The organism is Parabacteroides goldsteinii DSM 19448 = WAL 12034 (assembly GCF_000969835.1).
Lineage (GTDB): Bacteria > Bacteroidota > Bacteroidia > Bacteroidales > Tannerellaceae > Parabacteroides > Parabacteroides goldsteinii.
The window spans coordinates 3,080,088-3,137,758 of sequence record NZ_KQ033912.1 but is presented as its reverse complement, the minus strand read 5'-3'; the positions used below and the strand labels follow the sequence as shown (position 1 = coordinate 3,137,758).

56 protein-coding genes and 1 tRNA gene (2 of these 57 cut by a window edge) are annotated in these 57,671 nt (G+C 43.0%); 38 read left to right on the top strand and 19 right to left on the bottom strand.

The genetic code is table 11. From position 1 onward, the window contains the following. The 6 genes from HMPREF1535_RS11505 to HMPREF1535_RS11480 form a co-directional block, all read right to left on the bottom strand. Positions 1-914: the beginning of a RelA/SpoT family protein gene (locus tag HMPREF1535_RS11505; protein ID WP_010800746.1), read on the bottom strand. 1,375 nt of this gene lie to the left of the window's left edge; only the first 914 of its 2,289 coding nucleotides appear in the window; the start codon lies at positions 912-914; its stop codon lies beyond the left edge, outside the window. Positions 915-1,007: 93 nt separating this feature from the next. Next, positions 1,008-2,534 carry a lytic transglycosylase domain-containing protein gene (locus HMPREF1535_RS11500; RefSeq protein WP_009859840.1) on the bottom strand — a complete coding sequence of 509 codons (1,527 nt, stop codon included), beginning with the start codon at positions 2,532-2,534 and terminating at the stop codon, positions 1,008-1,010. 7 nt (positions 2,535-2,541) lie between these two features. Then, on the bottom strand, positions 2,542-3,264 hold the full coding sequence (locus HMPREF1535_RS11495; RefSeq protein ID WP_052716691.1) for a DUF5683 domain-containing protein: 723 nt from the start codon (positions 3,262-3,264) through the stop codon (positions 2,542-2,544). 21 nt (positions 3,265-3,285) lie between these two features. Beyond that, positions 3,286-4,170 carry a ParB/RepB/Spo0J family partition protein gene (locus HMPREF1535_RS11490; RefSeq protein ID WP_046146193.1) on the bottom strand — a complete coding sequence of 295 codons (885 nt, stop codon included), beginning with the start codon at positions 4,168-4,170 and terminating at the stop codon, positions 3,286-3,288. 8 nt (positions 4,171-4,178) lie between these two features. Further along, a complete protein-coding gene (locus tag HMPREF1535_RS11485; RefSeq protein WP_046146192.1) occupies positions 4,179-4,943 on the bottom strand; it encodes a ParA family protein in 765 nt (254 codons plus the stop codon). A 392-nt stretch (positions 4,944-5,335) separates the two neighbouring features. Continuing rightward, positions 5,336-8,989 (bottom strand): DUF6383 domain-containing protein, encoded by a 3,654-nt coding sequence (locus HMPREF1535_RS11480; RefSeq protein ID WP_148499110.1) that lies wholly within the window; start codon positions 8,987-8,989, stop codon positions 5,336-5,338. 1,140 nt (positions 8,990-10,129) lie between these two features. Here HMPREF1535_RS11480 and surE point away from each other — a divergent pair. From surE to HMPREF1535_RS11450, 6 genes are all read left to right on the top strand, one after another. Continuing rightward, entirely contained in the window at positions 10,130-10,894 is a 765-nt protein-coding gene (gene surE / locus HMPREF1535_RS11475; protein WP_046146190.1) for a 5'/3'-nucleotidase SurE, read from the top strand. After that, positions 10,891-12,024 (top strand): lipid-A-disaccharide synthase, encoded by a 1,134-nt coding sequence (gene lpxB, locus HMPREF1535_RS11470; RefSeq protein ID WP_046146189.1) that lies wholly within the window; start codon positions 10,891-10,893, stop codon positions 12,022-12,024. The genes surE and lpxB overlap by 4 nt, the downstream gene beginning before the upstream one ends. 82 nt (positions 12,025-12,106) lie before the next feature. After that, the gene (locus HMPREF1535_RS11465) at positions 12,107-12,850 is read left to right on the top strand and encodes a NigD1/NigD2 family lipoprotein (RefSeq protein WP_009859847.1); all 744 of its coding nucleotides are present in this window, start codon (positions 12,107-12,109) and stop codon (positions 12,848-12,850) included. 94 nt (positions 12,851-12,944) lie between these two features. Next, complete coding sequence (locus HMPREF1535_RS11460) at positions 12,945-13,514, top strand: RNA polymerase sigma factor (RefSeq protein WP_082207534.1); 570 nt, start codon at positions 12,945-12,947, stop codon at positions 13,512-13,514. A gap of 1 nt (position 13,515) precedes the next feature. Next, positions 13,516-14,055, top strand: a complete 540-nt coding sequence (locus HMPREF1535_RS11455; RefSeq protein WP_046146187.1) for a hypothetical protein — start codon at positions 13,516-13,518, stop codon at positions 14,053-14,055. Between the two features lie 11 nt (positions 14,056-14,066). After that, positions 14,067-15,149, top strand: a complete 1,083-nt coding sequence (locus HMPREF1535_RS11450; RefSeq protein WP_009859850.1) for a hypothetical protein — start codon at positions 14,067-14,069, stop codon at positions 15,147-15,149. Between the two features lie 173 nt (positions 15,150-15,322). On the opposite strand, the gene HMPREF1535_RS11445 is transcribed toward HMPREF1535_RS11450, so the two are convergent. The 5 genes from HMPREF1535_RS11445 to HMPREF1535_RS11425 form a co-directional block, all read right to left on the bottom strand. Beyond that, positions 15,323-15,697, bottom strand: a complete 375-nt coding sequence (locus tag HMPREF1535_RS11445) for a hypothetical protein (RefSeq protein WP_009859851.1) — start codon at positions 15,695-15,697, stop codon at positions 15,323-15,325. Continuing rightward, positions 15,694-16,257: an RNA polymerase sigma factor gene (locus HMPREF1535_RS11440; RefSeq protein ID WP_009859852.1), complete on the bottom strand. Its 564-nt coding sequence runs from the start codon at positions 16,255-16,257 to the stop codon at positions 15,694-15,696. Before HMPREF1535_RS11440 ends, HMPREF1535_RS11445 begins: the two co-directional genes overlap by 4 nt. 9 nt (positions 16,258-16,266) lie before the next feature. Beyond that, the gene (locus tag HMPREF1535_RS11435; RefSeq protein WP_010800759.1) at positions 16,267-16,632 is read right to left on the bottom strand and encodes a DUF6249 domain-containing protein; all 366 of its coding nucleotides are present in this window, start codon (positions 16,630-16,632) and stop codon (positions 16,267-16,269) included. A gap of 169 nt (positions 16,633-16,801) precedes the next feature. Further along, complete coding sequence (locus HMPREF1535_RS11430) at positions 16,802-17,656, bottom strand: 3-keto-disaccharide hydrolase (RefSeq protein ID WP_046146186.1); 855 nt, start codon at positions 17,654-17,656, stop codon at positions 16,802-16,804. A 20-nt stretch (positions 17,657-17,676) separates the two neighbouring features. Then, positions 17,677-19,149, bottom strand: a complete 1,473-nt coding sequence (locus HMPREF1535_RS11425) for a Gfo/Idh/MocA family protein (protein WP_009859855.1) — start codon at positions 19,147-19,149, stop codon at positions 17,677-17,679. Positions 19,150-19,436: 287 nt separating this feature from the next. On the opposite strand from HMPREF1535_RS11425, the gene HMPREF1535_RS11420 reads away from it, so the two are divergent. The 5 genes from HMPREF1535_RS11420 to HMPREF1535_RS11400 all read left to right on the top strand — a co-directional run bounded on the left by HMPREF1535_RS11420 (position 19,437) and on the right by HMPREF1535_RS11400 (position 24,049). Then, positions 19,437-19,664, top strand: coding sequence for a DUF4492 domain-containing protein (locus HMPREF1535_RS11420; RefSeq protein ID WP_009859856.1), 228 nt, complete (start codon positions 19,437-19,439; stop codon positions 19,662-19,664). A gap of 11 nt (positions 19,665-19,675) precedes the next feature. Continuing rightward, the gene (locus tag HMPREF1535_RS11415; RefSeq protein WP_046146185.1) at positions 19,676-21,241 is read left to right on the top strand and encodes a cytochrome ubiquinol oxidase subunit I; all 1,566 of its coding nucleotides are present in this window, start codon (positions 19,676-19,678) and stop codon (positions 21,239-21,241) included. An 11-nt stretch (positions 21,242-21,252) separates the two neighbouring features. Beyond that, positions 21,253-22,407 (top strand): cytochrome d ubiquinol oxidase subunit II, encoded by a 1,155-nt coding sequence (locus HMPREF1535_RS11410; protein WP_046146184.1) that lies wholly within the window; start codon positions 21,253-21,255, stop codon positions 22,405-22,407. Between the two features lie 320 nt (positions 22,408-22,727). Then, on the top strand, positions 22,728-23,642 hold the full coding sequence (locus tag HMPREF1535_RS11405; RefSeq protein WP_010800761.1) for a ribonuclease Z: 915 nt from the start codon (positions 22,728-22,730) through the stop codon (positions 23,640-23,642). An 86-nt stretch (positions 23,643-23,728) separates the two neighbouring features. Beyond that, positions 23,729-24,049: a T9SS type A sorting domain-containing protein gene (locus HMPREF1535_RS11400; protein ID WP_009859860.1), complete on the top strand. Its 321-nt coding sequence runs from the start codon at positions 23,729-23,731 to the stop codon at positions 24,047-24,049. Between the two features lie 276 nt (positions 24,050-24,325). Here the strand turns inward: HMPREF1535_RS11400 and HMPREF1535_RS11395 are convergent, their stop codons facing one another. Further along, the gene (locus HMPREF1535_RS11395; RefSeq protein WP_010800762.1) at positions 24,326-25,783 is read right to left on the bottom strand and encodes an OmpP1/FadL family transporter; all 1,458 of its coding nucleotides are present in this window, start codon (positions 25,781-25,783) and stop codon (positions 24,326-24,328) included. Between the two features lie 237 nt (positions 25,784-26,020). Between HMPREF1535_RS11395 and queC the strand changes: the two genes are divergently transcribed. The 10 genes from queC to HMPREF1535_RS11345 all read left to right on the top strand — a co-directional run bounded on the left by queC (position 26,021) and on the right by HMPREF1535_RS11345 (position 35,588). Beyond that, on the top strand, positions 26,021-26,692 hold the full coding sequence (gene queC / locus HMPREF1535_RS11390) for a 7-cyano-7-deazaguanine synthase QueC (protein WP_046146183.1): 672 nt from the start codon (positions 26,021-26,023) through the stop codon (positions 26,690-26,692). Positions 26,693-26,700: 8 nt separating this feature from the next. Then, positions 26,701-27,165, top strand: a complete 465-nt coding sequence (gene queF / locus HMPREF1535_RS11385) for a preQ(1) synthase (RefSeq protein ID WP_046146182.1) — start codon at positions 26,701-26,703, stop codon at positions 27,163-27,165. Between the two features lie 91 nt (positions 27,166-27,256). Then, on the top strand, positions 27,257-28,042 hold the full coding sequence (locus HMPREF1535_RS11380) for a 3-keto-disaccharide hydrolase (RefSeq protein ID WP_010800764.1): 786 nt from the start codon (positions 27,257-27,259) through the stop codon (positions 28,040-28,042). Between the two features lie 28 nt (positions 28,043-28,070). After that, complete coding sequence (locus tag HMPREF1535_RS11375; protein ID WP_046146181.1) at positions 28,071-28,697, top strand: hypothetical protein; 627 nt, start codon at positions 28,071-28,073, stop codon at positions 28,695-28,697. Between the two features lie 299 nt (positions 28,698-28,996). Further along, positions 28,997-30,352, top strand: a complete 1,356-nt coding sequence (locus tag HMPREF1535_RS11370) for a TolC family protein (protein WP_046146180.1) — start codon at positions 28,997-28,999, stop codon at positions 30,350-30,352. A 35-nt stretch (positions 30,353-30,387) separates the two neighbouring features. Continuing rightward, positions 30,388-31,599 carry an efflux RND transporter periplasmic adaptor subunit gene (locus HMPREF1535_RS11365; RefSeq protein ID WP_046146179.1) on the top strand — a complete coding sequence of 404 codons (1,212 nt, stop codon included), beginning with the start codon at positions 30,388-30,390 and terminating at the stop codon, positions 31,597-31,599. Between the two features lie 146 nt (positions 31,600-31,745). Further along, the gene (locus HMPREF1535_RS11360; protein WP_009859868.1) at positions 31,746-32,486 is read left to right on the top strand and encodes an ABC transporter ATP-binding protein; all 741 of its coding nucleotides are present in this window, start codon (positions 31,746-31,748) and stop codon (positions 32,484-32,486) included. A gap of 2 nt (positions 32,487-32,488) precedes the next feature. After that, entirely contained in the window at positions 32,489-33,709 is a 1,221-nt protein-coding gene (locus tag HMPREF1535_RS11355; protein WP_009859869.1) for an ABC transporter permease, read from the top strand. A 19-nt stretch (positions 33,710-33,728) separates the two neighbouring features. Beyond that, on the top strand, positions 33,729-34,826 hold the full coding sequence (locus HMPREF1535_RS11350) for a sensor histidine kinase (protein ID WP_046146178.1): 1,098 nt from the start codon (positions 33,729-33,731) through the stop codon (positions 34,824-34,826). Between the two features lie 9 nt (positions 34,827-34,835). After that, positions 34,836-35,588 (top strand): LytR/AlgR family response regulator transcription factor, encoded by a 753-nt coding sequence (locus HMPREF1535_RS11345; RefSeq protein WP_046146177.1) that lies wholly within the window; start codon positions 34,836-34,838, stop codon positions 35,586-35,588. Here HMPREF1535_RS11345 and dacB read toward each other — a convergent pair. Continuing rightward, complete coding sequence (gene dacB / locus HMPREF1535_RS11340) at positions 35,585-37,060, bottom strand: D-alanyl-D-alanine carboxypeptidase/D-alanyl-D-alanine endopeptidase (RefSeq protein WP_046146176.1); 1,476 nt, start codon at positions 37,058-37,060, stop codon at positions 35,585-35,587. The genes HMPREF1535_RS11345 and dacB overlap by 4 nt on opposite strands. A gap of 57 nt (positions 37,061-37,117) precedes the next feature. Here dacB and HMPREF1535_RS11335 point away from each other — a divergent pair, with 57 nt between their 5' ends. From HMPREF1535_RS11335 to HMPREF1535_RS11325, 3 genes are all read left to right on the top strand, one after another. Then, positions 37,118-38,254 (top strand): AI-2E family transporter, encoded by a 1,137-nt coding sequence (locus HMPREF1535_RS11335; protein ID WP_009859873.1) that lies wholly within the window; start codon positions 37,118-37,120, stop codon positions 38,252-38,254. A 109-nt stretch (positions 38,255-38,363) separates the two neighbouring features. After that, positions 38,364-38,436: transfer RNA gene (locus HMPREF1535_RS11330), tRNA-Lys, on the top strand. 242 nt (positions 38,437-38,678) lie between these two features. Next, positions 38,679-39,899 (top strand): site-specific integrase, encoded by a 1,221-nt coding sequence (locus tag HMPREF1535_RS11325; RefSeq protein WP_046146175.1) that lies wholly within the window; start codon positions 38,679-38,681, stop codon positions 39,897-39,899. A gap of 315 nt (positions 39,900-40,214) precedes the next feature. On the opposite strand, the gene HMPREF1535_RS11320 is transcribed toward HMPREF1535_RS11325, so the two are convergent. The 4 genes from HMPREF1535_RS11320 to HMPREF1535_RS11305 all read right to left on the bottom strand — a co-directional run bounded on the left by HMPREF1535_RS11320 (position 40,215) and on the right by HMPREF1535_RS11305 (position 41,776). Next, complete coding sequence (locus HMPREF1535_RS11320) at positions 40,215-40,742, bottom strand: GNAT family N-acetyltransferase (RefSeq protein WP_046146174.1); 528 nt, start codon at positions 40,740-40,742, stop codon at positions 40,215-40,217. A 92-nt stretch (positions 40,743-40,834) separates the two neighbouring features. Then, positions 40,835-41,128: a helix-turn-helix domain-containing protein gene (locus HMPREF1535_RS11315; RefSeq protein WP_046146173.1), complete on the bottom strand. Its 294-nt coding sequence runs from the start codon at positions 41,126-41,128 to the stop codon at positions 40,835-40,837. 53 nt (positions 41,129-41,181) lie between these two features. Then, entirely contained in the window at positions 41,182-41,475 is a 294-nt protein-coding gene (locus HMPREF1535_RS11310) for a DUF3876 domain-containing protein (RefSeq protein ID WP_046146172.1), read from the bottom strand. Continuing rightward, positions 41,462-41,776 carry a helix-turn-helix domain-containing protein gene (locus HMPREF1535_RS11305; protein ID WP_046146521.1) on the bottom strand — a complete coding sequence of 105 codons (315 nt, stop codon included), beginning with the start codon at positions 41,774-41,776 and terminating at the stop codon, positions 41,462-41,464. The genes HMPREF1535_RS11310 and HMPREF1535_RS11305 overlap by 14 nt, the downstream gene beginning before the upstream one ends. A 227-nt stretch (positions 41,777-42,003) precedes the next feature. On the opposite strand from HMPREF1535_RS11305, the gene HMPREF1535_RS11300 reads away from it, so the two are divergent. Beyond that, on the top strand, positions 42,004-42,768 hold the full coding sequence (locus HMPREF1535_RS11300) for a LuxR C-terminal-related transcriptional regulator (RefSeq protein ID WP_046146171.1): 765 nt from the start codon (positions 42,004-42,006) through the stop codon (positions 42,766-42,768). A gap of 33 nt (positions 42,769-42,801) precedes the next feature. On the opposite strand, the gene HMPREF1535_RS11295 is transcribed toward HMPREF1535_RS11300, so the two are convergent. Next, positions 42,802-43,104 (bottom strand): TIGR04076 family protein, encoded by a 303-nt coding sequence (locus HMPREF1535_RS11295; protein WP_046146170.1) that lies wholly within the window; start codon positions 43,102-43,104, stop codon positions 42,802-42,804. 81 nt (positions 43,105-43,185) lie between these two features. Beyond that, positions 43,186-43,770 carry a hypothetical protein gene (locus HMPREF1535_RS11290; RefSeq protein WP_046146169.1) on the bottom strand — a complete coding sequence of 195 codons (585 nt, stop codon included), beginning with the start codon at positions 43,768-43,770 and terminating at the stop codon, positions 43,186-43,188. Positions 43,771-43,908: 138 nt separating this feature from the next. Between HMPREF1535_RS11290 and HMPREF1535_RS11285 the strand changes: the two genes are divergently transcribed. The 13 genes from HMPREF1535_RS11285 to HMPREF1535_RS11225 all read left to right on the top strand — a co-directional run. Beyond that, the gene (locus tag HMPREF1535_RS11285) at positions 43,909-45,957 is read left to right on the top strand and encodes a HelD family protein (protein WP_046146168.1); all 2,049 of its coding nucleotides are present in this window, start codon (positions 43,909-43,911) and stop codon (positions 45,955-45,957) included. A gap of 80 nt (positions 45,958-46,037) precedes the next feature. Beyond that, a complete protein-coding gene (locus HMPREF1535_RS11280; protein ID WP_046146167.1) occupies positions 46,038-46,871 on the top strand; it encodes an AraC family transcriptional regulator in 834 nt (277 codons plus the stop codon). A gap of 83 nt (positions 46,872-46,954) precedes the next feature. Continuing rightward, the gene (locus tag HMPREF1535_RS11275) at positions 46,955-47,428 is read left to right on the top strand and encodes a DinB family protein (RefSeq protein ID WP_046146166.1); all 474 of its coding nucleotides are present in this window, start codon (positions 46,955-46,957) and stop codon (positions 47,426-47,428) included. Between the two features lie 237 nt (positions 47,429-47,665). After that, positions 47,666-48,958, top strand: coding sequence for an MATE family efflux transporter (locus tag HMPREF1535_RS11270; RefSeq protein ID WP_046146165.1), 1,293 nt, complete (start codon positions 47,666-47,668; stop codon positions 48,956-48,958). Between the two features lie 14 nt (positions 48,959-48,972). Beyond that, positions 48,973-49,608 carry a CatB-related O-acetyltransferase gene (locus HMPREF1535_RS11265; protein WP_046146164.1) on the top strand — a complete coding sequence of 212 codons (636 nt, stop codon included), beginning with the start codon at positions 48,973-48,975 and terminating at the stop codon, positions 49,606-49,608. Between the two features lie 272 nt (positions 49,609-49,880). Further along, positions 49,881-50,114 carry a hypothetical protein gene (locus tag HMPREF1535_RS11260; RefSeq protein WP_017141558.1) on the top strand — a complete coding sequence of 78 codons (234 nt, stop codon included), beginning with the start codon at positions 49,881-49,883 and terminating at the stop codon, positions 50,112-50,114. Then, a complete protein-coding gene (locus tag HMPREF1535_RS11255; RefSeq protein WP_005800271.1) occupies positions 50,089-50,511 on the top strand; it encodes a hypothetical protein in 423 nt (140 codons plus the stop codon). The genes HMPREF1535_RS11260 and HMPREF1535_RS11255 overlap by 26 nt, the downstream gene beginning before the upstream one ends. 162 nt (positions 50,512-50,673) lie before the next feature. Then, a complete protein-coding gene (locus tag HMPREF1535_RS11250; protein WP_046146163.1) occupies positions 50,674-51,006 on the top strand; it encodes a helix-turn-helix domain-containing protein in 333 nt (110 codons plus the stop codon). Between the two features lie 284 nt (positions 51,007-51,290). After that, positions 51,291-51,890: a BfmA/BtgA family mobilization protein gene (locus tag HMPREF1535_RS11245; RefSeq protein ID WP_008772051.1), complete on the top strand. Its 600-nt coding sequence runs from the start codon at positions 51,291-51,293 to the stop codon at positions 51,888-51,890. After that, entirely contained in the window at positions 51,881-52,828 is a 948-nt protein-coding gene (locus HMPREF1535_RS11240; RefSeq protein ID WP_046146162.1) for a DUF5712 family protein, read from the top strand. Before HMPREF1535_RS11245 ends, HMPREF1535_RS11240 begins: the two co-directional genes overlap by 10 nt. A gap of 300 nt (positions 52,829-53,128) precedes the next feature. After that, complete coding sequence (gene dndC / locus HMPREF1535_RS11235) at positions 53,129-54,475, top strand: DNA phosphorothioation system sulfurtransferase DndC (RefSeq protein WP_046146161.1); 1,347 nt, start codon at positions 53,129-53,131, stop codon at positions 54,473-54,475. Next, a complete protein-coding gene (dndD, locus tag HMPREF1535_RS11230; protein ID WP_046146160.1) occupies positions 54,475-56,601 on the top strand; it encodes a DNA sulfur modification protein DndD in 2,127 nt (708 codons plus the stop codon). Before dndC ends, dndD begins: the two co-directional genes overlap by 1 nt. Continuing rightward, a protein-coding gene (locus tag HMPREF1535_RS11225; RefSeq protein ID WP_046146159.1) for a DndE family protein crosses the window boundary here: on the top strand, positions 56,591-57,671 show its 5' portion. It continues 518 nt past the right edge of the window; the window shows 1,081 of its 1,599 coding nt (coding positions 1-1,081); its start codon is at positions 56,591-56,593; the stop codon falls past the right edge of the window. Before dndD ends, HMPREF1535_RS11225 begins: the two co-directional genes overlap by 11 nt.

Genomic DNA, 57,671 nt, shown 5'->3' with positions numbered 1-57,671 from the left:
TTCTTTTCATCCACACCCGGCAGCGGATCAAAAATGATACGGACGGCATACAGGTCGTAGATATCTTCAAAGGTAATCCCTTTGCTCTCCATCTTGTTCCAGATAGAGTAAGCAGATTTCACACGGGCTTTCATCTCATAATGCAAGCCCATTTCTTTCAGTTTCTTATCGACCGGAATTGCGAAATGTTCGAAAAGCTTATTACGGCTTTCCTCGGAGGCTTGCAGTTTCTGTTCGATAAAATCATATTCCTGAGGATGCTCATATTTAAAACTCAGGTCCTCCAGTTCCGTTTTGATGGTGAAAAGACCCAGGCGATGAGCCAAAGGTGCATAAAGGTACAGTGTCTCTCCGGCAATCTTGAATTGCTTGGCGGGAAGCATCGAACCCAAGGTTCGCATATTGTGCAGACGGTCGGCGATTTTGATCAGGATTACACGGATATCGTCACTCATGGTAAGCAACAACTTACGGAAGTTTTCCGCCTGCGCCGAAGCCTGTTCCCCGAAAATACCACCGGATATCTTAGTCAGCCCATCTACAATCTGGGCAATCTTCGGACCGAACATATCACTAATATCCTGTACGGTATATTCCGTATCCTCCACTACATCGTGGAGCAGAGCCGAACAAATAGAAGTCGACCCCAGTCCCATTTCACGGCAAACAATCCGTGCAACGGCAATGGGGTGCATGATATAGGGTTCGCCGGACCGCCGTTTCACGCCGGCATGCGCCTGATTGGCAAAGTTGAACGCCTTAGTAATGCGCTCCACCTTCCTCCGGTGATTTGAATTCAGATAGTCCTTCAGCAGCTCGTTAAATCCATCCTGGATCATTTTCTCGTCTGCCGTCATAGCGGGTAACATGTCACCAGCTTCCTTTGTGTCTTTTGTGTCTATCGCATCACTCATGGTTACAACCTCTTCTTTTTATACAACGTCTGTAACCACAAATATACAAATATTCATCAAAAATCAGCACGGAAGCCAAGAAAATAGCAAGTTTTATCCCACAGGAATTTTCAGAACCTGTCCGGGACGGATATTTGCATTCGGTAATCCGTTCGCCTTTTGTATCAAAGCTGCCGACACACCGGGATACTTTTTCGATATCGTGTAAAGGGAATCTCCCGATTTCACCTGATAAGAGACATAGCCATTACTCTGTTTCTCAACTATTTCCGAAGGAGAAGTCGTTTTAGGTATCGCCTTAGACTTTGCTGTTGAAGCAAAAGCCACCCCGCCATTATCCACATACAAAGTCAGGCGCCGCCCATTAGCCAGACGGTTCGACTTCAGACCGTTCCATTGACGTACTTCTTTCGGAGTCACTCCATACCGGTCGGCTATCGCATAGATATTTTCGCCGGAAGCGACACGATGAGTAATCTTTTCGCGGTTAGAGGACTTTCTACTGTCTTTATCGGACGGATTATAAGCCAGACAATTCTCCAACAAATCTTCTGCACGATGCGTATAGATCGTATCTTCTTTGTCGATGAAAGCATATGTCTGGTTTACCGGCAACTTCAACACAGACGGCTCCGTGTTTCCAGGGATAATATCACGCTTATACTGCGGATTCAAGGCACGGACCTGTTGAATATCCATTTGTAGTATATCTGCCACCTGCTCCAGATGCAGCGCTTTTGTGACAACGACCGTATCGGTAGCCAGCGGCATACTGGTCTGTATCGGACAGATATTATGATCGCAATAATAGTTCATAATATAATTTGCCGCAATGAATAACGGCACATACGAGCGGGTTTCTTTGGGCAGATAAGGGAATATCTCCCAGAAGTCCGTCTTCCCTCCGGAACGGCGGATAGCTTTATTGACATTTCCCGGCCCGCAGTTATAAGAAGCCAGCACCAGATTCCAGTCACCGTAAATAGCATACATATCTTTGAAATAACGACAGGCGGCATGTGTAGCCTTTACCGGGTCACGACGTTCGTCAACAAGACTGTTGATCTCCAGTCCGTAAATCTTTCCGGTCGGAAGCATGAACTGCCATAAGCCGCAGGCACCGACACGTGACAAGGCTACCGGATTCAGGGCACTTTCCACCACAGCCAGATATTTCAGTTCGATTGGCAAGTCATGCTCATCCAGAACCTGTTCGATGATTGGAAAATAAAAATCCGCCATACCCAGCATATAACGTACCAGATTACGACGGCGGTCGGCATATAAATCAATGCAATCGCGTACTACCTTATTATAAGGTAAGGAAATAACACGCGGAAGGCTTTCCAGACGTTCCCGGTAGACAGAGTCAGGGAACCATACATTTGCGGCATCGTCATGACAATATTCATCTTTCTTGGAAAAGTATTGCACATGCCAGGAGTGAAGCAGGCTGTCGACATCCGCATCCAGACTTTCGGGTATCAGACCGACATCAACCGACAGGGAGTCGGCGGAAAGGTCCGAATACTGAGGTTCTTCATTTTCAGTTATTGTTTCCTGTGCACGGACAACAGTAACGAAACAGCAGAAACAGAGTAATGATAATAAGTATTTCATGTATTAATTAGAATTTTATACTGCAATTCAGGCCATATATTCGTTCACTGACGCTGGTCTTAGGCATCACCATCGGTTCCACCCGCATACTCAGGTCAGGAGATATATCAAAGTCGAACAACTGGGCATCCACATAAGCATCGATCATACAGATAGCATAAACGCCGGCTGTGATAATAATACTCAAATCCCTGTAACGACGGAAATAGTCCTTACGGCGCTTGATGTTATCCTGATAAGATGCGGTCGTAATAAATTTTTCCGGATCATATCCGTTCTTCTTCGCAATATCCGTCCATGAACTACTCCATTTAGACGGATCATCCGCATTGTTTTTCACATCATACATCAAATCAAAATAGGCCGTCGAATAATCCTTATAATTCTTGTTATTCCAGGTTATCGCATAGATACAGCCCATAAAACCACCATATACAATAGGTAATTTCCAGTAAGCCTTGTTATATATCTGTCCCAATCCCGGCAAAATAGCTGACAAAATAACCGCCTTTGTCGGATTGGGTTTGAACGGTTTCATATCTATTTCCTTGCCCTTTACCCGGCTCGCAGAGTCAGCCGACTGAAGTACAGCCTGCACCGTTGAGTCGGGTGGTGCAACAACAACCGTATCGGCGTCGAGTATAACCGCCTTGCCTTGTGCTTTTGTATATAAAGAGATACCCGTAAGCACCACCAGCAAGCACAGTATCCTGCTTATTTTTAATTTCATCCTCACGAATCTACCGTCAACTTATTTCAATTTATCCAACAGACCGATCAGTCTTTCCAGTTCTTCTTCCGAGGTAAAAGGAATCGTGATGCGTCCTTTTCCCTTCTCGTTGCACGCCAGTTGTACCTTTGTATTAAAGAATCGGGACAAATGATCCTTCAGCAGGTTAAATTCTTCGGGAAGCATCGGTTTGCGTCCGGCTGTTTTCTCTTTCTTTTCTGTCGCTACAGCTTCCGCTCCGTTCCGCACGATCTCTTCCACATTACGTACGGAAAGTCCTTCTGCCAATATTTGTTCATACAGAGCCAACTGCACCTCCGGATCTTCGACCGGCAGCAGGGCACGAGCATGTCCCATATCGATTTTCTTATCTTTCAGTCCCATCTGTATCTCGGCAGGCAACTTCAGCAAGCGCAGATAGTTGGCAATAGTAGCCCGCTTCTTTCCTACCCGTTCGCTGAGTTTTTCCTGAGTCAGACCGTAGCTATCTATCAGTTTCTGATAAGCCAATGCTATTTCTATCGAGTTAAGGTCTTCACGCTGTATATTTTCAATCAGCGCCATCTCGACTACATTCTCGTCGGCTGCCGTCTTGATATAGGCAGGAATCTGTTCCAGACCTGCCATCAGAGAGGCACGGTAACGACGTTCGCCGGAGATGATCATATACTTCTCGGTTCCGATCTCTTTCAGGGTTATCGGCTGGATAACACCCAGGGAGCGGATAGAAGTAGCCAGTTCCTCCAGTGCTTCTTCCTCAAATATGGAACGGGGTTGATCCGGATTGGGCTGAATCTTGCTCAGTTCTATCTCACTGATAGAAGACGAACCGCCTGTCTTCAGGTCGTCCATCGTGATCAAAGCATCCAATCCACGGCCAAGAGCCGATCTTTTCATTACTGCCATAATTCTACTTATTTGTTTTTGTCTATCAGCTCCTGTGCCAGCTGCATATGATTGAGCGCTCCTTTCGATTCGGCATCGTAAAGCAATACCGGTTTGCCGTAGCTGGAGGCCTCACTCAGCTTCACATTACGCTGAATAACGGTTGTAAAAACGAGATCGCGGAACGGACGTTTCACCTCTTCGTAAATCTGGTTGGCCAGGCGAAGGCGCGAATCGTACATCGTCAGCAGGAATCCCTCGATTTCCAAAGCCGGATTCAGCTTTGACTTAATAATTTTTATCGTATTCAACAGTTTACTGATACCTTCCAATGCAAAATATTCACATTGTACAGGGATTATGACCGAATCGGCTGCCGTAAGGGCATTTACTGTAATCAGTCCCAGAGAAGGAGAACAGTCAATCAGGATAAAATCGTACATATCCTTCAGGGGAACGAGAATCTGTTTCAGGATTTGTTCCCGGTTCTCCATGTTCAGCATTTCAATCTCCGCACCCACCAGGTCGATATGCGACGGGATAATATCCAGTCCTTCCACCTCGGTCGGGATAATGGCCCCTTTTGCCTCCTCGCTATTTACCAGGCATTCATAGATGGACAACTCGACACTGCGAATATCCACACCCAGTCCGGAGGAGGCATTTGCCTGCGGGTCCGCATCAACAACAAGCACTTTCTTTTCGAGTGCAGCGAGGGATGCAGCCAGATTAATCGTGGTCGTTGTCTTACCAACTCCACCTTTCTGATTTGCTAAAGCGATAATCTTTCCCATACTTCGTCTATTAATTCGGAGGCAAAACTAAACATTAAAAACCTAACGAAATCAGGTTTTAGCAAAACAATGCTCGTTTTGTTGAAAAGTCGCCCTAACTGTTGATAACTTGCAAATATAAACAGAATATTTAATAACTTGTTCCAAATGAGGAATATGCATATACTTTTTTGGAAATGATAACGAAGTTTTAAAAATACAAAGCCTCCCCGATATCAACCGGAGAGGCTTGTTTTGTGTCTGCGTTCCTCCTTCTCAGGAGTACTTGACAGAAGAACTTTATTTTATTACTTAATATTCATCATCCCACTTGTTCACCCGTCGCAGGCTACTGAATGGCTCTCCCGAAGGAGAACCATTACGCGAAATGATTATTTTTGATTATAAATTTCTTATTTAATAATTGCTTTAACAGCGCTTTCGCCTTCAACAGCTATGAATACAATACCTGCAGGAACAGAGATTGTAGCTTCGCTAGAAGTGATTACTGTGTTAGCAATTGTCTGACCAAGAACGTTGCTGATAGCAACAGTCTTACCTTCAGCACCCTTCACTACAACAGCACCAGGAATTACAGATACAGATACTTCTGTAGTCTTAACACCTTCGTTTTCTGTCGGAGTTTCGTCTGTCTGACCGAAGTGGAATACCTGAGACTGGTTGATTACTTCGTTGATAGAAGCTGAGATGTCTTCATGATCACCTGTCGGTGTAATCTGAGCCAATACAGGAATACCGTTATGAACTTTCACCCAAGCACCAGCGAATGAACCGATAGCAGAACCCTGACCATTAGATTCCATCAGGAAGCCTTCACTTGCATCAGCAGTTTCATCAGCCTGGTCATTGATCTTTCTCAGAGAGAATGCATAGTTCTTATGAGCACCGTCAAGTACATTAGCTACAGAATTAGCACGAAGCAAATCGAAGTCAATTACTTTTGTTCCTGTTTCTGTATTGTTAACGATAGTAGTAACATCTGCCAAAGTCTTACCATTATTCAGGATATAAAGAGTTTCTGCAGTAACATTACCCTTAGCATCAGTTGTTACCTGATGAACACCTTCTACAAATCCTAAACGAGTGTAATTTTCGAATTTGAATTTGTCAGCATCAGTCATTACATTATTGTTAGGCTGAACAGAGTCAGTATAGTTAACCAAGAAACGACCTGCCACGTAACCATTGTAAGCTACATAGTGATTGTCATCAGCAGCTTTTGCTTCAGCTTCAGTTTCCCAATAACCATGAGTTTTGCTGCCACACAGGAATCCGTCAGGAATAGAATCTACGTCTACAGCAAACAAGTACTGAGGCATGAATTTATTAGAAGACAGAACTTTGTCAACATACATAGCAGCAGCGTCAGCTGAAACACCCTTACTTTCAATACCTAAGAACTGAACGTCTGCGATCGGTTGAGAAGCGCTTACGTTTTTGCTGTCATTTCCGTCTTCGAACAGATATTCGTTTGCATTACCGCTCTTTCTGTAGATCTTCACTACATTGTTCATCGGCATGTCATAATCAGCAGTCATATCGATATACTGCGGACGGATCTTGTGCTGGAAGTAGAATGCAGAAGCACGATCTTCAGGATTGTCGTTCAAGCTAGAGAAACGTAATGTACCCAAACCATCTACAACATTAGCCTTGTTCCAACCATTAGAAGTTTCTAATGTACCATTTGTATTTTGAATGTCTACCAATACATAGCAAGTATCAGTTACAGCATTATTAGCATCAGAACGAACCTGATCAGCTTTCAGATAGAAGTAAGCCCACTTAGCTTTTACGCCATCGATATCAGCTTTCTTAACTGCTTCGTAATAGTAATTGTTATCCTGTGCATTTTTAACCAATGCAAGATACTTCTTATCGTTGTCTAATAGATTAGCATCTTTCAGTTTCAGAACATAAGCTGTTCTTTGCAAATCCTGATAACCATCCAACGAATAACCAAAACTGTTCACAATAGCACCACCATTGTTAGGCAATGTTGCTTCAGCGATTTCATAGATTGTAGGATCTGTTGCTTCTTCAGCTTTAGAGATCTTACCTACTTCACTCTGCAAATACAGGTTATCGTTATTGAAATGGTAATACTTGATAGTATAGTTGTTTTCAATACCATTGCTCAGTTCATCAACAGTGAACTTCTTGTATCCGTGATAAGCAGTCTTAGCGATCGGAGAAGTTACAGCAGTGAAGATGATAGAATCCTGAACACCCAGATTCTGGTTATTGAACATACCCTTGTTATCATTTCCACCTACATAAGTACGGTCGATAAAGCGGTAGATTGTTTCACCAGCAGCAGTAGTTCCCATATTATACAACTGACCTTCAAATACCTGATCAGCATATTCACGGTTGTGAATCTTCACACGACGTGCTACGCTTGAAGCATCGTTGCAATCCAACTGTTCAACAACCCACTGTGTAGCAGGCATCAAAGAGAAGTCCTGATCCATTGCCTGGTTGTCATACATCATGTTACCTTCCATGTTTTCAACGATATACATACCGTTAGCACGTTCTACAGAAGATTTAGTTGTATACAGATTGATGAAATACAAACCATTAGCAACTGTACCGCGAGTCAGATATTCGAACGGACGTACAATAGATGTTTTTACCTTAAATTCATCACGGTTGTCTCTGGCAACTGTCAGTACCGGATTAGTTTGACCCGGGATTGTAGCAGCTGTTAAAGAAACTGTATTAGAACCTGTAGTAGCGTATGTTTTAGTATTAGTAAACGTATTTGCTACAGTATAATCGTTTTCGAAATATTGTGTACAAGCTTTTGAAGCCTTCCAATCTGTATGAGCATTGAATTCAGCATCTTCCTGTACAGCAGCATTCAACGGTTCGATCAGCAAGCTGTCGTTTGTCGGGAAATAAGTCGCTTTGAAGTAGTAGCGAGCTTTCATATAATCACCATCTGTTGAAACCGGAGTTTTTACGGCAAACTGAACAGAAGGAGAAACTGAAGGAGCATATTTTTCTTCCTGATAACGAGCTGTATCAGCCAACAGATATTTGTTACCGATCTTGAAGTTCAGGTTGAATTTATTTGCAGCAACTTCTGCCAAACCTAAAGTCAATGCATCTTCTTCTGCAACAAATGATCCTGTAAAAGGAGCAGTACCTTCCAATGTATTCGGGTTGAACAGGAATTCGAAGTTAGTTGCATGGAAATCAGCATCCATACGAGCATTCAAATCGTCAGCAGTCATGATGATCGGATTAGCAACCACCGGCTTAAGATTTACTGCAATAGTAGGAATGTTACCTACTGACGGACCAGCTACATTTGAATCGTAAACAGCAGAAGTCAACAGTACACCTGTTTTATTCATACCGTCAGTAGCCAAATCACCTGTTACTGTAGCATCATCAGCAACTACCAAACACATCACCTGATTGTTTGCCTGATTGTGAAGATAAGAGAATACAGGAGAATAATCAAAAGGATTTACATTGCTGTTTACTGTGTACCATGACCAGTTGTCAGTACAACCATTCATTTCTACAGCAGCTGTTGCTTTAGCATTTGGAGCTGTACCAACTTTTGCAGCACGTTCGTGATCGAATGTCAATGCGAAACCAGTTTCTTTGTTTACATAAGTAAACTTACCACCACTTACACCATCTTCCTTGTCATAGTTGATTGTCCACAAAGAAGCATTCAGAGGAGCTTCGCTGGATTTAACTGCTTTCAGATAAATCTTACCTGTTTCATAGTTTCTTTCCTGAATCAATACATAAGGATCTGTACCATCATCCTGGATATTGGTTCCAGCAGTTACCTGTAATTGATAAAGAAGATTGTCTTGGATATGGTAAACATCCTGTGACCAAGCAGCCCCGTTGAATGTTGCACCACCAGTCAAAGCAGATAGACCAGCTTTACCTGTAGATGTTTTGGATACGGAAGTTGTAGCAAATGTGCGATAAGCATCTTGTACAGTCTGTGCATTTGCTGAGAACAACGTTCCTAAAGCCAAGCATCCTACCAGAGTAGAAAACTTTTTGTTCATAATTCTAAAATTTAATATTAATACTAAAGTGTAATAAGTTCTTATTCAATACGATCACCCTCAAAAGGTCCTCTTAACCTATGACTAAAATAATCGATCGTTTTTTCTCGTCATGACTTTGAAGGTTCGTCCCTTAAATCGGGAGATTCATACAGATGATGCTATTCAATTGATAAGAAAGAACATACCGTTGAAAAAAATATTTGAAAAAGGATTGCCGAAATGAAACAAATGCTTACTTTTGTTGACGAGAAAAAACGATCGTTTTAGCTAGTCATTTCTGTCCCCTCTTTTTAGTCCATTATTCATCTATTTCATCAGATAAAACACTTCTTATATATTAAGATGTACGCACGTACATTAATATTACATTTACATAGAATTGATTTTCAAGTCATACGCACATTCTAAACAGATACCGATCTTCGCTTTCCATGAGATCTAAAACTATTTTACCCACAAATTTATCCATACAGACGGAGTCATCCTCACAAGCCCACCGGATTACCAACTGTAAGTCAATCAATTAACAGATGAATCCACCATCCTATTCCGGCGTCACCAACACTTTTTCATACTATTTTTATACAAACAGACTCACTCGAACAGGCTAGTAAAAGGTAAAAAACAACATACGGAAAATTAAATATTAAACACCCTGAAATTAAGAGTAAAATATAGCACCTTTAAATATGTAAAGCTAGCCTTACGTATTTGTAGTATATAACTTACTTTTTTGTAATGATAGCATTACTTTTTAGAAAAGTATATATTACAGAAATCAAAGTAAGCAGAAAAACACTTAGAATTACCATACTTACTCCTTAGATATACGGACGTGACGGATTAGTTCCCGATAAGTAAAAAATAATAGCCGAACCGTCATTCCGCTTGCTTTATCACTTTACAACAGTGACGCCCAACAGAACTGCCGGCGTCACCCCATAAACGCGTGATAACCAACAGACAAAAGCCACAAACACAGTCGATGACTCCCTTTTAAATAAAACAAATATAAACTCCAGAAACTCAAATTGTACCGACCGGAAGTAACTCTCTCCGAACGTTAAGAAAAAATTAAAAGCATCCTCCGTCAAAAGATTATCGTTACATTTGTAGTGATATTTAAAAGAAGTTGCGATGAATGATAGACCGTTGATACTGATTACAAATGATGATGGCGTAAATGCCAAAGGTATTAAAGAGTTAACTGAATGCCTGAGAGACCTGGGCGATTTAGTCGTATTTGCTCCCGACGGCCCACGTTCGGGCATGAGCAGTGCGATTACTTCTGAAAATCCAATCAGATATAATCTGGTGAAGAGAGAATACGGACTTACAATCTACGAATGTACAGGGACGCCGGTGGACTGTGTGAAACTGGCTATCAATGAAGTGCTTGAACGTAAGCCGGACCTGCTCGTTTCGGGTATCAATCATGGTGGCAATATGGCGATAGCCGTTCTTTATTCCGGTACGATGGGAGCTGCTGCCGAAGGATGCGTATTCGGAGTTCCTTCGTTGGGAGTATCATTGCTCGACCATCATCCGGATGCCGACTTTACGGAATGTTGCCGCCTGGGACGTATGGTGGCACGCCGTGTACTGAAAGAGGGATTACCTGCCGGAACCTATCTGAATCTGAATGTTCCGAAAGTGGATACAGTCAAAGGCATGAAGATTTGCCGTCAGGCTGCTGGAAAATGGGTGAAGGAATACAAACGCTCGGAGAATGGAGCCGGCAAACCGGTATTCTGGCTGACAGGTTCTTTCGAGAATGCCAAACCGATTCATCCGGAGAACGATATGCTGGCACTCGACAGCGGATACGCTTCGCTGGTGCCCTGCAAACTGGATGTGACGGATTACGAATGGATGGAGAAATATAAAAACTGGGAAGGATGAAATATTTTCTGATCGCAGGCGAAGCTTCGGGCGACCTACATGCGTCGAACCTGATGGCGGCATTAAAAGAAAAAGATCCGGAGGCGGATTTCCGTTTCTTCGGGGGAGATTTGATGCAAGCTGTAGGCGGCACATTGGTAAAGCATTACAAAGAGATGGCTTTTATGGGTTTTATCCCCGTATTGCTCAACCTGCGAACAATCCTGAATAATATGAAAACCTGTCAGGAAGATATCCGGAAATATCAGCCGGACGTGGTGATACTGATCGATTATCCGGGATTCAACCTGAAAATAGCCAAATTCGTAAAGACAGTGCTGCATCTGCCTGTTTACTATTATATTTCTCCCAAGATATGGGCCTGGAAACAGTACCGCATCAAAGACTTCCGCCGTTATGTGGACCGGATGTTCTGCATCCTGCCTTTTGAAACCGAGTTTTTCCGCAAGCTGGATTACTCGGTCGATTATGTAGGAAATCCATCTGTCGATTCGGTTGCCCAATATAAAGAAAAGCAAGCCAACCGCCCCGATACGTTTATGGCCGATGAAAGACTGCCGGATAAACCCATCCTGGCCCTCCTTGCAGGAAGCCGCCGGCAGGAAATCAAAGATAACCTTCCGACCATGCTCGAAGTGGCAGCTGCCTACCCGGACTATCAGCCGGTTATAGCCGGAGCTCCCGGACTGGAACCGAAATATTACAAACAATATATAGGAAACCATCCTGCCAAAATCGTCTTCGGCAAGACATACGACCTGTTGCAACACAGCCGGGCCGCCCTGGTTACTTCGGGTACGGCAACGCTTGAAACATCGCTATTCCGCGTACCGCAGGTAGTCTGTTATTACGTCGTGGCCGGACCGTTGGCCAGTTTTATCTTCCGCAATTTCTTCCATACCAAATATATCTCGCTGGTGAATCTGATTGCCGGACGCGAAGTCGTACAGGAATTGTTCGGTGCCCGCTTCTCTTATCAGCAGATACACGATGAGCTGGGCAAAATACTTCACGATACAGCTTACCGTCAACAGATGCTCGACGGTTACGACGAGATCATTCAGATGCTCGGAAAACCCGGTGCTTCACAACGTACAGCCGAACTTATTTACCAATCACTGAAGCATTAACATCTTTTATCATTTTCTTTTGCAGCATTTTCCGTTATTCTTCCATCTAACCTTTTAGAATGGGAAAATAAACAATTGTGATATGAATGTGATGAGGACGTTGAAAACTTTTATACTGGTTCTGGGAACCATTCTGGCGACCTTTACCATGTATTCTTGTTTAGATGATGACAGTAATTCTTCTAATAAATACAGTTTTGGAATAGCTACGATCAAACCATTAGGGAATGACGCCTATTACCTGCAATGGGATGATTCAACGACTTTCTGGCCGGCATCCGGCGTTACTCCTTATTTCGGGGTAGATAAAGAAAGACGTGCTTTTATAAACTTTACATTATTGGGAGATTCGACCAGCCACATGGCAGAAGGATATGATTATGCAGTCCGTGTAAACAGAATCGACAGTGTATTGACTAAATCGATCGTTGGCGATCTGGGCGAGAAAAATGATGAATATTACGGCAATGATCCGTTATGGATGAAGTCCGTATGGATTGAGGATGGTTATATTAACTTCCAGTTCGAATCTTATTTCGACGGATCGACCAAACATTTTCTCAATCTGGTGAAGATGAACAATACGGATACATATGAACTGGAGTTCCGTCATAATGCATACAATAACTTGTCGGGTGGACAAGGATGGGGCCTGGCCTCATTCAGACTGAATAGTCTGCCGCCTACAAACGGTGATACAGTGACGATGAAGGTGAAGTATAAATCGTATGAAGGTGATGATACGATTGAACTTAAATACAAATCAGGTACCCCTGCCGGTAAAGCGCCGATGTTGGGAGCCGAGAATTTTCAAGTGACAAATTAAACCTTCCCACATAACTTTTATTTTTATCATTTAGTTCAGGGAGAGAGGCATCGTGATGATGCCTTTCTTTTTTTTGTCTAATTTTGTGACAGAGATGCAACGGTCGGACGTTTTCTCTCGTTTATATAAACAAATGAACGAAACAACAGTACAACTGATAAAGGGTTGCCGGGAAGGAAAACGGAGTGCGCAACTGGGCTTGTACAAACAATTCGCACAGCGATTGTACATAGCTTGCCTGCACATTGTCGGCAACAGCGGTGAAGCGGAAGAAGCCATGCAGGATTCGTTCCTGAAAATCTTCACGCACATCGACCAATATAAAGATGGACAATGTTTCGAAGCCTGGATACACCGGATAGCAGTCCATACGGCCATCGATTATGTGCGCCGGCAAACACCGGAATGGGAGGAGCTATCCGACAACTATGCCGATCCGGAGTCGGACGGACCGAACGAAGAGGAGATAGCCTATTCGGTAAAACAGGTGAAAGAGGCAACCGGTAAATTACCCGCCGGTTACCGCGTAATCCTCTCGCTCTACCTCTTCGAGGGATATGATATGGAAGAGATTGCCTCTATCCTGAACATTCAGCCGCCAAGCGTACGCAGCCAATATCTGCGGGCAAAGCGCAAATTGTTAGACATTATAGCAGCAAATTGACATGGACAAATTAAAGAATTTCATAGACACCAATAGAGAAGCATTTGAAGATGACCTTATGCCGGAAGGTCACTTCGAACGCTTCGAAAAGAAACTGCCGCCTGCCCGCAGGAAACATTTCAAACTATATAGTTTGTCTGCTTTCGCTGCCGCAGCCGCCATTGCACTGATACTCCTGCTCCGCATGCCGGGTGGGACGCCTACTCCTATAAATCAAAAAGCAGCCATACAGCAACAATGCAGCCAGCAAAAGGAATTTGGCGAACTTCAGATGTATTACAAGATGCAGATCAACGATATCATGGCGCAAATGGAATCGTTGTATAAAAAGGAAAAGACTCCGGGAGCCGCCGGCCTGTTACAGGAAAGCAAAAGGATTCTGAAAGATAACTATATGTTTGAAGAAACAATCCTCCCGACACTGCCTTGCTCGAACGACGGCCTGTTCGCTATGAACCAGCATTATAGTGCGAGTGTCGAAAGCCTGAACATCATGCTGAAACAGATGGAAATAGTTACAAACGATAATGATGACAAATAAAAATATATATCATGAATACAAAACAATTAAAAAGCCGTTCCTTATTACTTTTGGCAGTGCTACTTATCGCTAGTACCGCTATCAGTTGGGGCGCAAAACCGGAAAGTATTAAGAAAAAAGAGATCAGTAAATCTTTTGACGTCAGCCTGAGTGACCTATTGATGACGGACAATCGTTACGGCAATACGACCATCACGCACTGGAACAAGAATGAAGTGGCAATCCGCGTTGAGATAGAGGCTAAAGCCGAAAGTGCGGATGCTGCACAGGCTTGCATCGACCGTGTGAACATCGAACTAAAGAAAAGCGGGAATACGGTTTCCGCCATCACTTCGCTGAAACAGCAAAACTGGGGTAATAACAATTCCAATATCCGGTTTACGATCAATTATTTTATCAGCATGCCTTCGAAACTGGCAATCAACCTGTCGCAGAAATACGGGAACATCAATCTGCCGGACAAGAATGAAGGCAAAAGCACGATACAGGTGAAGTACGGTAACCTGAATGCCGGCAGTTTCACCCAGCCTCTCAACCTGGAAGCTAAATACGGGAATGTGGATATTAATAATGTAACGAAGGCGAATCTGGACCTGGGATACTGCGGAAACGTCTCTGTCGGCGATGCAGAACAAATGAATGCCGACAATAAGTATTCGAATATGAATATTAAGAAATGCGGCCAGATCAATCTGGAAAACAAGTATGGTAATATAAAAATCGAAAGTCTTGACAAAGGCTATATGGAGATCAAATACAGCGAAGCGATGATCGGTTCGGTAAAAGATGAATTGAATGTGGATGAACTGGCTTACAGCACATTGACAATAAAAGAATTGTCTGCCAACTTCAAACAGGTGAATGTAGATGCACGCTATGGTAATCTGAATATCAGCGTTCCGGCAAAAGCCTCTTTCAAAATCGCTGCCGAAAACATGAAATATGCCAACCGTCATGTCAGTGGTTTCAACATCACAAACTCTTCGACAGAGGATAAAGTGAACCATTACTATGAAATCAACGGCGGAAACAAGGGACGCATCAATTTCGACGGAAATAATTACAGCAATATTAATGTGAAGGCGTTAAAATAGAAAAAGAATATACTATTTGTTATAGTGACGGGAGTAACTAATTCCCCTCTTGAGAGGGGATAAGGGGTGTGTTAAAGCTAGTTATAGGGCTGAACTATGACACCCCCCCTACCCCCTCTCAAGAGGGGAAACAGTTACAACTTGTCAATATAAACAATTCAAGCCTGATAATATCAAAATCGCAATGCCAATACTTTATCCAGTGCCGAATAAAATATCAGCGAACCGGCGATAGCCGCAATTGTCATAATAAACGGCAGTTTATCCTTTATCCCTTCCAGCATATGATCAACGCTTCCTGCGGGTTGTTGGCCTAAAAGCATCAATACGCCGGCAAATACGACGAGATATGCAATAATGATGCCAACAATCATAAAAGGGGGCATTCCGGAACTCATCCGGGCCTTTTTCACTTCCGGTACTTTCAACGGTTCTTCCTGCATGATAAGCTCCATGATCCGCAGGCTTAAATCCGGAGATGGCTTAACCATTCCTTCTTTCAGAAGTTTGCCGGTCAAGCGGTTTATATCTTTATCTGATGTACTCATAACACATTCGCTGTTTCATTCTTCATCATTAACTGTAATGTCTCGTAGAAATGCTTACGTCCCCGAAACAATTTAACTTTAATATTGGAAGGCGTCAGATCCGTGATCTGACCGATGTCCGCAATGGAACACTCTTCCAGGTAAAAGAGATTAAGTACCAGGCTCTCGTCGGCTGGTAACTTTTTCAATACACGTGCAATTATTTCTTTCCGGTCTTCCCGCTCCAGGATAGCCGTTGCGCTATCTACTTCACTGGTTGTAAGATCGGTTGCAATAGCATCATCATAACTGTCGAATACGGATTGCTTCCGCTGGGCGGTAATGGCCGTATTATAGACAATTTTATAGAACCAGGTAGAAAACTTACTGCCAAACTGGAAAGACGGAAGTGCACGATACATCTTGACAAAAGCATCCTGCACGACTTCTTCTGCCTCCTCGCGATTCTCCAGTATGCGGAAGGCAATCGTAAATGCCATCTGCTGGTACTTCGCGACGAAGCAGGAGAAACTTTTGGTGTCCCCTGCCAGAATGCTTTTTATCCATTTTTGTTCGTCCATCAATCCGGTTTATTGTTCTTTCTCTTTTTCCAACATCTTGAGAACAATGAAGAAATAGGCCAGATAAGCTATACCGCCACCTAAAACAGTAAAGATAACAACAGAAAAACCAGCCCAATCATGCGGCATCGTATCATCCAGATATATACCACCAATAGCTCCCAAAGCCAACCCGATCATCAGCAAACCGTTGCGCAGGGCATTGAATTTATTCGCCTTCCTTTCCGGCTCTTCCAATACAATACCTTTCTCGATCATAGCCATACGCTCTTCATGTTTTGTCCGGGTAGTTCTTACTACAAGTACTATAAGCAACACTACGGGCAAGCCTACCGCACAAACAATTGCAACCAGGGGAATCAACCAACTTTCCATAATTTCAATATTTAATTTGTTTCTAATTTGTTTCGTTTACAGATAAGACTAACGTTCCGGAAAGAAGGTTACAGGAATGACAAACTATTTTCAAAAAAAATACCCGAAAACCGGATGCACCTCCGATTTCGGGTATTTATCAATAAGTTATCCGTAAACTACGGAAAGATTAATCCAATATTTTAATCTTAATGTTACGATACCAAACGTCGTCACCATGATCCTGCAAACCGATGAAACCTTCTTTGTTAGGTCCGCCACAGTTCAACAGTAGTTCATAAGCCAACGGCCATTTGTCTTTGCTGAATTTACTCTTGTCCAGCATTTCTTTCCACTGCTGTGTCCACAAGTGATATTCAACAACCGGTTCGTCATTCTGATAGTGAACAACCGTACCTTTGTAACACATGATCTTAGACTTGTTCCATTCGCCGAACGGTTTAGAGTTCTGCGGTTTAGCCGGGATCATATCATACAGGGAAGCAGACATACGATTGCCATCTTTACCCAATTTGGCATCCGGATGGTTTGCGTTATCCAAGATTTGGAATTCAGGAGCAGAAATATAAGAAGGTTGTCCTTCCACTTCCTGGATCATAATAAATACACCGGAATTAGCGCCTTTAGCTACTTTCCATTCCCATTCCAACTCAAAATTTTTGAACTTATGAGCAAATACCAGGTCACCACCGTCCTTAGCACCAGCTTCACCGGCACCGGAGCCTTTGATATGAATTGCGCCGTCATTCACCTCCCAAGCATTAGGAACATCTGTACGGTCATATCCTCTCCAGCCATTCAGTGTTTTACCATCAAACATAGTAATCCAACCATCGGCATCTTTCGGGAATTTAGACAAGTCGACTGTCGGTAAATCCAATAATTTGTATTCAGGAACAGCAGCTTCTGTTCCTGCTTCGGCTGTTACATCGGCAGCAGCTTCATCTGTTTTCTTTCCACCGCCACAAGATGTAAAATAGCACATCATCAGCGCGGCACTGACAAATAATACTGACTTCTTCATTTTTATGTAGTTTAAAACTGTTATCTAGGCATATCAGGCAATTTCCAACCATCGCGATAGTTGTGCTTGATCAGTTCTGCTGCAAACTGTTTTGCATTAACAGGATCTGTCCAGTCCTTTGCAAACGAAGGATGACCATCTTTGATAGTGAAACCGTCTTTGATACAAGTCTTTATCATTTCGTTATCACCGATGTTCGTAAATTGCATGTTATTGCCATCCCATTTCAATGTTCTGTTCAAACTCTGTAAACGAACTGCTAATACACCCATCACGATCATTTCGTTGAACGGACCGGCTTCCGAGAAATTCGATTTTGTTTGTACACGGCTGGATGCATTTTCTTTACAAGCACGTACCCAATCCATTTCATGTCCTTTTACACGACGACATACTTTAGGAGCATTTGGAACACGACCTGACAACAAGAACGGCTGCTGTCCGTAACAACCGCAAATCAATGTATCTTTCGTTCCATGGAAAATAGTCAGACCGCCACCAGGTCCCATCAATTCTTTTCCTTCCGGGAAACCTTCCGGACGATTCGGCATCATACCGCCGTCATACCAATGAATTTCAACTTCCGGCATGGCCAGTTTCGGCATATTTTCACGAGCCGGGAAAATAAACTTCACATGTTGTGCATTAGGAGCGCAATCACGAAGCAACAAAGTAGAGGAAGCTTCAACGCTTGTCGGGTAACCTAATTTCAATGCCTTAAACGGAGTGTGCATGATATGGCAAGCCATATCGCCTAAAGCACCTGTACCATAAGCCCACCATCCGCGCCAGTTCCAAGGATGATAAATTTTGTTGAAAGGTTTCAATTCGGCAGGACCGGTAAATAAATCCCAGTTCAATGTAGAAGGCACCTTATCTGCTTTATCCGGAGTATTCAAACCTTGCGGCCAAATAGGACGGTCTGTCGCACATTCAACTTTTGTGATATCACCGATTTCGCCATTCCAGATCCATTCGCAAACCAAATCCGTATCTTCAGAAGAAGAACCTTGGTTACCCATCTGAGTTGCAACATTTGTAGAAGCAGCCAATTTAGTCAACAAACGAGATTCGTACACAGAGTGTGTCAACGGTTTCTGACAATAAACATGTTTGCCCAATGTCATCGCATCTCCCGTAATCATAGCATGTGTATGGTCGGCTGTAGCGATAATAACGGCATCGATAGATTTACCCATCTCATCGTACATCTTGCGATAGTCCCAATATTTTTTAGCATTCGGATGTTCGTCGAATACGCCTTTCGCATATTTCCAATCCACGTCGCAAAGAGCAACGATGTTTTCACTTCCTTTTACAGCATTAATATTGGCATGTCCCATACCGCCGATACCGACAGCAGCAATATTCAATTTATCTGTTGGAGCCACATACCCATGACTTTTTCCTAAAACGGAACCCGGAACAATGGTCAAAGCAGCAGCAGCGGCTGCGCCTCTTTGAAGAAATGATCTTCTAGTGATGTTTGACATAGTAATAATTTTTTATAGATTAGCACTTAATAATAATATTCTGATTCAATTGTCACATCTTAAAAACACAAACTGACGCAAATATAGCCAATGCGAAAATAACAACAAGCCGTCCTTCCCGCTTTCTTTTTCAAAATAGTTTTTTTTAACAGTGCTTATAGACAATGTCTATTTTTTCATAAATATTATCTATAGAACTAGGTGTTTGAAAAGTCGTTCTTTCTTTTATATTTGTCTAGCACAAAACATATTCACCGGATTTCTGTTATATAAATGAAGAGCTGAACATGAAAAAGAAACCAATACTTGTTCGAATTTACCAATTTTACCTGGAAGGATTTCGTGAAATGAAGCTGGGTAAAACGCTATGGCTGATTATATTGGTCAAGCTCTTCATCATGTTTTTTATATTAAAACTGTTTTTCTTTCCTAATTACCTGGGACAGTTTGACAGCGATTCCGAGAAACAGGAACACGTATCGGGTGAATTGATCAATCGAGCAATTACTCCTTAATTAATATAATTATGATCGAAAGCATTGACACTTCTTTGATTGACTGGTCGAGGGCGCAATTCGCTCTGACGGCCATGTATCACTGGCTTTTTGTACCCCTGACTTTAGGGCTTGGTGTGATCCAGGCAATACTGGAAACCATTTATTACAAAACAGGTGACGAATTCTGGAAAAAGACAGCTCAGTTCTGGATGAAGCTGTTTGGTATTAACTTCGCGATCGGTGTCGCCACCGGTCTGATTCTCGAATTTGAGTTCGGGACGAACTGGTCGAACTACAGCTGGTTCGTCGGAGATATTTTCGGAGCGCCGCTGGCCATCGAAGGTATCCTTGCTTTCTTTATGGAAGCGACATTTATCGCGGTTATGTTCTTCGGCTGGGACAAGGTGAGCAAACGTTTCCACCTGGCTTCTACCTGGCTGACCATCATCGGAGCCACCTTATCCGCCCTGTGGATCCTGATCGCCAATGCCTGGATGCAGCATCCGGCAGGTATGCAATTCAATCCGGACACGGTACGCAACGAAATGTTCGATTTCTGGGCAGTCGCTTTGTCGCCTGTCGCCATCAATAAATTCTTCCACACCGTATTATCCGGCTGGATCGTAGGTGCATTATTTGTAATAGGCATCAGTAGCTGGTATCTGTTGAAGAAACGGGAAACGCGTTTTGCCCTGGAAAGTATCAAGATCAGCGCCATTTTCGGACTGGTTGCTTCTTTACTGATCCTTTGGACCGGTGACGGTTCCGCCTATCAGGTTGCTCAGAAACAGCCGATGAAGCTGGCTGCCATGGAAGGCCTTTACGAAGGAGGAAACGGTGTCGGACTGGTGGGCATCGGGATGCTGAATCCGGAAAAGACCAGTTATAAAGATAATGTAGAGCCATTCATCTTTAATATACAAATACCGAAAATGCTGTCTTTGCTGGCAGAACGCAAGATGGACGGATATGTGCCGGGTATCAATAATCTGATCGAAGGAGGATATGAAACCAAAGACGGCACGCCGGCCCTTTCCGCTGCCGAAAAGATCGCCAAAGGGCAACTGGCTATCCAATCACTCGCCAAATACCGCGAAGCCAAGAAAGAGAAAAACGAAGTGGCCGCCAAACAATACCGGGCGACACTTGAAGAAAACTTTCCTTATTTCGGTTACGGTTACATCAAAGATCCGGGCGACCTGGTTCCTCATGTAGGAATGACGTTCTATTCCTTCCGCATCATGGTGATTCTGGGAGGTTACTTCATCCTGCTCTTTATCATTGCGATCATCTGGAGTAAAAAAGACAAGTTCAAAGACACCCGCTGGCTTCAGAAAGTATGCCTGTGGTCGATCCCGCTGGGATATATTGCCGGACAGGCCGGATGGATCGTTGCCGAGGTGGGACGCCAACCCTGGGCCATACAGGATATCCTTCCGACGAGCGCATCTATCTCCAAACTGGCTACGTCGTCTGTACAGACCACTTTCTTCCTGTTCCTGATCCTGTTTACCATCTTACTGATTGCCGAAGTGGGAATTATGGTGAAGGCTATCAAGAAAGGACCGGCCGTATCTACTAACAATGAAAACTAAAAATATACACCATGGATAGTACATATATATTATTACAACATTACTGGTGGTTCCTCGTATCCCTGCTGGGAGCACTGTTAGTATTCCTGCTTTTTGTACAGGGAGGTCAGTCATTGCTCTTTTCGATCGGAAAGACGGAGCTGGAACAAAAGATGCTATTAAACTCAACCGGACGTAAATGGGAGTTTACCTTCACAACGCTGGTTACTTTCGGTGGTGCCTTCTTTGCCTCTTTCCCCTTATTCTACTCGACCAGTTTCGGCGGTGCTTATTGGGTGTGGATGCTCATTCTGCTTTGCTTCGTGATACAGGCCGTATCTTACGAATACCAAGCTAAAAAAGGGAACTTACTGGGCAAAAAGACTTACCAGGTATTCCTGATCATCAACGGCGTGCTGGGTCCGATCCTGCTGGGAACCGCCGTAGGGACATTCTTCAACGGAGCCGAATTTTCAGTGAATAAAGGACAGATGACAGACATTGCCATGCCGGTTATCTCGACCTGGAATAACTCTCTGCACGGACTGGAAGCAGCATTTGTATTCTGGAACGTTTGTCTCGGGTTGGCCGTATTCTTCCTGGCACGTGTGCAGGCATTGCTCTATTTCATCAACAATATTGACAATAAGGATATAGTGGGCCGCTGCCGGAAACGCTTGATACCGGAAACAGCGTTGTTCCTGGTGTTCTTCCTGCTGTTCCTCATACGTTTGATGCTGGTAGACGGTTTTGCCGTGAACCCGGAAACGCAGGAGGTGTTTATGCAGCCTTATAAATATTTCATCAACCTGATCGAGATGCCGGCTGTACTGGCAGTTCTGCTGGTGGGCGTAGTGCTTGTTTTGTTCGGTATTATTAAAACAATCCTGTCGCAAACGTGGCGGAAAGGAATCTGGTTTGCCGGAACAGGGACCGTCCTCACCGTACTGGCGTTATTGCTCTGTGCCGGTTGGAACAACACGGCTTATTATCCGTCGTTGACCGATCTGCAAAGTTCGCTGACTCTTCAGAATAGTTCATCAAGTCCGTTCACGCTGAAAGTGATGAGTTACGTATCCATTCTCGTTCCGTTCGTGCTGGCTTATATATTCTATGCATGGAGGGCACTCGATCTTCATAAGATCGACGCAGAAGAGATGGAACAGAAAGACGGGCACACTTACTAAAGAACACGGCGTCCGTACGGGCGGTTCACGAACCGCCCTTTGCAAGAAACATACCCCATAAAACAAAGGAAACGGCGAAGCTCACGCTTGGCCGTTTCTACATTTAACCGTTTTAAACAAAAAGAAAAAGTTAGTTAAGGCTTAGAATAAAATATCTTAAGTCTTTTTTACTTACTATAGAATGCTTCCTTTAGGACAGCAAACAAATATATGTAATCCGAAGCATCTTCGGAACAATCCGACCGCATTTTTTGCTATTTTTCACAGAACACAGATGCTTTTGTATTATCTTTGCAAACAATTATCCAAGGGATTCCTTTATGGCAGATTTCAATTTAAACATTTTGGGATGCGGTTCGGCCTTACCTACAACACGGCATCTGGCAACCTCTCAGGTAGTAGATTTACGGGACAAATTATATATGATAGACTGTGGCGAAGGCACACAGGTGCAGATGCGCCATATGCGTATCAAATTCAGTCGGTTGAATCATATTTTCATATCCCACCTGCATGGTGACCATTGTTTTGGTCTGCCCGGCTTGATCTCCACACTTGGTATGCTGGGACGCACCGGCGAACTGGTGATACATGCACCCAAAGAGATCGAAAACTATATGCGTCCGGTATTGGATACATTCTGTAAAGGCATGCCTTACGAAGTCCGTTTCAATCCTGTGGATACACGTAGTCATTCGCTGATTATGGAGGATCGCTCGCTTTCCGTCTACTCCATTCCCCTGAAACATCGTATCCCGACCTGCGGCTTTTTGTTTGCCGAGAAGCCTAAAGAAGCCCATATCATCCGCGAGATGACCGACTTCTATCAGGTCCCCGTCAGATGCATGAAGGATATCAAGCTGGGAGAGGATTATGTCACACCGGAAGGAGAAGTGATTCCCAATTCACGACTGACACGCCCGGCAGCTCCCCCCAAACGGTATGCGTATTGCTCGGATACGGCCTACAATCCTTCCGTCATCCCGATCATTGAAGGGGTAGACCTTCTTTATCATGAGGCAACCTTTGCCGAATGCGACAAGGCACGCGCCAAAGAAACATTCCATTCTACAGCACGGCAAGCAGCAGACATCGCTCTGAAAGCCGGTGTCAAACGCCTCGTTATCGGCCATTATTCTGCCCGTTACGAGGACTTGGCAACATTGCATCGTGAAGCGGAAGAAGTATATCCCGGCACCATTCTCGGAGCCGAAGGGATGGTTTTGCCCATATAATATCGTGGTTTTCTTAAATAATAACTGCCAAATATCCAGCATATTCAAAATTATTCATACATTTGTACGAATTTAGGGTTTCGAATATGAGAATATTATTTTCCATAATCCTGTTGATCAGCGCTTACGTTGGTTCCCCGTTTATTGCAAGTGCGCAGCAAACGGTTCAGGCAACGCATGCCATAAAGCAAGCAGAACCCGATTCTATCGAAATCAGCGCCTACGACAACAAGGTGGTTGTGAAGAATGCTCCCATCGGAAGCAAGCTGGAAATATACAGTGTAGTAGGCATCCGTGTCAAGGAAATCGAGCTGAAACAACCGGATGGCGAATACACCGTTAACATCGCCAAAGGTTACTATATCGTCCGCATCGGCGAAACTGTCCGCAAAGTAGCCATCCGCTAAATACATCTCCGTTGTTTTTGGATATCTTTTTATTTATATCCATCACATCTCATTCTAATTTCCCCAAAGTTTTTTACACAGTGGGGAAAAGTCCCCACCATAATGGGGAAAAATCCCCACTGCAATGGGCTTATTTCCCCACCCTGATGGAACTTTTATTTCATCCGCACAAGCTATAAGTTCTTCCCGAATAAAACAAACCTCCGTCTTCCCGAAAAGAAAAGAGGACCTGCCACCAAGACAAGCCCTCTTCTTCTGTAATTATATATGTATAGGTTAAAAAGCGTAGGAAAGACCGATAGACGGCATCAAGGCATATACGTTGTAATGTCCGCCGAATGTACGGGGTTTCTTTAAAAGGTCCAGGTCGGTATAAGAACCGTCGCGCCCGAAACCTGTTACATAAGAGAATGCAAAATCAACGGATAAAGACTGTAACGGACGGAAACTCAAACCGGCAGTGATACCCAGTTTGTTCATACTCGGAGTTTCGGGATTCAGATAATTATCTTCTACCGGAGTTTCGTCGAAATATGCACCTAAACGAAGGTCCAGACGGTTTGTTGCTGCAAACTGAGTTCCCAGACGATAGATACGTGAGTTTTTATATTTCTTCGGGGCATCGATATCATAATCGCTCAATTCGGATGCCGGATAGAAGTTCACAACTAAAGAGTTGTAAGCACCCCAGCCTACAAACTGAACTTCACCGGAAACAATCCAGCGGTCATTGGGTTTGTAAGTCAGGCCGACATTCCAGTTATCCGGCAGAGGCAGTTCAGCAGAGAAAGTAGCCTGGTCCAGTGGAGGAATATTGATTCCGCCCTCAGGAATACCGGGAATAGTGATGCCACTTGCCTGGAGCTGACCAACCAAGCCATTTACCTGTTCCAACAATCCTTTAATTCCTAATTCATTAGCATAGCTCAAACGGACATCACCTTCTTTCACACGGGCTTTCACCTTTGAACGGTAAGATAAACCGACCGTGAATTTATCGTTAATATCATACATCGCACCCACATTGAACCCGAAACGGATACCTGCATCTCCTTTCAAAGAAGCAGAAGCTGCGGATACTTCGTCATATTTAGCCATTTCTGTGACCAACTGGTCAACAACCGGTCTCAATTCCGGCTTTGCTTCAAGTATCGGACCAAGTTGCCCCATCATGCTCTCAGCCAAACCTGTCATGGCACGCGGAGCAATCAAGGCACGATTCAGTTCAATATTACCGAATTCCATCATCAGGCCTGCGCCGATACTCAGGTTATCCATAATCTTCCAGGAAACAGTTGGCTGAATATTGAATGCCTTCAAAGAGATATCCTGCACCAGGTGAGCACCTTTCCAGTCGCGTCCCCAGTTAATCGCACTACCATAAGGAGTGTTTACACTGATACCGGCTGCCAGGAAGTCATAAATCTTGAAACCGGCATATACATATAAAGGAGTACTTGCCTTATTATCCGTTTTTTGTACATAACCATCATCTCCCGTAAACTTACCATTGGCAAACACCCCGGTAATACCGGCCGACAAATCCACGTTCTTATCCATAAACACCAGACCAGCCGGATTAAAATGCATGCTTTCTGCACCCAACTTCATGGCTACACCTACGTGTCCCATACCTGCCTGCTTGGTACTCTGAGCGTTAACCTGGTAACCCTCTGCCGCTGCATACGACATCGGAAGCATGGAAAGACATGCTAAAGCGATAACTTTCTTCATAAAATATTCATTAATTAATACCTCTCTTATAACATCCTCTCAGATGCAAACGCCGGCAAAGATAAAGACTTTTCTTTAATATTGCACACTTTTAACAAGAATGTGCGGCACATTTCCGCATTTATTGTGCAATTACTCCACAGAATAAATAATTCAGAAAATCTCCTTATCTTTGCAACGCAAAGGAACGTTTCCCTTGCCGTGTGCTTGCTGAACCACGTATAAAACAAGAAAAATATGAAACATCAAGATGCCGCTCTGGTATGCTTCTCCGGTGGACAAGACTCCACCACCTGCCTGTTTTGGGCCAAGAAGCACTTTAAACGCGTAGAAGCCGTCTGTTTTAGTTACGGCCAGAAACATTCCCTCGAAATTGATATTGCACGCAAGATTGCTGCCGATGCCGACGTGCCGTTCCAATTGCTGGACGTATCGCTAATCAGCCAACTGGCGCCTAACTCGTTGACGGACACTTCTATCGAAATGGATGAAGACAAACCGGCCGACAGTTATCCGAACACCTTCGTACCGGGAAGGAACATGGTTTTCCTGACATTCGCTGCCATCATGGCACGGAGCAAAGGGATTTTCCATCTCGTCACCGGCGTATCGGAGGCCGATTTCAGCGGATATCCCGATTGCCGCGACACCTTCGTCCGCTCGCTCAATGTGACGCTGAACCTGGCGATGGATGAACAGTTCGTCATCCATACACCTCTGATGGACCGCGATAAAAGCGAAGTATGGCAGCTCTCCGACGAACTGGGCGTATTCGACCTGGTCCACACGCAGACACTGACCTGCTACAACGGCGTCCCAGCCGACGGTTGCGGCCATTGCCCCGCCTGCAAACTGCGCCGGGAAGGATTAGAGAAATACCTTAAAAGGAAGTTAACAGCTAACAAGTAACTGCAAAAATGGATACAAGAAAGAATGAAAACGAACTGCACCTCCTGGGTGGTTCTACCGAATATAAACAGGATTATGCTCCGGAAGTGCTGGAAGCATTTACCAACAAGCATCAAGGTAATGACTACTGGGTACGTTTCAACTGCCCCGAATTCACCAGCCTCTGCCCCATCACCGGACAGCCCGATTTTGCGACCATCCATATCGACTATATACCCGATGTGAAGATGGTGGAAAGCAAGAGTCTGAAATTATACCTCTTCAGCTTCCGCAGCCACGGAGCCTTCCATGAAGACTGTGTCAACATCATCATGAAAGACCTTATCAAGCTGATGGACCCGAAATATATCGAAGTGACGGGCATCTTTACCCCTCGCGGCGGCATCAGCATCTATCCGTACTGCAACTACGGCCGTCCGGACACCAAATACGAGCAACTGGCCGAACAACGCCTCTTCAACCATAACGCATAAAAGTATTTTCCGGTAGCAGATGCTACAACGTGGCAAATAATTATGTAGATTTGCAATCACTTAATTGTAAACCTACATAATTATTTAGACCATGAGGAATAGAAATTTCACTATCAAGGCAACACTGGCCGCTATGGCCTGCACCGCCTGCGTAAATCTGAGCGCACAACAAAAAGAGTATCCGCAACCGGAAAAGATGACTCCGGGCATGTCGGAATACTGGACGCCTCAACCCAAGATTGTAACTCCGGGAGATATCAAAACAAATTCCGCCCCGTCGGATGCCATCGTCCTGTTTGACGGCAAAGACCTCTCCGCCTGGGAAAGCACCAACGGCCAACCGGCCCAATGGACCGTTCACGACGGCGTATTCACAGTCAATAAAAAGACCGGTGATATCCAGACCAAACAGAAGTTCAACAACTACCAGCTACATATCGAATGGTGTGTTCCTGAGAATATCACCGGAACCAGCCAGGGACGCGGCAACAGCGGCATCTTCATGCAAGGGATGTACGAAGTTCAGATACTCGATTGCTACAACAACGAAACATACGTGAACGGCCAAACCGGCAGTATCTACAAACAGACACCGCCATTGGCAAACGCCATGCGTAAACCGGGCGAATGGAATGTATACGACATCATCTACACCGCCCCGATTTTCAAGGAAGACGGAACCTACCGCGTTCCCCCCAGCATCACCGTGATCCAGAACGGCATCGTTTTGCAGAACAACACGACCATCCTCGGAACAACCGAATATATCGGCTTCCCGAAAGTCGTTCCCCACGGAGCCGGCCCGATTATCCTGCAAAGCCACGGCGATCCGAGCGAACCGATCAGCTTCCGGAATATCTGGTTGAGAGAGTTATAAGAATCAATAAGTAAAGTGTTTATATACGATGAAAACAAATAACCTATTCGGTATATGGCTGCTGTTCCTTTGTGCGACCGTCCTTTCCGGCTGCAACAACTATTTATTAAACGGCAAAGACGGAGATGAGGAAGAAGACAACGAAGAAGTATGGTATAACAATATACCGGAGGGAAACTTCTTTTCAAGAGGAAACACTTTACGATTCTATTATATGGATGAAAAGGGAAACGACCTCATCAACCCGAGCGACCTGAAAACCTTCCCTGTCTCGTGGAACGAAGAGCTGGACAATCCGCTCGAACGCACCTACGACAACATCCGCGACATCGAAAGCAACACCATCCGCTACAACGGCAATCACAACTGGATACTTTATGATTCGGAAGAACAACTCCATTACTGTACGGTGAGCGCTTACGGAGATGAAAGACAAAGTACTTATACGTTCCCTATCTATGTAAACGGCGATACCGATAAAATGGAAATCACCTATAAATACACAGACAAGGGCGTTGTCGGAGGAAAGTACTGGGGGAAAATCGTTTCCTGGAAATACAACGGCACACATATCTACTCGGATGACGATGAGTACGACAAGAAGATATTCATCCGGAAGTCCGGTGGCAAAACAACCGTTTCTCTCGAACGATAAGAAATCGGAGATTTCAGTCACACGATAGCACGCAGATTGAGCAGATAGCCGCAGATAATATATTTTTAAATAATATAAATCTGTGGTCATCTGCTCAATCTGCGTCATCTGTGTGCCATCTACAAACTTTATATACCATTGTTATTAACAACAGCCCTTTCCTGTTTATCGGTGAAATTCCCGTATTCGTCTATGAACCACTGCCCTATTTCTATTCTGATTGTATAGTTTTTTAATGTAAAGTAGTTTTGCTTCGTAACAAGGTAAAAAGAATGTTTAGGTCGCAAAACGAAAGCATTATGAAACAAGTATCTCTAATAATCCTCTCTTGCCTGCTTCTCCTGCCCGCCGGGATGAAAGCAGAAGACGACATGCCGAAGCAATGGACGCTTCGTAATTGTATCGATTATGCACTGGAGCATAATATCACTATTCGTCGAAACCGCATCAACGTCGAAAGCACCCAGGAAGATGTAAAGACGGCAAAAGCGGATTTCCTCCCTTCCCTGAGCGGTAATATCAGCCAGCGTATCGTGAACCGTCCGAACAGCGCGAGCGGCACCATCATCAGCGGCGACAACATCACCACCAGCGAAAGCAAAACCTCGTACAACGGCAGCTACGGCATCGATGCAAACTGGACCGTGTACAACGGAAGCAAACGGGTGAACACGCTCAAACAGCAACAACTGAACAGCCGCATAGCCGAACTCACCGTCGACGAGAGCGAAAACTCCATCGAGGAAAACATCACCCAACTCTACGTGCAGATACTTTATTCCGCCGAAGCCGTGAAGGTGAACGAATCGACACTGGAAGTCAGCCGGAAAGAGTTCGAACGCGGACAGGAACTGTTCAACGCCGGAAGCATCGCCTCCAGCGACCTCGCCCAACTGGAAGCACAGGTCAGCAACGACAACTACCAGCTGGTCACTTCGCAAACGACCCTGCAAAACTACAAGCTGCAACTCAAGCAACTCCTCGAACTCGACGGCGACTTCGAAATGGACCTTTTCCTACCGCCACTCGACGACAGCAGCGTGCTGATACCGCTCCCTACCAAGGATGACGTCTATCAGACCGCCCTCAACCTGCGTCCCGAAATCGAATCGAGCAAACTAAATATAGAGGCCTCCGACATGAATATCAAGATTTCCCGCGCCGGATACATTCCGAGCCTGAGCCTCAGCGCCGGCATCGGAACGACCAATGCCAACGGCAACGACTTCAGCTTCAGCGAACAGGTGAAACAGAACTGGAACAACTCGATAGGGCTGACCCTGAGCATCCCCATCTTCGACAAGCGGCAAACCAAAAGTGCTGTCAATAAAGCCAAACTGCAACGTCAGACCAGCGAACTGGACCTGATGGACAACCAGAAAACGCTTTACAAAACCATCGAAAGCCTCTGGCTCAGTGCCAACAGCGCACAGCAGCAATACGTAGCCGCCACCCAGAAACTGAAAAGCACACAGGCCAGCTACGCCCTTGTCAGCGAACAGTTCAACCTGGGCATGAAGAACACCGTGGAACTGCTCACGGAAAAGAACAACCTGCTAAGCGCACAACAGGAAACGCTCCAGGCCAAATACACAGCGATCCTGAATGCAGGCCTGCTGCGATTCTACCAGGGAGAACAAATCGACCTGCTCTAAATTTCCAGTAAAGAAAAAATAAAACAGATAAAGATATGAACAAGAAACTTATTATCGGTATAGCAGGCGTGCTGGTCGTAGCCGGAGGAATCTGGTTCTTCACAGGTAAAACGTCGAAAGGCGGCATCCGGCTCGAGACAGCCAAAGTAGGCCGCAGCTCCATCTCAAACACAGTAACGGCAACCGGGACAGTCGAACCGGTGACCGAGGTCGAAGTCGGTACACAGGTATCCGGCATCATCGACAAGCTCTATGCCGACTACAACGACGTTGTGAAAGCCGGCCAGTTAATCGCAGAAATGGATAAAGTCAACCTGAAAGCCGAACTCGCTTCCGCCCAGGCCCAGTTGGCTAGCAGCAAGACCGAATACGAATACCAGCAAAAGAACTATGCCCGCAGCAAAGTCCTTTTCGACAAGAAGCTAATCAGCGACGCCGATTACGAAACGGCCACCTACAATTACGAGAAGGCCAAAGCCGCTTACGAGCAGAGCCAGGCCTCGATGGTGAAGGTAAACCGCAACCTGGAATACGCGACCATCACCAGCCCGATAGACGGTGTCGTTATCAACCGTGCCGTTGAAGAAGGACAGACCGTTGCCGCCGGCTTCGAAACTCCGACCCTGTTCACCATCGCCGCCGACCTGACGAAGATGCAGGTAATCGCCGATGTAGATGAAGCCGATATAGGCAACGTAGAAAACGGACAGCGCGTCAGCTTCACCGTCGACGCTTATCCGAACGACGTGTTCGAAGGAACCGTCTGGCAGATTCGCCTGGGCGACAGTAGCAGTAGCAGCAGTTCGTCGACCTCCACTTCAACCGTTGTCACTTATGAGGTGGTCATCACTGCCGACAACCCCGACCTGAAGCTGAAACCACGTCTGACAGCCAACGTCACCATCTATACGCTTGAACGCGAAAACGTGTTGACAGTGCCGACCAAATCATTGCGTTTCGTCCCTGAAGAAGAGTTATTGCCGGGCACCGGCTACACCGCCGAAAACAGTGCACAGGAAGCTCCCGCCGGCAAACGCATCATCTGGGTAAAACAAGGACAACAGCTGACTCCGAAAGCCATCACCGTCGGTTCTACCAGCGGCAATATGATTGAAGTGACCGAAGGACTGACCGAAGGCGAAGAAATAGCCGTAGACCTGACCTCCGACGCTCCCGCCCCAATGGCCGAAGCAGCCGAAAAGAGCCCGTTCATGCCGGGACCTCCGGGAGGAAACAAGAAGAAGTGATATTGTAAACTGTAACACACCCCCTGCCCCCTCTCAAGAGGGGAAAGGAAACTCCCGACACTACCTGTTATCTACCAACAAGTAGTAACTCTTCCCCTCTCGAGAGGGGGCAGGGGGTGTGTCAGAATTAAACAACAGAACGAACAATGAAAGAGATTATTAAACTAGATAATATCAAGCGTGACTTCCATGTCGGTGACGAAACCGTCCACGCCCTGAGGGGTGTCAGCTTCACGATACATGAAGGCGAATTCGTGACCATCATGGGAACCTCCGGCTCAGGAAAAAGTACGCTGCTGAACACGTTGGGATGCCTCGACACACCGACCAGCGGCGAATACTATCTCGACGGCGTCTCAGTCCGCACCATGGGGAAAAACGCCCGTGCCACGCTGCGTAACCGCAAGATCGGATTCGTATTTCAGAGTTACAACCTGCTGCCCAAAACGACAGCCGTTGAAAACGTGGAACTCCCCCTGATGTACAATCCCTCTTTCAGTGCCGCCGCCCGCCACGAGAAAGCCGTAGAGGCACTGGTGGCCGTAGGGCTGGGCGACCGCCTGATGCACAAGAGTAACCAGATGTCCGGCGGACAGATGCAGCGCGTCGCCATCGCCCGTGCCCTGGTGAACGACCCGGCAGTCATCCTCGCCGACGAAGCGACGGGAAATCTGGACACACGCACCTCGTTCGAGATACTGGTACTTTTCCAGAAGCTCCATGCCGAAGGACGTACCATCATCTTCGTAACACACAATCCGGAGATCGCCCAATACAGCAGCCGTAACATCACCCTGCGCGACGGGCATGTCACTGCGGATACAGTGAACAACAACATACAAAATGCGGCAGAGGCATTAGCCAAATTGCCGAAAAATGACGATTGATTATGAACGGAACAAACCTCATAAAAATAGCCCTCCGTGCCCTTGCCAACAACAAGTTGCGCGGATTCCTGACGATGCTCGGCATCATCATCGGCGTAGCCTCCGTAATTACGATGCTGGCCATCGGGCAAGGTTCCAAACGGAGCATACAGGCCCAAATCAGCGAGATGGGTTCCAATATGATTATGATACATCCCGGCGCAGACGTCCGCGGCGGTGTCCGTCAGGATGCCTCCGCCATGGAGACGCTGAAGCTGGAAGACTACCAGAATATCGTCGACGAGACCCGCTATGTCTCTGCCGTTTCACCGTCGGTCAACAGCAGCGGACAAGCCATCTACGGCGCCAACAACGCCCCGACCACCGTCTACGGTATCAGTCCGGACTATCTGGAAATCCGCCGTTACAAGGTAGGCGACGGTGATATGTTCACCGAACAGGACATCCAGACCGCCGCCAAAGTCTGCGTAGTCGGCAAGACGGTCGTCGACAACCTTTTCACGGGTGGCGAGAATCCCGTGGGAAAAGTCATTCGTTTTCAAAAACTGCCTTTCCGCATCGTTGGCGTGCTGGAGAGCAAAGGATACAACAGCATGGGAATGGACCAGGACGACCTAATCTTAGCTCCATACACAACTATTCAGAAAAAGGTCCTGGCCATCACCCATCTGCAAGGCATCACCTGTTCGGCCCTCAAAGAGGAATATACCGACCAGGCCATTGACGAGATAACTGAAATACTGCGCCGCAACCATAAGTTGAAGGAAAGTGACGATGATGATTTTACCATCCGTAGTCAGCAGGAGTTGAGCACGATGTTGACAAGTACTACGGACATGATGACCGTGCTGTTGGCGGCTGTGGCCGGTATTTCGCTACTCGTTGGAGGTATCGGGATTATGAATATCATGTACGTCAGCGTCACGGAGCGTACCCGCGAAATCGGTCTGCGTATGAGTATCGGCGCCAAGGGCATCGACATCCTGGCACAGTTCCTGATTGAATCCATCCTGATCAGTGTGACCGGCGGATTAATCGGCGTGGTGCTCGGTGTAGGCGCGGCCCTGGTGGTGAACGCGGTGGCCCACTTCCCGATTTACATACAACCGTGGAGCGTAGTGCTTTCGTTCGCCGTCTGTACCGTCACCGGTGTCTTCTTCGGATGGTATCCGGCCAAGAAAGCGGCCCAGCTCGACCCGATCGAGGCGATTCGTTACGAATAAATTAATATCTTTGTAGCAGATGAAAACAGAAGGAACAACACAGACACACATCTCTCCCCCTTTCAAAGGGATGGGCGGCATTATCCATATTGCCGCCTGGGGAATCCTGTTCGGACTGCCTTTTTTCTTTACAGGCAGGGAGTCGCAGGTATTGACCGTCACAAGTTATTTACGTTCCGTCATCGTCCCGTTATCGTTCATGATGGTTTTCTACGTGAATTATTTCCTGCTGGTCAACCGCTATCTGTTTTCACGTCACGGATGGAAATTTTTCCTGAGCAACGTGGCCCTGATTGCCGCGGCAATCATCCTGGTGCACTTGCTGATGCAATTATTGCCGCCGCCGGAGATTCCTCATCCGCATCGTTCGGAGAGGGAGTTGAAAGATGTCATCGGCTTCTTTACGGTCAACGCCATGCTTTATGCGTTGGTGGCCGGCCTGAGTGTCGCCATCAAGATGACCAGCGGCTGGTACCAGATAGAATCCATGCGTCGCGAACTGGAGAAGAGCCGTGCCGAAGCCGAATTGCAGAACCTGAAAAGCCAGTTGAACCCGCATTTTCTGTTCAATACGCTCAACAACATTTACAGCCTGATTGCTTTCAGTCCCGAACGGGCACAGGAAGCCGTCCACGACCTGAGCCGCCTGCTGCGTTACGTACTCTACGACAGCAGCCAGCCGCAGGTGTTACTGGAAAAAGAGCTGGATTTCATCCGTAATTATGTGGAACTGATGCGTATCCGCCTGCCGGAACATGTGGAACTGAAAACGGAAATAGCTGCCACCAAGCCCGACGCGCCGATTGCTCCCCTGCTGTTTATCTCGCTTATCGAGAATGCCTTCAAACACGGAGTCAGCAACAGCAAGCCATCGTTCATCGACCTGGATATCCACCAGAAAGGCGACAGGATTGTCTGCCACCTGAAAAACAGCTATTTCCCGAAAGATGCGGAACAGGACAAGAGCGGCTCGGGAATCGGAATCAAGAACCTGCGGAAACGCCTGGAACTGATCTATCCGAACCGGCATATCTTCTCATATGGTGTAGAGGGTGACAACTACTACAGCATGTTGGAGCTGCAAATAAGCGGCGAAGAACCGAAAAGTGAAAAATGAAATTAGGCTATGATTCTGAAGTGTGCAATCATCGACGACGAACCGCTGGCTATCAGCCTGCTGGAAAGTTATGTAAACAAGACGCCTTTCCTGGAACTGGCGGGAAAATACAATAGCGCCGTCAACGCGCTTCCCGCCCTCAGCAAAGAGCCGGTCGACCTGCTTTTCCTCGATATCCAGATGCCGGAGCTCAACGGAATGGAGTTTTCCCGCATCCTGAAGACCGATACGCGCATCATCTTTACGACTGCTTTCAGCCAGTATGCGCTCGACAGCTATAAGGTCAACGCACTCGATTATCTGCTGAAACCGATTAGCTACGCCGACTTCCTGAAATCGGCCAATAAGGCGCTGCAATGGTACGAACTGCTACGCGAAGGCGCAAGTACGGGTGGTTCGCGAACCGCCTCTTCCCAGGCAGTTTCCCCTTCCGTCGAAAGCATTTTCATCAAGACGGAATATAAACTGGTACAGGTCGAACTCCGTAAAATACTCTATATCGAAGGTCTGAAAGATTATGTCAAGATATTCGTTGAAGGCGAAACCCACCCCATCCTTTCGCTGATGAGTATGAAAAGCCTGGAAGACATGCTGCCGGCGAACCGCTTCATCCGCGTGCACCGCTCCTTTATCGTCCAGCCGGAAAAGATCAAAGTAATCGAACGCAACCGGATTGTGTTCGGCAAAGAATACATCCCCATCTCCGACAACTACAAACAGAAGTTCATGGAGTTTCTGGCACAGAGGGCACTGCTGCCTTAGAAAAGTTGCAATAGCAACTTTTCCAACCCTCTCGTCATCTCGCTCATGCTACAGGCATAGTTATTGGAGAAAACGGCAACGGCATACCGCTTGCCGTCTTTTGTTATATAGCCGGCATAACTTCGCACACCGGTGATTCCGCCACTTTTCAGACGAGCCTTCCCCTGCAAACCGGAACCTTTCAGGAAATTTCGCACCGAACCTTCGATACCGGCCTGCGGCAAGGATTCGATAAAGGCTTCGGCATAATCGGACTTCGTCGCCATATAAACCAGCAAATCGGCTATAAACTCCGCAGAAACCTTATCCGCAGGAGCCAACCCGCTGCCATCGTGCATCCGCAAAGGGAAAACATCCAGCCCCTTCCTGTCCCAATGGGCGGCAACCACCCGGACACCCCGGCCAAAAGAAGAAATAACCTCGTTCTTCCGCGGAGTATATTGCAGACCGACCGTCTTGACCAACGCATCGGCAAACAAATTATGGCTCACATGGTTCGTCACACCCACAATCTCCTTCAACGTTGGGGAATAGGTGGTGATAATCGTTTTCCTCTCCACCGTCTTCCATCGCCCCGCTTCCGATTCAATCCGGTAACAGGTCGGCTCCTTCCCCACCGCAATGCCTTCGCGTTCCAGGCATCCGGTCAGATACTCCGCCAGGAACAATGCCGGATCAGGAATATCTCCTTTCAACACATAGCGTTCGCGATTGGCAGGAACGACACCGTATAAATAACGTTCGCCGGCAAGCGGAGCACCGATAATATAGGCACTGTCCGACGAGACAGGCGCCGCTTTCAGGTAATTGGTGAAACGGACACCCGGCAGTTCCGGTTCAGTGCCGGTCACCACCGGACGGTTGCCAGCAGCGCCCGACTTCAGATACAATTTATACATATTATCGAACACGGAAACCCCGTAGCTGCCCGGCGCATAATAATTTCCCATATCTTCCCGCAGCCATTTGATGGAAGCACCTTCCGTATCAAAGATTCGCTCGTCCGACACCACCGCCCCGGCAATCTTCCGGATACCGGCCTTCTTCAAAGCTGCAATCCATTCCGGTACGAATTTGTTTTTCGCAGGCGTATACGCATTCCTGTTCGGAGCGAAATGAGCCGAACCCAGCGACGGGTCGCCACTGCCTTTGATATACAGGTTACCGTTCAGCACACCCTCTTTTATAGAACCGTCATACTCCAGCGAAGTCGGAAAACGGTAATCGTCCCCCAAAATCTCCAGAGCCGTAGCCGTAGCGACGGTTTTCAACACGGAAGCAGGCGAAACCTCCCGGTCCCCATCATAATTATAGACGGTTTTCCCATCCTGAAGGTCCTTCACCACGATGGAGAAAGTAGCCCCTTTCATATAAGGAGCATTCAGTAACTGTTTGACAGGCTGCGGAGTTTGTGCCTGTGGCTGTAAAAAACAGCCGAGCAGCAGGGCGGCACATAATATTTTCTTTATCATCTTATTATACTATTCTACTTTATTCTATCTTTGTTCAGCAAAGATAAAAATTATAATATGAACTCATTGTTTGAAAGACCTTTTACGTTCGACCGGGTGACACGTATCGTATTCAGCATCGTCATCATCGGCGTATTGCTTTACCTGATTACCGTATTGCGTAACGCCTTGCTCCCCTTCCTGATTGCCTGGCTGCTCGCCTATATGATGCAACCTTTCGTCAAGTTCTTCCAGTATAAGCTGAAGCTGAAAAGCCGTATCCTGGCCATCGTCGCAGTCATCATCTCCGCATCGCTGATTATCGGGATTGCCGCCGCACTGGTCGTTCCGTCTGTCGCCCAGGAAGCCGAGCGGACCCTGAACCTGATGCGCACGCATAATCCGGGAGAAGGTCATGTTCCGCTTATACCAGCTTCATGGATCGAATATCTCGAAAACAATGTAGACATAAACCAGCTGATGGAACTCCTCAGCCGGGAGAACATACAGAATGCAATCAAGCAACTCGCCCCGAAGGTCTGGAACATCCTGTCGAACACATTCTCCATCCTTTTCAGCATAACGATTATATTCGTGATTCTGTTATATTTCATTTTCATCCTGCTCGACTACGAAAAGATAGCCAACGGCTGGATAAACCTGATTCCGGCACGCATCCGTCCTTTCGCCAAAGGGCTGGCCGACGATGTGGAGCAGAGCATGAACCGCTATTTCCGCGGGCAGTCATTGATTGCGCTATGCGTCGGAGTTTTACTTTCGATAGGCTTCAAAATCGTCGGTTTCCCGCTGGCCGTGACGCTCGGGTTATTTATCGGCGTGCTGAACCTGATTCCGTACCTGCAAGCGATCGGCCTTATCCCGATGGTCATCCTCAGCCTGCTAAAGTCGGCAGAGACCGGACAGAATTTCTGGATTATCTTCGGTTCGGGATTATTAATACTCGGAATCGTACAATGTATCCAGGATTTATACCTTACGCCGCGTATCATGGGAAAAGCAATGGGACTGAATCCGGCCATCATCCTTCTTTCGCTCTCCATCTGGGGAACTTTGTTAGGTTTTATCGGCTTAATCATCGCATTACCGCTCACAACGCTCTGTCTGTCTTATTATAAGCGTTTTATCTTGCTGGAAGAGGACATTATCGCTCCTCCCCCTGCTGATATTCAACCGGAGAAAAAAAAAGAAAAGTAATTTTTTTCAAAAAAAATTCCTCCAGCTATTGCAAATTCAAAAATAAACCCTACCTTTGCACCCGCAATACAGAAGTAAAGCACACCGCAATACAGAGTATGCACAGGATGATTCGCTAGCTCAGCAGGTAGAGCACATCCCTTTTAAGGATGGGGTCCTGGGTTCGAACCCCAGGCGGATCACTGAAACAACAAGAAGAATCAAGCAAATCCCTGATAATCAAGCATTATCAGGGATTTCTTTTTTCTAGCAGGTGGCAGAAAATAGCCGTTTCAAGCATATTATCGGTGGATAAATCGTGGGACTAAAATTTAGTTCAAAAAAGTCCCACGAATTTGCATCTTTCTCGCTGATTCATAGCATTTTGCATAGACTTGCTTTGGAAGAGAATACATAGTTTTGTAACTTTAAAAACGATGTAAAAATGGCTCGAAAATCATTTTCTGTATTGTTTTTCATCAAGAAAGGCAAATTATTAAAGAACGGAGAAGCACCCGTGTGCATGAGAATTACCGTAAACGGCTGTATGGTAGATATTTCTATCAAAAGAAGCTGTCCTGTAAACCTATGGAATCAGGCAAAAGAAAATTCAAAAGGCAAAGACCGTATGTCGGTGGAACTGAACCACTACTTAGAAATCACACGTTCACACGTACACCAAATTTACAGAGAACTGGAAACTTCCGGCAAGGTTATCACTGTTGATCTTGTGAGAAAGTTGTTTTATGGTGTGGACGAAGATAACAAAACACTATTGCAGGTATTCAGGGAACATAACGAACAAAGCCGTAAGCTGATCGGTAAAGACTTTGTAAGCAAGACCGTTCAACGGTATGAAACCACTACCCGATATTTGGAGGAATTCATTAAGAAAGAATATCAGCTATCGGATATTGCTCTGAATAACTTGGAAGCCAACTTTATTTCTAAGTTCGATGCTTTCTTGAAAATAGAAAAAGGTTGTGCGCAGAACTCTGCTATCACCCGATTGAAGAACTTGAAGAAGATTATTCGTATCGCTTTGGAAAACGATTGGATAAAGAAAGATCCGTTTGCTTACTATCGCTTCAAATTGGAAGAAACTGATCCCGAATTTCTGACAATGGACGAGATTAAAATTATTCTTGCCAAAAAGTTCACTATTAAACGAGTAGAGCAAGTACGAGATATTTTTGTATTCTGTATTTTCACAGGATTAGCGTTCAGTGACGTAAAAGATTTATCACCTGAACATTTGGTTAGAGATAACAAAGGGGAGCTTTGGATAAGGAAGAACCGCCAGAAGACAAAAGTCATGTGTAACATTCCTGTGTTGCCTGTGGCTGCTTCTATTCTTGATAAATATAAGGATGTAGCTGAATGTACCGGAAAACTTTTGCCTGTATTGTGCAATCAACGCATGAACAGTTATTTGAAAGAAATTGCAGATGTGTGCGGAATACATAAAAACCTCTCCACACACACCGCTAGGCACTCGTATGCCACAAGTATTTGCCTTGCGAATGGCGTAAGTATGGAGAATGTAGCCAAAATGTTAGGTCATGCAGATACCAGCGTGACAAAACACTATGCACGGGTACTGGATCAGAATATTTTAAAGGATATGCAGAAAGTAAATAGCTGTCTATCAGAGTTGGCTATATAATAAAGGTAGTAGCCAATAAATAGAAAAAGGATTGGGAAGAATGAGTTTCATTTTTTCAATCCTTTTTCTTTTAAGGTGAGTTTTCCAGAACTCAATATGAAGCATTGACAAAGGTAAGTTCCGTATTTAGCCTGTTCAAGTCCAAGCCTTCGGTTTAGATAAAAATCTTCCTCTCATTGCATTTCGAGCGTATTTTCATCTAAAGACTTGCACAGACTAAATACTCCACTGGAAAAGTCAATGATTCAAATTAAATTCCGAAAAACAATGTTTTCGGGGCTGGCATGAGGGAATCGTCTTCCACTTGAATAGCGTTTAAACAAGTTTCTCATACAGTTTGAACCAGTCCAGCCCATAGTTGCCAAAACCTAAATCTACGGTATCAATGTATTCAAAACCACATTTCTCATAGAGGGAGATTGCCGGAAGATTATTTTCATACACATCCAAACGGATAGATTTTATGCCTGATTGTTGAGCCAATTTAAACGAATAATCCATCAAAGCACGACCGATACCCATTTTCAAGAATGAAGGATGCACCACAAAAGTGCGTATCACAAAAATATGGCTGTAGTTAGTTTCTATTTTCCACCTTACACTATTATAGGCTTCATCGGGATGATGGTCTAAGATAATAGAGCCAGCTACCTTTCCGTCATACCTGACAACAAAAAGAGTATTATTTTCTATGCCAACAACCGCATCTTCACGAATAGGATAAATGCCTTTTATCCATCCGGGATAGTTGGTGGTAGCTGATAGATAATCATTCAGATCATCATACAACTTTTCTAATTCGTCAATATCGGCAGGTGTGCCGGATTCTATTACAAACTTCATAATTGCAACTGTTTGGAATGCAAAGGTATAATTTCCACCTTAATAAAAGAGGTTTCCTTTTAAGATAGTGGAAATCATACTCTTTTAGGTAGTTATTCTTTCCAACTTTTAAAGTAATGCTTTTGGAGCAGCTTATCAATATCGCTTTGGCGATAGATGATTTTACCCTTTATCTGGATAAAGGGGATCAGCCCTGTGTCTCTCCACTCTTGCAGGGTTCGCAAACTAACATTCAGTTTCTTGGAAACTTCATTGTTAGAAAGGAAGCGTTCCCCGTTCAGGTGGGGTTTGTAATGCTGGACAATATATTCAATGCCGTTCAGCATCGAATCGAGTGAAGAAATAAATTCTTTGACTTGTGGGGTATCTTTATTTATTAGTTCCATGATTGAAAGATTGTTTTATTGAAATATTGACTTCAAGATGGCTAGATGGCTGGTTAGTTGCGCAGATAGTCACCCAGCGATGAAATACTAAGTATATCTTTTGCCGGATCATAATCTACATAGAGCCGTTTAGACGCAATGGCAATAAAATACTGACTACCATCCTGCTGTATCTCATAAGTAGCGGGTGAAGCCTGTTTAGTAGTTTCCGATACATATATAATAGATAAGAGATACTCTTTATCATTCCGGTAGATGATAACCGTAGGATTCAGATTAACACTTTCCCATGTGCCGACAATAGAAAACAGGTTGAAGGACGGGTAATCTTCTTTAGTTCTTTTCATAAGACGTGGTTTGTTTGGGTGATTGATTTTGTGTTTCACTGTCCGCAATAATTCTTTCAATATCGGAAGACTTATAATAAATCTTGCTCCCGATTTGAGAATAAGCCAGTCGCCCACTACTTCGGTAATATTGCAGTGTTCGTTTACTAAAGCCTAACAAAAGGCACACTTCCTGACTATCAAGCCAGTTTTCTACTTTCTGAGTATGAGTGCTGCACAAACTTTCTATCCGTTTGGCAAACTCCGTGAACCGTTCGCAGACATACGAAAAGGTTCTCTTTTCAATGGTTACTACTTCCATTCTTTCAATTTTAAATGGTTTATAAAACGTGTTGATTCTATTTTCATCGGCAAATGAAAGAAGAATCAAGAGCCGTTTTCTAAACTGTCTGAAAGTGGTATATCCTGTCTATCTCTGGCTCAATTCATTTGGAATATACTCATAGGATATTCTTTTTTTGAACGCATTTACATAGAAAGTTAAATAGAAATAGAGATACGAAAAGATTTATCGCTTATCTTTGCAGCATGACTACCAACAAGATAACTCCCGAAGAATTATGGGCAAGACAGCAGATCAGCCCGCTGGATGTGGACTATGATTTGTGGAATGAACGCAGAGCATCTATACAGACCTTCTCACAAATGAGCCATAGTTGTATCTTTACGGTAGATGTTTTCAAAGAACGGTACGATTTTGCATCCGACAATTTCGCTAACATATTCGGATATAACCCTACATGGATAAAAACCATTCACAAACAGGGCGATTTATTGGAGGAACGGATTCACCCGGACGACCGGGCACAACTCATCGAACACCAGATTGAACACGGGCAGTTCATCTATTCACTTCCGCAGGAACAAAGAAATGATTATCAGCAGATATTCCAAATTCGTATGCTGAATGCCCGGCAAGAATATGTGAATGTAATCAGTCGCCACCAAGTAATTCAGAAAGACAAAAACGGAAAAGCATGGATGATTATGGGAGTGATGGATCTTTCACCCGATCAAATACCTATGGAGCGAATCAAGCGGACGGTTATTAATCGGAAGACGGGTGAGATACTTACATCGGCAGTTGTTCCGGCAGACCAACAATTAACCAAGCGGGAAAAGGAAATACTCTTACTAATCCGACAGGGCTTTTTGAGCAAGGAGATTGCATCTAAACTGAATCTTAGTATTTACACGGTGAACAATCACCGCAAGAATATATTAGCAAAACTAAATGTCGATAATGTGATCGAAGCCCTTAATCGGGCAGAAAGTTTCGGTATTCTCTATTGACTATGCACTGGCGTTCTATTTTAATGTACATCATTATTCAATCACTTCAATATAAAAACTAACAGGACGAAAGCCATCGTTACAGGAAATCATTGCCGAGTGCGGATTCTTCATCCAACCATCATAGAAGTTACCGCCCCCATTGGCTAATTCCGTAACAAAATAACTCATTGAACTCCATGCACTTTTACACAGTTCTTCCGGTTTCTGCCCATCGACTGAAATAAAGGTTGTACCTTCTTTAATATCACAAGTGTGTTCAATAGGATTTTCGTACATAGCCGACAAATCACTATGCTGCACCTTTCTTATAACTGTTATTCTAATCTTTTTCATTTTCAATATTTATCACGTACGATATTATACAAGGGTACTCATTTATGGCGATTCGCAGGGCTACTTTAAATGTATTGTCTATTACGGCAACCAATCCAAGCTGTCTGTTAGCGGATTGTTTTTTCTCCATTGTTCCAGTTCTTCGTAATTGCGGACTCCACCCACAAAAACAGCATGATAGATTTCTATACCGGGAATCTGTACACCGTCCGGCACATCGAATTTAATTTGAAGGATGGTTTGCTTGATTTCCGGGGTAAGTCGGTCCGTAATGGCAGCAGTTACTTTTTCAATCACACCATCATATTTTGAGCCTTTGCGAATATGAATCATGTCGAACTTCCATGTATTCCTGTCCTCGTCTTCGTAGAGGGCATGCCATTCGATACACTCTTCTTCTGTCTGAATCAGATTTTTATATTGGACTTCCTTTAAAGAAAGTCGTTCGGCAAGTTCCTGCATCACTGAAAAGCTGGCTGTAATATCCAATGTCTCGGTATAGATATGTAGGTCTATATCCCTACTCTTTGCCAGCAAACCGGATTTAAGCGAGCCTACCAGATGAACGGTTGCCCCAATACGTTCCCATGCCGAAACAATGCCGGTATGTTCCAGTATCTTCCAAGCGGTTTGCTGATTATGTAGGGCAAGTTCAAGAATATCCATATCGTTCATTTTGAGCGTGCAAAGATACAAAACTTATGGATATATAGCTATAAATAGCCATTTCCTGCCCCAATAGATTGCAGTAATTTTGCGCACCGTTTTGAATCTATTTTCATCCTTTAGCAATAAATTACTACGATGTTCAATCAAACAGAGAAGCAGGAAAGAAGCTATTTACAGCAAATAATCGCCCGGTTGAAACAGATAATCAGCCATACCGATGTGTCAGTGAAAGACCATGTAGATACATTGGCGGAGTACAAAGACTACCTTTGGAGCAATAAAGATATTGATCCGCATGAGATACGCTCGATGCGTGAAAGCATCCTGAATCATTTTGCCATAGGCGAAAGTGTAATTGACAAGCGCCGACGGCTTGCTAAAATAGTGGATATTCCCTACTTCGGGCGAATCGACTTTCAAGAGAAGAGCGAAAACCGTCCGATAATCCCTGTTTATATCGGCATTCATACCTTTCACGATACTGAAAGCCGGACAACCGTGATTTATGATTGGCGAGCACCTATTTCAAGTATGTTCTACGATCACGAACTGGGTGAAGCATCTTATCAATCCCCATCGGGAGAGATAAAAGGGGATATTTCGTTGAAACGCCAATATCGAATCCGGGCTGGAAAGATGGAATTTATGATTGAAAGTACGCTGACCGTCCACGATGATATTCTGCAAAAGGAACTGAGTGCTAATGCAGATGATAAAATGAAGAACATTGTTGCCACCATCCAGCGGGAGCAGAACCGGATTATCCGTAATGAAGAAGCCCGAACGCTCATCATTCAGGGTGTAGCGGGTTCGGGTAAAACTTCTATTGCCCTGCACCGCATCGCCTATTTACTGTATGCTTTTCAGGGTAGTGTCTCTTCAAAAGACATCTTGATTATTTCTCCGAACAAGGTGTTTGCCGATTACATATCTAACGTCCTGCCCGAACTGGGCGAAGAAACCGTACCGGAATCCAGCATGGAACAGATACTTTCCGAAGTACTGAATCACAAATACAAATACCTTAGCTTTTTTGAGCAAGTGAATGAATTGCTGACAAAACCAACACCGGATTTTATCGAGCGAATCGAATATAAATCATCTTTCGACTTCATCGCCAGTCTGGATCGCTTTATTCTGCACATCGAAAATCACTACTTTAGAGCAGAAGATGTGAAACTATCCAAGCATATCACCGTTCCGGCTGAATTTATCGAAGAGCAATTCCACCGTTTCAACCGCTACCCCATGCGACAGCGGTTTGAGGCAATGACGGATTATATTCTCGATATGATGAAAGTACAGAATGCTTTCACAGTGACGACTGCTGAACGGAATTTCCTAAAAAAAGAGATCAAGGGAATGTTTGCCGGAAACAATGACCTTCAAGTCTATAAAGCTTTCTTCGCATGGATGGGTAAGCCGGAACTCTTTAAAATGCGGAAGAACCGCACGCTTGAATATACCGACATAGCACCAATGGCGTATCTGCATATCGCTTTGGAAGGTAATACAAAGAATTGTGTCAAACATTTGCTGGTAGATGAAATGCAAGATTATTCTCCAATCCAGTACAAGGTAATGCAAAAGCTATTCCCTTGCCGGAAAACGGTGTTGGGCGATGCCAGCCAGTCGGTCAATCCTTACGGCTCGTCTACTGCGGATGTGATTCAGAAAGCTCTTGTCACAGGCGAAGTGATGAAGCTATGCAAAAGTTACCGTTCTACTTACGAGATCACTGCTTTCGCACAGAAAATACGGACAAATACCGATCTTGAACCAGTCGCACGGCATGGGGAGAAACCGCAAGTATTACAATTTAATAATGAGAAAGGAGAACTATCTGCTATTAAAGAATTAATTGCCATTTATCAGGCATCCGCCTATAAATCACTGGGGATTGTCTGCAAAACTGAATTGCAAGCCCGTGAGTTGGCAGATAAATTACAAATTCCCGATATTCATTTCCTATCGAGCCAAAGTTCAGCTTTTGTACAGGGTATCATTATCACCTCTGCCCACATGGCAAAGGGTTTGGAATTCGATGAGGTGATTATCCCACAGGCAGACGATAGAAATTATCATTCAGGAATAGACCAGAGTATGTTATATGTGGCGGTAACGAGGGCGATGCACCGTTTAACGCTGACATATAGCGAAACAAAACACACGCCATTCATCTAAATTTTCGGCTTACTCTATTGTCATGCGGAGATTAACCTCTATATTTACCACCATGCGCACAGCAGATTAACGAAGTAAAGATGAAAGAAAGCAAAATTCTATATCCATCACCTGTACTTTCCCAATACATTAAATACTATTGGGTGCTAAAGACCGATGAAGTAGAGCCAATAATGGTACAGACTATTCCATCGGGGTGCGTGCATCTTGTTTTTCATCGGGGTGAGAATCTGAATATCCAATCCAAAGGTTTGCAACCAAAGAATTTTATCCGGGGACAGTTCTCAACTTATGGGAGTTTGATTTCAGAGGGTAATATTGATATGATTGCCGTTATATTTCATCCTCTGGGGCTAAATCCATTTGTGCGGTGTTCTATGAGTGAGCTTTACAACCATTATATAAATGTAGAAGATCTGGAAGATATTGAACTGAATTACCTGAAACGAAATATTTCTGCCGAACCAGCCGTTGATACCTGCATCCGGTTGATTGAACGCTTTTTCATGCAACGGTTGGTTGATGCAGATTGTAATTACCAAAGAACGCAGCATGCTATCTGCCAAATAATCAATCAACCGCAAATTGATGTGAATACCCTTGCGGAAAGTACTTGTTTGGGATATAGGCAATTCAAGCGAGTATTTACCAACTATGCAGGAATGAGCCCTAAAGAGTATTATCGGGTAGTTCGTTTTCAGCGGACACTGTATCTATTACAGAATAATCCGGGGATGGAGTTCGTAGACTTGGCTTATTCGTGTGGCTTTTACGACCCTTCGCACTTGGTGAAAGACTTTAAAGAGTTTACAGGTTGTTCGCCTACTCAATATCTATCTTCGCATTCTCCGTATTCTACATTCTTTTCCGAAGATTGTAGGCTGAATGTTATTAAATCGCATAATCGTGCATAGTCATTTGTGATAAAGTCAGTTTTTTACAAGTGGATGATAGGCAAAGAACTTACTTTTGCAGAAGTATTTAAAATTAGAATGTTATGCAAGAAAATAGTTTTATTCACATAACCACTGGCATTGCACAGGTTATTGAAACAGAAGAGAAATTGTTAAGTAGTTTGCCCGTAGAGGTTATCACACAAAGGCGAAATACGCAGAATCGCACCATCAAGCAGATTCTCGGTCACTTGATTGATTCGGCATCCAATAATCACCAACGCATGGTTCGGTTGCAATATAGCAAAAACCTGCTTTTCTTTCCTGATTATACACAGGATAATGACTTGTGGATAGCTTTGCAAGATTATCAGAATGCAGACTGGGCTAACTTAATCCAGTTATGGAAGTGTTACAATTTGCACATCATCCAAGTAATTAACTCGGTAGATAAGAACAGGCTGGATAGTTACTGGTGCGACTTTACAGGAGTAAAGGTAACACTACAAGAAATGATAGAGGGATATTTGGGACATTTGCACTTGCATATAAAAGAAATCCATGAATTGATAGATTGAATTTATTAATTTTTCATACATTTGCGCCATATCAACTCACAAATAGTATTCACTTCTTATGAAACTCTGTATATAGCTACGCTCCTGCGAATAGCCCCATTCAAGAAAGCTATTCAGCTATTTGACAAATAACGATTTATTTGCCACAGAGGTTTTATATCCTTTTATTTATGAATTTACGAGCTGGCAGACTATATGATGCAGTCTGCTCGTGTCGTGCTATTTTGCAGTTGAGCAATGAATTATACATATAAACAAATCTGGCTTATCAACTTTCCGGTAATGATGAGCATCTTAATGGAGCAGTTAATCAATATAACGGATGCTGTCTTTTTAGGTCACGTAGGCGAGGTGGAGTTGGGAGCATCCGCTATTGCCGGAATTTATTATCTGGCAGTCTATATGTTGGGCTTTGGGTTCAGCATCGGATTGCAAGTGATGATTGCCCGGAGAAACGGGGAGCAGAATTATAAAGCAACGGGAAAGACATTCTATCAAGGACTATTCTTTTTATCGGGATTATCCGTCTTGCTTTGCCTATTGATTCATGCAGTTTCTCCTTATCTATTGAAACGATTAATTTCCTCACCGGAGATTTATCAGGCGGTAGTCCGCTATTTGGATTGGCGCAGCTTCGGGCTGCTGTTCTCATTTCCTTTTCTGGCTATCCGGTCTTTCTTCGTTGGAATAACGCACACAAAAGCGTTATCATGGTCTGCTGTTACTGCGGTGGCGATTAATATCCCGCTGAACTACTTCTTAATATTCACACTGGGATTAGGCATTTCGGGAGCAGCCATCGCTTCATCTTTAGCGGAAATGGGTTCTTTGATTGTGCTTTGTATCTACACAGGAGCGAAGATAGACAAAGAAAAATACGGATTGAAGCCCGTGTATGATGGACGGTTACTTATCAAAGTCCTGAATCTGTCTGTGTGGAGTATGCTCCATGCTTTTATCAGCGTAGCCCCTTGGTTTCTATTTTTCGTGGCAATCGAGCATTTAGGGAAAACAGAGTTAGCTATTTCCAATATCACCCGAAGCGTATCGGCTCTCTTTTTCGTAATCGCCAATTCCTTTGCTGTCACTACGGGTTCATTAGTGAGTAATGTTATTGGAGCAGGAGCGAGAAACGAGCTTTTCCCGATTTGTCACAAGATCCTGAAATTAGGCTATACTGTTGGCTTCCCATTGGTAGTAGTTGCATTACTCTGTAACCGTTGGATTGTCAGTTTCTACACCGATAATGAACTATTGATAGAATTAGCATTTGCTCCTTTCGTGGTGATGCTATTGAATTACACGTTTGCACTACCCGGCTATGTATATCTCAATGCGGTCGGGGGAACGGGAAAAACCAAAATCACCTTTCTGTTCCAAGTGACAACCACCTGTGTCTATTTAATGTATCTCTACTGGTTGAGCTTCTGTATAGAAGCATCTTTAGCCCTCTACTTGACGGCAGAATATCTGTTTGTGATTCTGCTGGCACTGCAATCTATTATTTATCTGAAAAGTAAACACTATTAAAAACGAATCAAGTTATGATGACAAAAATATATCCACGCACCGGAGATAACCAAACAGTCTATCTGAATGCCGTAATTAAAGATCCTCAAATTGAGGTAGGCGATTATACCATTTACAATGATTTTGTAGCTAATCCCTTGCTGTTTGAGAAGAACAATGTGCTTTATCATTATCCCATCCATCGGGAGAAGTTAATCATTGGCAAGTTCTGTTCTATTGCCTGTGGCACGAAGTTTCTGTTTAATTGTGCGAATCATACATTGAAATCTCTGTCTACCTATACCTTCCCTTTATTCTATGAAGAATGGGAATTGGAGAAGTCGAATATTACTACTGCATGGGACAATAAAGGCGATATTGTAATCGGCAATGATGTATGGATCGGCTACGAAGCTGTGATTATGGCAGGTGTTCATATCGGTGACGGAGCAATTATTGCCGCACGTGCAGTAGTGACCAAAGATGTTCCACCTTATACCATTGTGGGCGGTACTCCTGCCAAAGAAATACGAAAACGCTTTGACGCAGAGGTTATTCAACAATTACTCATGCTGAAATGGTGGGATTGGTCTACTGATGAAATACGTCAGTGTTTGCCATATATTGCAGAGGGAAAATTGAATGAATTACTAGCCATAATGAAAGAATAAAATATGAACTATATAAAGAAATCATTAACAAGGATTGATGCAGGTCGCAGTTCTTCTGCATAGCTACATTTCGCTATTTTAGAACTCATGCCAGTGAATTATATTTGTAAGAAGCAGGAATTTGAGGTTCAACATTTCTAAAATTGCGACCAATAAGGCTGAATACCCCTTGAATCATTCTGATTAGCAGAGGAACTACAAACAAAACAAGAAATCATTCAGCATACAAAGCAAATGCTTTGATATATATAATTTATTCACAATTAAATTTTATGCCTATGAATGATTTATTGAGAACGAGGTTTTTCATCTTACTGGCTGATACCTCACAAGAAGTTATTAACACAGAAATGCAAGATGCTTATGAAGATTTTGTGAAGCAAATAGTAACAATTAGCAATTCGGAAGATTATACTCATATCTTCCGGATGCTTAATCTCACCCGTATTGAGATAGCCCCTTTAAAGGGGTTGTATCAGGATGGGCAGGGGGAAAAATGCGCCTAAAAATCTATACATTCACAAAGCATTATCCTTAATTGATGCAGAATTAGAGTTACTCAATCTGAAGATTACCCATCCCGAACAGTTTAATTCACCTGTGTCTACAGAGTTCAAATCAGACCTATATGTACTCCCAAAGTCTAAAGAATTGGGGATTATAGGTATTGCTGAAATTGTACTAGCTCTGTTTCTACTGGGAAAAATCGTTGGGGAAAATGGAAAGCCAGTCCCAAAAATTCAGTTGGCTCGTGGCTTTGAGCAGCTTTTCAATCTGAAATTTGGTAGTATCTACGATAAGATCGGTGAAGTGTTTACTCGTAAACCATACAATCTTACTAAAACATTGGATGCTTTGCGAAATGCTATTGCCAGAGAAGACCGTAAACGCAAAAACAAATAAAGATTAGAAAAGATGATTCTGCAAATTGTTTATTTATAGTAGTTTATAAACCATTTTTCGGGGAGTAGGTAACTACTCCTCTTTTTCTGCGACCTTGTTTTGCAGAACTTTGCTTCATCAATCGATTGAAAACAATAATGTTGAACTTAAAATTGAAGCAAAATGTATATAGACAATGAAAACTTCGAGAAGTGGATGGAGAAGCTATCCAAGAAACTCACCGAAATCGGACAAGACTTGAAATCCCTTATCAACACAGATACTGTATTCGATGAAAACGAAAAGCTATTAGATAATCAAGACTTAGCCTTTCTGTTGAAAGCATCTTTCAGAACCCTACAACGCTATCGGGCAAAAGGTGTACTTCCCTACTTTACCATCGGACGAAAAACGTATTATAAAGCCAGAGACATCCGGGCTTTCGTCCGTGAATATGCCGATTCTCAAACCTACAAGCAGTTTGAAAAAGCCAATCAGTTAGCGAATCAGCCCTGATAGCAAAAAGTAGCAGAGGAAAGAAGCATATGTTTGAGCTATTCCTCTGTGCCACCACCCCGATTTAGCACAAACTGCTTCATCTATCGGTTCAGCCCGTTTCGCTAAATCGAGCAAGAGGGAACTGGACAAGTCCTGTTCTTCCCTCTTGCCCTGCGGGGCAAAGCCTTCGGCTTTAGCGTGTTACAAGAACACGCTGTAATGACACCTGTAACAAGCATTTTCTTTGTAATGCTTGTTATCAGGTATTTATCTATTCATATTTCTATAAAAAAGTAATTATCATGCCAAATAACAGTCGAAAAACTATATTCACCACCATTTCCGTAGACAAGGAAGCGGCAGCTTTGGTAGAGAAAATATGCAAACGCTATTCACTGAAAAAGAGCGAAGTTGTGAAACTGGCTTTTGGTTATATTGACAAAGCTCATATTAACCCATCGGAAGCACCGGAATCCGTAAAATCAGAACTGGCGAAAATAAATAAGAGACAGGATGATATTATACGGTTCATCCGTCACTATGAAGAAGAACAACTGAATCCGATGATACGGGTAACAAATTCTATTGCTATCCGATTTGATAGTATCGCTAAAACATTGGAATCCGCTATACTTTCACAGATACAAGCCAATGATGAAAAACGGGTAACGGTACTTAAAACTATAAGCGAGCAATTTGGCAAGCACGCCGATGTAATCAACCACCAAGGTAAACAGATTAATTCGCTGTATCAAATTCATCAACGAGATTATAAGAAATTGTTTCAACTATTACAACTCTATGCAGAACTTTCCGCATGTGGTGTGATGGATAGCAAGAGAAAAGAGATATTGAAGACCGAAATAACTAACCTTATCAATAACATAGAGTCATGCACATAGATTTTGCTCCACCATCTAAAGGAACATACAATAATGCTGGAAGCAGCCGACAGTTAGCTAATTATTTGGAGCATGAAGATTTAGAACGGATGGAAAAGGGTATCTATGCCGAAGGTTTTTTCAATCTAACAGAGAATGACATTTATAAGTCAAAGGTGATAAAGGATATAGATACAAATATCGGGCAACTCCTAAAAACAGATGCTAAGTTTTACGCTATCCACGTCAGCCCATCGGAAAAAGAACTCCGAGCGATGGGTAATACAGAACTGGAACAAGCCGAAGCAATGAAACGCTATATCCGTGAGGTATTTATTCCTGAATATGCCAAAAACTTTAATAAAGGACTATCCGCTTCGGATATAAAGTTTTATGGGAAGATTCATTTTGACCGTAGTCGTTCCGACAATGAGCTGAATATGCACTGCCATTTGATTGTGAGCCGGAAAGACCAAACTAATAAGAAGAAGCTGTCACCTCTTACTAATCATAAGGGTACTAAAGCTGGGGTGATCAAAGGTGGTTTTGATCGCGTGAACCTATTAAAAAATGCAGAACGCGGTTTTGACAAGTTGTTCGGTTACAATCGCCAATTATCAGAATCCTTTGAGTATGCCAATACCATGAAGAACGGTTTTATCTCCGAACAGTTTAAACTACAAGAGCAGGATATTCAATCCCTTGAACAAAAAATAGAAATCAATCAAGAAAACATGTTTTCTATCAATTTTGAAAATAAAAAAGACTACAGTCTATCTTTCAATGTAGATAACCAAATTGATAGAAAAAGAGAGAGGCAGATTACTAACCATCAACTCAATAGTCAGAAAAACAATCTTTTTACACCATCATCAATAGACTTTTTATCAAATTCTAATATTCCTGAAGAACAAATTCCTAAGCCTAAAAAGAAAAAGAAGAAAAGACGTCAACTGTGATTCTTCATTCTGCTTTTTACAATATTTAAATTATGAAAGGCACTATGTGAAACTCATATTTCCTGCAACAAGATCATGGTTTATGAACCTTTTCACATAAAGACGTTCTTATTTCCTTAGAGATATAAGAAATATCAAAAGATAGACTACTTTTTAAAGTTACAAGCTAGGAATAGAAAGATATTTTTAGGAGATATTCAAGAAAGAGCGGGTTTAAAAGGCTCAAGTCACTATTTATTTATATATTTGCATATTAAAAAGTTAAATGCTACTTTTAGCATAATTTACTAACAAAGATATATGTCAAAGAAAATCAATTATATAATTTCAGAACTTAAAGACCAATATTTGATAAATGATAATTTACGACCTTGGATAATTGGGTTTAGTGGAGGAAAAGACTCTACTGCTCTTTTGCAACTTGTTTGGCTAGCTATTTCTGAAGTTCCTTTAGAAGAGCGCAAAAGAGAAGTACATGTTGTTTGCAATGACACACTGGTCGAGAATCCTGTTATACAAGCATATGTATATGAGGTTCTAAAAAAGATTAAGGAAGCAGCTGTATCAATGAATATGCCTATTAGAGTAGAAACTACTATCCCTCGTTTAGAAGACACATTTTGGGTTAATGTGATTGGAAGAGGATATCCAGTTCCTAATAACGCATTTCGTTGGTGTACTGACAAGATGAAAATTAAACCTACATCTCGTTTTTTGACAGATCAAGTTGCAGAAAATGGAGAAGCAATTATCCTAATTGGAACTCGAAGTTCAGAAAGTACCACAAGAGCCAAGTCTATAAGAAAACATGAAATAAGGGGTAAAAGACTTACTAAACACCCACATAACCCCAATACTTATGTTTATTCTCCAATCAAAGATTTACTGTTAGAAGAAGTTTGGTATATCATCAATGCGATGACATCTCCTTGGGGAGCAAATAATTCAGAATTATTCCAGATATATATGGATGCAAGTGCCGATGACTACGAATGTCCAACCATTGTCACTGACAAAAGTCATCGTTCTTGTGGGCAAAGTCGTTTTGGATGTTGGACTTGTACTGTTGTAAAGGAAGATAAATCGCTAACATCATTAGTAAATAAAGGACTAACATGGTTAGAGCCTCTTTTGAGATTACGTGAAAGTATGGTAGAAGAACGTAATAAATCCCAAAACCGTCTTCCCATACGTCGCAACATGAAGAATGCAGTAAATGAAGATGGAGATAATCTAGGTACCTACGATCCGGAATATCGAATTAAATTATTAGAGCAAGTGCTGAGTTCTCAACGTGCTATTCAGAAAGAAAATTTAAATATTGAGCTAATAACAAACCAAGAGTTAGTTGCAATTCAGGTTATTTGGCATCGAGATGCAGCATATTATAATTTAAAGTTTTCAAAGACTGTATCAAGTATTTACAATAAGATTTATGATAAAGAAATGGAAATGGAAAGACATGCTGAAAAAATACAAAGAGAAATTGATTTACTTAAATCAGTTTGCGAAGACGAGCCATCGGATTATGAATTAATCAACGAATTATTAACATTACAGCGAAATAAGGCGTTATTGAATCGTAAAAGAGGTCTTAAAGATGATATAGAACGAGTTATAGAAAAATACTTAAACCGCCCGGCATAATGTATATAAAAGAAATTGAACTAAATAATTTTAGGATATACAAGGGAAAAAATGTTATTTCTTTGTTACCTTCTGATGACAAAAATGTAATAGTCATTAGTGGGAAAAATGGATTTGGTAAAACAACATTCCTAATGTCTCTTGTTTGGTGTCTATATGGCAAACAAATGGAGAAAGTTGATGATTTATATGAAAAGGAAATTAGAGATAAAGGGAATTATACAAAGTACATTTCTGAAAGTTTAAATAGAAAAGCAAGAGAAGAAGGCGATAAAGAATTCTCCGTATCTGTCACATTTTGCGATGTTAAAATTCCAGATATAACTTGTTCTGAAATCACAATTAAGCGAACATACAATGTTATAACTTCCGCTTCCGACAAGGTAGAAGTCCTTATAGACGGCTATCAAAACGAATTAATAGATGATTTATCAAAGAACAATCAGCAAGGAGAAGAAATATTTATTCGTGATTTTATCTTGCCTATTGAGATTGCTAAATTCTTCTTTTTTGATGCGGAAAAGATTGTTTCATTAGCAGAGGTAAACTCAACACAACAACGACAACAATTAAGTAAAGCATATTCCGAAGTATTAGGAATACAAAAATATGAAGACCTCAAAGCAAGTCTTGAAGAAAAACAAGATGATTATCGTCGTCGGTCTGCCAAACCAGAAGAGAAAAAAGAATTAAATCAGCTTCAAACAGATATAACAAACACTCAGATAACAATGAGTGATATCAACTCTCAAATAGATGATATTAAAGAGAAGCGTAACACTCTAGAGAAAGAAGCAGAAGAAATCCAACGAAAGCTGATTCGTGAAGGTGATAAGATGTCTCTTGAAGAATTAAATGAGCTAAAAGAAGTACAAGTTAGACTTAGCCAAGAAATCATTATTAAACAAGATAGCCTAAAAGAGTTATTTGATATTATACCATTTGCTTTAGCAGGCGAAACAATGGCTAATGTTTTAGAACAGCTTAATAATGAGAAAATACTTTCTGAACAAAAGTATAAACAGGAAGATGTATCAGAAAAAATAAATCGTATTCAAGCAGATCTTGAAAATGCTAAATCAAAATCCGATTTGTGTTTTGATCCGAACACAGTGAAAATTAAAAATTTCTACGAAGAACAAATAAAGGTATTAATAAAAAAATATTTTTATTCAGATATTGTAGAGCTACCTAAGTCATTCAGTGTACTTCATGATTTCTCAGGGAATCAAGCCAATGAATTCTCTCAGCTTGTAAATACTATAAAACATAGCTTTAAAGATAAATTTGCACAGTTGAATACTGAATATTTATATATAAAAAATCAACTTGATTCAATCAATAGAAAATTAAGAGACGCAGAAAATAACGCAGAAGATGAATATATATCTAGCCTGAGAGAAAAAAAAGATAATATAATTAACAATATTATCAGATATGACAATGAAATTGAAGCTCTAAATCGAAAAATCGGGGAACAATCTAATGAATTGAAAGCATATAGACAAAGACAAGAAATTTTGCGTAGAAAAATAGATGAATCTTCTGTTTATTCACAAAAAGAAAGAAAAACAAAACAGCTAATAATGAGGCTTCAAAATTTCATTGTTCAATTCAAAGATGAAAAGAAAAAGTCTTTAGAAGCCAAAATGCTTCAGTCTCTAAGTATCTTGATGCATAAGAAAAACTTTATTCAGCGTGTTGATGTTGATATTAATGCAACAGGAGATGATATTGACATTGTTCTTTATAGTAAAAGTGATAAAATTATAGATAAAAGTTCTTTGTCAATGGGAGAACGTCAAATGTATGCATCTGCCCTATTGAGTTCTCTTGTAGATGAATCAGAAATTGAATTTCCTGTTTTCATAGATAGCCCCATGCAAAAATTCGACGAACAGCACGCTGAAAATATCATAAGATATTTTTACCCCAATGTATCAAAACAGGTTGTTATATTCCCGCTAATAAATAAGGAATTAACAGAAAAAGAATATTCAATTCTCTTGCCTAAGATCTGTCGTGCATATTTAATTGACAATATATCAACTGATAGTTCAGAATTTGTAGAAGCTCCATCGGATAAATTCATCGAAAAATACAATCAAAAATATAATGCAGATTAATATTAAGACTTCCGAGCAGAACCAAATAGTTGTTAAAAGTTTAACAACAAAATTACCATATGGAACAAAAGAAAATGTAATTGCCCGTATTGCTTTGGGATATTCTTTGCAAACAGGAAAAAAGTTTCAAACAACTGATTTCAATTTATATGATTCAAAAGGAAAAGAATATAAAGACCATACTCTTTTTGATGAAAAATATCGTGATTTCTATATAGCTTTAATATGCCAACATTATGGTATATACAAGACTGATGATGTGAATATTCCTAAATATATAAAACTACATATTGATCATGGCTTAGAATCATTAGATAAAATATTTCAAGAGAGTTATAACTATACTTTCTTTGATTTTCTTATTGAATATATTGAAAAAGGGACATTACCGCTAAATGGTTTAAATGTCGTATTAGGAAGTGTACCTAATAATCAGCAACATATTGAAAAATCATATTTTTCCGAACTCATAAAACTGGAAATTGGAACTATTATTGAATCCAAAGAACCAATCCATATCGGATTTAATGATTCAAAAATATACAACAACAACCATATAGCCGTAGCTGGTAATTCTGGAACAGGTAAAACACAATTTGCCTTAGAGCTTGTGACTCAAATTCATGAAAAATCAAATGGTCATGTCAATTTCATATACCTAGACTTTAAAGGTCTAAAAAATGATGACATAAAAAACATGACTCCTTTTTTTAATAGAACAAAAACCGAATTCATCAATGTGCCAGATACGCGTTTTCCCATAAATCCTCTTACATTCATTGATAACGTAAATGAATCTAATAAAAATATGGGAATTGATAAGTTCGTAGATATTGTTTGTAAATATTCAAATTTAGGGGTAAAACAGAAAGGATTGTTAAGAGAAGCTACTCAAAATGCTTTTATTAATCAAAAAGGAGGGGCATATCCAACTTTAAATCAAATCAATGAAATATTATTAGAACTTATTGGAGACAAAAGAGATACCCTGACTGAAATCATGGGAGAATTAAGTCGCTATCCAATATTTTTAGATGATCCCAAAAATTCATCTAATTTTTTATCTAAAA

What these genes read in the sequence shown, in the direction of transcription:
- HMPREF1535_RS11395 (WP_010800762.1), bottom strand. Translation starts at nt 25,783, where the DNA reads ATGAAGAAAGTTATCGCTTTAGCATGTCTTTCCATGCTTCCGATGTCG.
- HMPREF1535_RS11425 (WP_009859855.1), bottom strand. Translation starts at nt 19,149, where the DNA reads ATGTCAAACATCACTAGAAGATCATTTCTTCAAAGAGGCGCAGCCGCT.
- HMPREF1535_RS11295 (WP_046146170.1), bottom strand. Translation starts at nt 43,104, where the DNA reads ATGAAAAAGATTAGAATAACAGTTATAAGAAAGGTGCAGCATAGTGAT.
- HMPREF1535_RS11485 (WP_046146192.1), bottom strand. Translation starts at nt 4,943, where the DNA reads ATGGGAAAGATTATCGCTTTAGCAAATCAGAAAGGTGGAGTTGGTAAG.
- HMPREF1535_RS11355 (WP_009859869.1), top strand. Translation starts at nt 32,489, where the DNA reads ATGAACGGAACAAACCTCATAAAAATAGCCCTCCGTGCCCTTGCCAAC.
- HMPREF1535_RS11345 (WP_046146177.1), top strand. Translation starts at nt 34,836, where the DNA reads ATGATTCTGAAGTGTGCAATCATCGACGACGAACCGCTGGCTATCAGC.
- HMPREF1535_RS11440 (WP_009859852.1), bottom strand. Translation starts at nt 16,257, where the DNA reads ATGGACGAACAAAAATGGATAAAAAGCATTCTGGCAGGGGACACCAAA.
- HMPREF1535_RS11410 (WP_046146184.1), top strand. Translation starts at nt 21,253, where the DNA reads ATGGATAGTACATATATATTATTACAACATTACTGGTGGTTCCTCGTA.
- HMPREF1535_RS11260 (WP_017141558.1), top strand. Translation starts at nt 49,881, where the DNA reads ATGCCTATGAATGATTTATTGAGAACGAGGTTTTTCATCTTACTGGCT.
- HMPREF1535_RS11380 (WP_010800764.1), top strand. Translation starts at nt 27,257, where the DNA reads ATGAGGAATAGAAATTTCACTATCAAGGCAACACTGGCCGCTATGGCC.
- HMPREF1535_RS11460 (WP_082207534.1), top strand. Translation starts at nt 12,945, where the DNA reads ATGCAACGGTCGGACGTTTTCTCTCGTTTATATAAACAAATGAACGAA.
- HMPREF1535_RS11350 (WP_046146178.1), top strand. Translation starts at nt 33,729, where the DNA reads ATGAAAACAGAAGGAACAACACAGACACACATCTCTCCCCCTTTCAAA.
- queC (WP_046146183.1), top strand. Translation starts at nt 26,021, where the DNA reads ATGAAACATCAAGATGCCGCTCTGGTATGCTTCTCCGGTGGACAAGAC.
- HMPREF1535_RS11270 (WP_046146165.1), top strand. Translation starts at nt 47,666, where the DNA reads ATGAATTATACATATAAACAAATCTGGCTTATCAACTTTCCGGTAATG.
- lpxB (WP_046146189.1), top strand. Translation starts at nt 10,891, where the DNA reads ATGAAATATTTTCTGATCGCAGGCGAAGCTTCGGGCGACCTACATGCG.
- HMPREF1535_RS11400 (WP_009859860.1), top strand. Translation starts at nt 23,729, where the DNA reads ATGAGAATATTATTTTCCATAATCCTGTTGATCAGCGCTTACGTTGGT.
- HMPREF1535_RS11445 (WP_009859851.1), bottom strand. Translation starts at nt 15,697, where the DNA reads ATGAGTACATCAGATAAAGATATAAACCGCTTGACCGGCAAACTTCTG.
- HMPREF1535_RS11310 (WP_046146172.1), bottom strand. Translation starts at nt 41,475, where the DNA reads ATGAAAAGAACTAAAGAAGATTACCCGTCCTTCAACCTGTTTTCTATT.
- HMPREF1535_RS11285 (WP_046146168.1), top strand. Translation starts at nt 43,909, where the DNA reads ATGTTCAATCAAACAGAGAAGCAGGAAAGAAGCTATTTACAGCAAATA.
- dndD (WP_046146160.1), top strand. Translation starts at nt 54,475, where the DNA reads ATGTATATAAAAGAAATTGAACTAAATAATTTTAGGATATACAAGGGA.
- HMPREF1535_RS11480 (WP_148499110.1), bottom strand. Translation starts at nt 8,989, where the DNA reads ATGAACAAAAAGTTTTCTACTCTGGTAGGATGCTTGGCTTTAGGAACG.
- HMPREF1535_RS11320 (WP_046146174.1), bottom strand. Translation starts at nt 40,742, where the DNA reads ATGAAGTTTGTAATAGAATCCGGCACACCTGCCGATATTGACGAATTA.
- HMPREF1535_RS11435 (WP_010800759.1), bottom strand. Translation starts at nt 16,632, where the DNA reads ATGGAAAGTTGGTTGATTCCCCTGGTTGCAATTGTTTGTGCGGTAGGC.
- HMPREF1535_RS11265 (WP_046146164.1), top strand. Translation starts at nt 48,973, where the DNA reads ATGATGACAAAAATATATCCACGCACCGGAGATAACCAAACAGTCTAT.
- HMPREF1535_RS11370 (WP_046146180.1), top strand. Translation starts at nt 28,997, where the DNA reads ATGAAACAAGTATCTCTAATAATCCTCTCTTGCCTGCTTCTCCTGCCC.
- dndC (WP_046146161.1), top strand. Translation starts at nt 53,129, where the DNA reads ATGTCAAAGAAAATCAATTATATAATTTCAGAACTTAAAGACCAATAT.
- HMPREF1535_RS11305 (WP_046146521.1), bottom strand. Translation starts at nt 41,776, where the DNA reads ATGGAAGTAGTAACCATTGAAAAGAGAACCTTTTCGTATGTCTGCGAA.
- HMPREF1535_RS11300 (WP_046146171.1), top strand. Translation starts at nt 42,004, where the DNA reads ATGACTACCAACAAGATAACTCCCGAAGAATTATGGGCAAGACAGCAG.
- HMPREF1535_RS11240 (WP_046146162.1), top strand. Translation starts at nt 51,881, where the DNA reads ATGCACATAGATTTTGCTCCACCATCTAAAGGAACATACAATAATGCT.
- HMPREF1535_RS11430 (WP_046146186.1), bottom strand. Translation starts at nt 17,656, where the DNA reads ATGAAGAAGTCAGTATTATTTGTCAGTGCCGCGCTGATGATGTGCTAT.
- dacB (WP_046146176.1), bottom strand. Translation starts at nt 37,060, where the DNA reads ATGATAAAGAAAATATTATGTGCCGCCCTGCTGCTCGGCTGTTTTTTA.
- HMPREF1535_RS11490 (WP_046146193.1), bottom strand. Translation starts at nt 4,170, where the DNA reads ATGGCAGTAATGAAAAGATCGGCTCTTGGCCGTGGATTGGATGCTTTG.
- surE (WP_046146190.1), top strand. Translation starts at nt 10,130, where the DNA reads ATGAATGATAGACCGTTGATACTGATTACAAATGATGATGGCGTAAAT.
- HMPREF1535_RS11365 (WP_046146179.1), top strand. Translation starts at nt 30,388, where the DNA reads ATGAACAAGAAACTTATTATCGGTATAGCAGGCGTGCTGGTCGTAGCC.
- HMPREF1535_RS11280 (WP_046146167.1), top strand. Translation starts at nt 46,038, where the DNA reads ATGAAAGAAAGCAAAATTCTATATCCATCACCTGTACTTTCCCAATAC.
- queF (WP_046146182.1), top strand. Translation starts at nt 26,701, where the DNA reads ATGGATACAAGAAAGAATGAAAACGAACTGCACCTCCTGGGTGGTTCT.
- HMPREF1535_RS11360 (WP_009859868.1), top strand. Translation starts at nt 31,746, where the DNA reads ATGAAAGAGATTATTAAACTAGATAATATCAAGCGTGACTTCCATGTC.
- HMPREF1535_RS11465 (WP_009859847.1), top strand. Translation starts at nt 12,107, where the DNA reads ATGAATGTGATGAGGACGTTGAAAACTTTTATACTGGTTCTGGGAACC.
- HMPREF1535_RS11250 (WP_046146163.1), top strand. Translation starts at nt 50,674, where the DNA reads ATGTATATAGACAATGAAAACTTCGAGAAGTGGATGGAGAAGCTATCC.
- HMPREF1535_RS11255 (WP_005800271.1), top strand. Translation starts at nt 50,089, where the DNA reads ATGGGCAGGGGGAAAAATGCGCCTAAAAATCTATACATTCACAAAGCA.
- HMPREF1535_RS11335 (WP_009859873.1), top strand. Translation starts at nt 37,118, where the DNA reads ATGAACTCATTGTTTGAAAGACCTTTTACGTTCGACCGGGTGACACGT.
- HMPREF1535_RS11450 (WP_009859850.1), top strand. Translation starts at nt 14,067, where the DNA reads ATGAATACAAAACAATTAAAAAGCCGTTCCTTATTACTTTTGGCAGTG.
- HMPREF1535_RS11420 (WP_009859856.1), top strand. Translation starts at nt 19,437, where the DNA reads ATGAAAAAGAAACCAATACTTGTTCGAATTTACCAATTTTACCTGGAA.
- HMPREF1535_RS11375 (WP_046146181.1), top strand. Translation starts at nt 28,071, where the DNA reads ATGAAAACAAATAACCTATTCGGTATATGGCTGCTGTTCCTTTGTGCG.
- HMPREF1535_RS11415 (WP_046146185.1), top strand. Translation starts at nt 19,676, where the DNA reads ATGATCGAAAGCATTGACACTTCTTTGATTGACTGGTCGAGGGCGCAA.
- HMPREF1535_RS11275 (WP_046146166.1), top strand. Translation starts at nt 46,955, where the DNA reads ATGCAAGAAAATAGTTTTATTCACATAACCACTGGCATTGCACAGGTT.
- HMPREF1535_RS11455 (WP_046146187.1), top strand. Translation starts at nt 13,516, where the DNA reads ATGGACAAATTAAAGAATTTCATAGACACCAATAGAGAAGCATTTGAA.
- HMPREF1535_RS11500 (WP_009859840.1), bottom strand. Translation starts at nt 2,534, where the DNA reads ATGAAATACTTATTATCATTACTCTGTTTCTGCTGTTTCGTTACTGTT.
- HMPREF1535_RS11290 (WP_046146169.1), bottom strand. Translation starts at nt 43,770, where the DNA reads ATGGATATTCTTGAACTTGCCCTACATAATCAGCAAACCGCTTGGAAG.
- HMPREF1535_RS11495 (WP_052716691.1), bottom strand. Translation starts at nt 3,264, where the DNA reads ATGAAATTAAAAATAAGCAGGATACTGTGCTTGCTGGTGGTGCTTACG.
- HMPREF1535_RS11315 (WP_046146173.1), bottom strand. Translation starts at nt 41,128, where the DNA reads ATGGAACTAATAAATAAAGATACCCCACAAGTCAAAGAATTTATTTCT.
- HMPREF1535_RS11245 (WP_008772051.1), top strand. Translation starts at nt 51,291, where the DNA reads ATGCCAAATAACAGTCGAAAAACTATATTCACCACCATTTCCGTAGAC.
- HMPREF1535_RS11405 (WP_010800761.1), top strand. Translation starts at nt 22,728, where the DNA reads ATGGCAGATTTCAATTTAAACATTTTGGGATGCGGTTCGGCCTTACCT.
- HMPREF1535_RS11325 (WP_046146175.1), top strand. Translation starts at nt 38,679, where the DNA reads ATGGCTCGAAAATCATTTTCTGTATTGTTTTTCATCAAGAAAGGCAAA.